The organism is Nannocystis punicea (assembly GCF_026965555.1).
GTDB classification, from domain to species: Bacteria; Myxococcota_A; Polyangia; order Nannocystales; family Nannocystaceae; genus Nannocystis; species Nannocystis punicea.
In genome coordinates, this window is the sequence record NZ_CP114040.1 from 4,483,657 (window position 1) to 4,541,327 (window position 57,671).

46 protein-coding genes (2 of these 46 only partly in view) are annotated in these 57,671 nt (G+C 72.1%); 16 read left to right on the forward strand and 30 right to left on the reverse strand.

Features of this window, described 5'->3' with window-relative positions; translation table 11 throughout:
* Positions 1–594: the 3' portion of a hypothetical protein gene (locus O0S08_RS17340; RefSeq protein WP_269040274.1), read on the forward strand. It extends 429 nt beyond the left edge of the window; 594 of the gene's 1,023 nt are visible here — the last part of the coding sequence; its start codon lies off the left edge, out of view; it ends in the stop codon at positions 592–594.
* Here the strand turns inward: O0S08_RS17340 and O0S08_RS17345 are convergent.
* From O0S08_RS17345 to O0S08_RS17365, 5 genes are all read right to left on the reverse strand, one after another.
* Complete coding sequence (locus O0S08_RS17345) at positions 563–1,258, reverse strand: DUF8692 domain-containing protein (RefSeq protein WP_269040275.1); 696 nt, start codon at positions 1,256–1,258, stop codon at positions 563–565. The genes O0S08_RS17340 and O0S08_RS17345 overlap by 32 nt on opposite strands.
* Before the next feature lie 160 nt (positions 1,259–1,418).
* Complete coding sequence (locus tag O0S08_RS17350) at positions 1,419–2,627, reverse strand: AAA family ATPase (RefSeq protein ID WP_269040276.1); 1,209 nt, start codon at positions 2,625–2,627, stop codon at positions 1,419–1,421.
* On the reverse strand, positions 2,627–3,505 hold the full coding sequence (locus tag O0S08_RS17355; protein ID WP_269040277.1) for a tetratricopeptide repeat protein: 879 nt from the start codon (positions 3,503–3,505) through the stop codon (positions 2,627–2,629). Before O0S08_RS17355 ends, O0S08_RS17350 begins: the two co-directional genes overlap by 1 nt.
* Positions 3,502–3,996, reverse strand: a complete 495-nt coding sequence (locus O0S08_RS17360) for a hypothetical protein (protein WP_269040278.1) — start codon at positions 3,994–3,996, stop codon at positions 3,502–3,504. Before O0S08_RS17360 ends, O0S08_RS17355 begins: the two co-directional genes overlap by 4 nt.
* A gap of 101 nt (positions 3,997–4,097) precedes the next feature.
* Positions 4,098–5,546: an NHL repeat-containing protein gene (locus tag O0S08_RS17365; protein ID WP_269040279.1), complete on the reverse strand. Its 1,449-nt coding sequence runs from the start codon at positions 5,544–5,546 to the stop codon at positions 4,098–4,100.
* Positions 5,547–6,085: 539 nt separating this feature from the next.
* Here O0S08_RS17365 and O0S08_RS17370 point away from each other — a divergent pair.
* From O0S08_RS17370 to O0S08_RS17380, 3 genes are all read left to right on the forward strand, one after another.
* Positions 6,086–7,717: a TldD/PmbA family protein gene (locus tag O0S08_RS17370; RefSeq protein WP_269040280.1), complete on the forward strand. Its 1,632-nt coding sequence runs from the start codon at positions 6,086–6,088 to the stop codon at positions 7,715–7,717.
* Positions 7,714–9,063: a TldD/PmbA family protein gene (locus O0S08_RS17375; RefSeq protein WP_269040281.1), complete on the forward strand. Its 1,350-nt coding sequence runs from the start codon at positions 7,714–7,716 to the stop codon at positions 9,061–9,063. Before O0S08_RS17370 ends, O0S08_RS17375 begins: the two co-directional genes overlap by 4 nt.
* A gap of 137 nt (positions 9,064–9,200) precedes the next feature.
* Positions 9,201–9,713, forward strand: coding sequence for a hypothetical protein (locus O0S08_RS17380; RefSeq protein WP_269040282.1), 513 nt, complete (start codon positions 9,201–9,203; stop codon positions 9,711–9,713).
* A gap of 47 nt (positions 9,714–9,760) precedes the next feature.
* On the opposite strand, the gene O0S08_RS17385 is transcribed toward O0S08_RS17380, so the two are convergent.
* The 10 genes from O0S08_RS17385 to gcvT form a co-directional block, all read right to left on the reverse strand.
* Positions 9,761–10,165 (reverse strand): DUF6841 family protein, encoded by a 405-nt coding sequence (locus tag O0S08_RS17385; protein ID WP_269040283.1) that lies wholly within the window; start codon positions 10,163–10,165, stop codon positions 9,761–9,763.
* Positions 10,166–10,596: 431 nt separating this feature from the next.
* A complete protein-coding gene (locus tag O0S08_RS17390) occupies positions 10,597–11,868 on the reverse strand; it encodes an outer membrane protein assembly factor BamB family protein (protein WP_269040284.1) in 1,272 nt (423 codons plus the stop codon).
* Between the two features lie 334 nt (positions 11,869–12,202).
* Positions 12,203–13,495, reverse strand: coding sequence for an RNA polymerase sigma factor (locus tag O0S08_RS17395; protein WP_269040285.1), 1,293 nt, complete (start codon positions 13,493–13,495; stop codon positions 12,203–12,205).
* A complete protein-coding gene (locus O0S08_RS17400) occupies positions 13,492–14,583 on the reverse strand; it encodes a hypothetical protein (RefSeq protein ID WP_269040286.1) in 1,092 nt (363 codons plus the stop codon). The genes O0S08_RS17395 and O0S08_RS17400 overlap by 4 nt, the downstream gene beginning before the upstream one ends.
* Positions 14,584–14,757: 174 nt before the next feature.
* Positions 14,758–17,391 carry a cytochrome-c peroxidase gene (locus O0S08_RS51075; protein WP_276082605.1) on the reverse strand — a complete coding sequence of 878 codons (2,634 nt, stop codon included), beginning with the start codon at positions 17,389–17,391 and terminating at the stop codon, positions 14,758–14,760.
* Between the two features lie 484 nt (positions 17,392–17,875).
* Positions 17,876–18,196, reverse strand: coding sequence for an MGMT family protein (locus O0S08_RS17410; RefSeq protein ID WP_269040287.1), 321 nt, complete (start codon positions 18,194–18,196; stop codon positions 17,876–17,878).
* A 5-nt stretch (positions 18,197–18,201) separates the two neighbouring features.
* Complete coding sequence (locus tag O0S08_RS17415; RefSeq protein WP_269040288.1) at positions 18,202–19,371, reverse strand: aminotransferase class V-fold PLP-dependent enzyme; 1,170 nt, start codon at positions 19,369–19,371, stop codon at positions 18,202–18,204.
* Positions 19,368–20,375 (reverse strand): hypothetical protein, encoded by a 1,008-nt coding sequence (locus O0S08_RS17420; RefSeq protein ID WP_269040289.1) that lies wholly within the window; start codon positions 20,373–20,375, stop codon positions 19,368–19,370. Before O0S08_RS17420 ends, O0S08_RS17415 begins: the two co-directional genes overlap by 4 nt.
* Before the next feature lie 5 nt (positions 20,376–20,380).
* Positions 20,381–20,767: a glycine cleavage system protein GcvH gene (gcvH, locus tag O0S08_RS17425; protein WP_269040290.1), complete on the reverse strand. Its 387-nt coding sequence runs from the start codon at positions 20,765–20,767 to the stop codon at positions 20,381–20,383.
* Between the two features lie 82 nt (positions 20,768–20,849).
* Positions 20,850–21,971, reverse strand: coding sequence for a glycine cleavage system aminomethyltransferase GcvT (gene gcvT / locus O0S08_RS17430; protein WP_269040291.1), 1,122 nt, complete (start codon positions 21,969–21,971; stop codon positions 20,850–20,852).
* Positions 21,972–22,103: 132 nt separating this feature from the next.
* On the opposite strand from gcvT, the gene O0S08_RS17435 reads away from it, so the two are divergent.
* On the forward strand, positions 22,104–23,189 hold the full coding sequence (locus O0S08_RS17435; protein ID WP_269040292.1) for a hypothetical protein: 1,086 nt from the start codon (positions 22,104–22,106) through the stop codon (positions 23,187–23,189).
* Between the two features lie 109 nt (positions 23,190–23,298).
* On the opposite strand, the gene O0S08_RS17440 is transcribed toward O0S08_RS17435, so the two are convergent.
* Entirely contained in the window at positions 23,299–26,934 is a 3,636-nt protein-coding gene (locus O0S08_RS17440; RefSeq protein ID WP_269040293.1) for an NACHT domain-containing protein, read from the reverse strand.
* A 176-nt stretch (positions 26,935–27,110) separates the two neighbouring features.
* Here O0S08_RS17440 and O0S08_RS17445 point away from each other — a divergent pair, with 176 nt between their 5' ends.
* Positions 27,111–27,449 carry an ArsR/SmtB family transcription factor gene (locus O0S08_RS17445; RefSeq protein ID WP_269040294.1) on the forward strand — a complete coding sequence of 113 codons (339 nt, stop codon included), beginning with the start codon at positions 27,111–27,113 and terminating at the stop codon, positions 27,447–27,449.
* The gene (locus O0S08_RS17450; protein ID WP_269040295.1) at positions 27,424–27,903 is read left to right on the forward strand and encodes an SRPBCC family protein; all 480 of its coding nucleotides are present in this window, start codon (positions 27,424–27,426) and stop codon (positions 27,901–27,903) included. Before O0S08_RS17445 ends, O0S08_RS17450 begins: the two co-directional genes overlap by 26 nt.
* Positions 27,904–28,065: 162 nt before the next feature.
* Here the strand turns inward: O0S08_RS17450 and O0S08_RS17455 are convergent, their stop codons facing one another.
* From O0S08_RS17455 to O0S08_RS17490, 8 genes are all read right to left on the reverse strand, one after another.
* The gene (locus O0S08_RS17455; protein WP_269040296.1) at positions 28,066–28,767 is read right to left on the reverse strand and encodes a protein-L-isoaspartate(D-aspartate) O-methyltransferase; all 702 of its coding nucleotides are present in this window, start codon (positions 28,765–28,767) and stop codon (positions 28,066–28,068) included.
* Positions 28,768–29,228: 461 nt separating this feature from the next.
* Positions 29,229–31,208, reverse strand: coding sequence for an NAD(+) synthase (gene nadE, locus O0S08_RS17460; RefSeq protein ID WP_269040297.1), 1,980 nt, complete (start codon positions 31,206–31,208; stop codon positions 29,229–29,231).
* Between the two features lie 22 nt (positions 31,209–31,230).
* The gene (locus O0S08_RS17465) at positions 31,231–32,178 is read right to left on the reverse strand and encodes a ribose-phosphate diphosphokinase (RefSeq protein ID WP_269040298.1); all 948 of its coding nucleotides are present in this window, start codon (positions 32,176–32,178) and stop codon (positions 31,231–31,233) included.
* On the reverse strand, positions 32,175–34,007 hold the full coding sequence (locus O0S08_RS17470) for an IucA/IucC family protein (protein WP_269040299.1): 1,833 nt from the start codon (positions 34,005–34,007) through the stop codon (positions 32,175–32,177). The genes O0S08_RS17465 and O0S08_RS17470 overlap by 4 nt, the downstream gene beginning before the upstream one ends.
* Positions 34,004–34,612, reverse strand: a complete 609-nt coding sequence (locus tag O0S08_RS17475) for a hypothetical protein (protein WP_269040300.1) — start codon at positions 34,610–34,612, stop codon at positions 34,004–34,006. The genes O0S08_RS17470 and O0S08_RS17475 overlap by 4 nt, the downstream gene beginning before the upstream one ends.
* Positions 34,609–35,151 (reverse strand): hypothetical protein, encoded by a 543-nt coding sequence (locus O0S08_RS17480; RefSeq protein ID WP_269040301.1) that lies wholly within the window; start codon positions 35,149–35,151, stop codon positions 34,609–34,611. Before O0S08_RS17480 ends, O0S08_RS17475 begins: the two co-directional genes overlap by 4 nt.
* A complete protein-coding gene (locus O0S08_RS17485; protein ID WP_269040302.1) occupies positions 35,144–36,328 on the reverse strand; it encodes a hypothetical protein in 1,185 nt (394 codons plus the stop codon). Before O0S08_RS17485 ends, O0S08_RS17480 begins: the two co-directional genes overlap by 8 nt.
* Before the next feature lie 48 nt (positions 36,329–36,376).
* The gene (locus tag O0S08_RS17490) at positions 36,377–37,168 is read right to left on the reverse strand and encodes a sulfite exporter TauE/SafE family protein (protein WP_308477873.1); all 792 of its coding nucleotides are present in this window, start codon (positions 37,166–37,168) and stop codon (positions 36,377–36,379) included.
* Positions 37,169–37,655: 487 nt separating this feature from the next.
* Between O0S08_RS17490 and O0S08_RS17495 the strand changes: the two genes are divergently transcribed.
* The 3 genes from O0S08_RS17495 (at position 37,656) to O0S08_RS17505 (ending at position 42,257) form a co-directional block, all read left to right on the forward strand.
* A complete protein-coding gene (locus O0S08_RS17495; protein ID WP_269040303.1) occupies positions 37,656–38,366 on the forward strand; it encodes a potassium channel family protein in 711 nt (236 codons plus the stop codon).
* Between the two features lie 203 nt (positions 38,367–38,569).
* Positions 38,570–40,852 (forward strand): TAXI family TRAP transporter solute-binding subunit, encoded by a 2,283-nt coding sequence (locus O0S08_RS17500; RefSeq protein WP_269040304.1) that lies wholly within the window; start codon positions 38,570–38,572, stop codon positions 40,850–40,852.
* Between the two features lie 259 nt (positions 40,853–41,111).
* The gene (locus tag O0S08_RS17505; protein WP_269040305.1) at positions 41,112–42,257 is read left to right on the forward strand and encodes a CAP domain-containing protein; all 1,146 of its coding nucleotides are present in this window, start codon (positions 41,112–41,114) and stop codon (positions 42,255–42,257) included.
* A 226-nt stretch (positions 42,258–42,483) separates the two neighbouring features.
* Here the strand turns inward: O0S08_RS17505 and O0S08_RS17510 are convergent, their stop codons facing one another.
* The gene (locus tag O0S08_RS17510; RefSeq protein ID WP_269040306.1) at positions 42,484–42,933 is read right to left on the reverse strand and encodes a DUF1579 family protein; all 450 of its coding nucleotides are present in this window, start codon (positions 42,931–42,933) and stop codon (positions 42,484–42,486) included.
* A gap of 72 nt (positions 42,934–43,005) precedes the next feature.
* On the opposite strand from O0S08_RS17510, the gene O0S08_RS17515 reads away from it, so the two are divergent.
* Complete coding sequence (locus O0S08_RS17515) at positions 43,006–44,133, forward strand: M28 family metallopeptidase (protein WP_269040307.1); 1,128 nt, start codon at positions 43,006–43,008, stop codon at positions 44,131–44,133.
* A 65-nt stretch (positions 44,134–44,198) separates the two neighbouring features.
* On the opposite strand, the gene O0S08_RS17520 is transcribed toward O0S08_RS17515, so the two are convergent.
* Together O0S08_RS17520 and O0S08_RS17525 are read right to left on the reverse strand one after the other, a co-directional pair.
* Complete coding sequence (locus tag O0S08_RS17520; RefSeq protein ID WP_269040308.1) at positions 44,199–45,164, reverse strand: gluzincin family metallopeptidase; 966 nt, start codon at positions 45,162–45,164, stop codon at positions 44,199–44,201.
* 245 nt (positions 45,165–45,409) lie between these two features.
* A complete protein-coding gene (locus O0S08_RS17525; RefSeq protein WP_269040309.1) occupies positions 45,410–46,687 on the reverse strand; it encodes a hypothetical protein in 1,278 nt (425 codons plus the stop codon).
* A gap of 523 nt (positions 46,688–47,210) precedes the next feature.
* Here O0S08_RS17525 and O0S08_RS17530 point away from each other — a divergent pair.
* The 5 genes from O0S08_RS17530 to O0S08_RS17550 all read left to right on the forward strand — a co-directional run bounded on the left by O0S08_RS17530 (position 47,211) and on the right by O0S08_RS17550 (position 54,945).
* Positions 47,211–48,734, forward strand: a complete 1,524-nt coding sequence (locus tag O0S08_RS17530) for a hypothetical protein (RefSeq protein ID WP_269040310.1) — start codon at positions 47,211–47,213, stop codon at positions 48,732–48,734.
* A 378-nt stretch (positions 48,735–49,112) separates the two neighbouring features.
* Positions 49,113–50,231 carry an efflux RND transporter periplasmic adaptor subunit gene (locus O0S08_RS17535; RefSeq protein WP_269040311.1) on the forward strand — a complete coding sequence of 373 codons (1,119 nt, stop codon included), beginning with the start codon at positions 49,113–49,115 and terminating at the stop codon, positions 50,229–50,231.
* 6 nt (positions 50,232–50,237) lie between these two features.
* Positions 50,238–53,285: an efflux RND transporter permease subunit gene (locus O0S08_RS17540; protein WP_269040312.1), complete on the forward strand. Its 3,048-nt coding sequence runs from the start codon at positions 50,238–50,240 to the stop codon at positions 53,283–53,285.
* Positions 53,282–54,550 (forward strand): TolC family protein, encoded by a 1,269-nt coding sequence (locus O0S08_RS17545; RefSeq protein WP_269040313.1) that lies wholly within the window; start codon positions 53,282–53,284, stop codon positions 54,548–54,550. The genes O0S08_RS17540 and O0S08_RS17545 overlap by 4 nt, the downstream gene beginning before the upstream one ends.
* 236 nt (positions 54,551–54,786) lie before the next feature.
* On the forward strand, positions 54,787–54,945 hold the full coding sequence (locus O0S08_RS17550; protein ID WP_269040314.1) for a hypothetical protein: 159 nt from the start codon (positions 54,787–54,789) through the stop codon (positions 54,943–54,945).
* A 226-nt stretch (positions 54,946–55,171) separates the two neighbouring features.
* Here the strand turns inward: O0S08_RS17550 and O0S08_RS17555 are convergent, their stop codons facing one another.
* The 3 genes from O0S08_RS17555 to O0S08_RS17565 all read right to left on the reverse strand — a co-directional run.
* Positions 55,172–55,390: a hypothetical protein gene (locus O0S08_RS17555; protein WP_269040315.1), complete on the reverse strand. Its 219-nt coding sequence runs from the start codon at positions 55,388–55,390 to the stop codon at positions 55,172–55,174.
* A gap of 11 nt (positions 55,391–55,401) precedes the next feature.
* Complete coding sequence (locus O0S08_RS17560; RefSeq protein ID WP_269040316.1) at positions 55,402–57,270, reverse strand: hypothetical protein; 1,869 nt, start codon at positions 57,268–57,270, stop codon at positions 55,402–55,404.
* 111 nt (positions 57,271–57,381) lie between these two features.
* Positions 57,382–57,671, reverse strand: the end of a protein-coding gene (locus O0S08_RS17565) for an acyl-CoA desaturase (RefSeq protein ID WP_269040317.1). The gene runs 583 nt beyond the window's last position; 290 of the gene's 873 nt are visible here — the last part of the coding sequence; its start codon lies beyond the right edge, outside the window; it ends in the stop codon at positions 57,382–57,384.

The following is a 57,671-nucleotide window of genomic DNA, read 5'->3' on the forward strand; positions in this document are numbered from 1 at the left end:
GGGCTCAACCTGCTGCTGTACGCCGGACCCATCCTGGCCGGGGCGACGCTGCTCGAGCACCTGTCGGCGTTCGCGGCGTTCGAGCGCGTCGGCGCGACGGCGGTGCGCGAGATCCCGATCTTCGCCGAGGCGCACCAGGCCGCGTGGGCGCCGGCGCTGCTGATCGGCGGGGCGCTGTACCTGCTGGTCTACGTGCTCGGCTACGTCCGGCTGGGTCGCCAGGGGTACCGCGTGTCGCCGCAGAAGGTGGCGCTGCTGGTGTTCACCGGGGCGTGCTCGATAACCACGTGGGGCTTCAACAGCTTCGGCGAGGCGTTCTTCATCATGAACTTCTTCCACGCGTGGCAGTACTTCGGCCTGGTGTGGTGGAGCGAGCGCGGCAACCTGCGCGAGCGCCTGGGCGTGGCCGGGGCGCGCTGGGGCGGGGCGGCGGCGCTGCTGGCGATGCTGCTGGTGGCGGGGTCCTACGGGGTGTGGGCCGAGCTGGTCGATTCACGCGAGCAACGCTTCGCGCTGTGCGTGACCCTGGTCGTGTCGCTGATGCACTTCTGGTACGACGGCTTCATCTGGTCGGTGCGCCGGCGGGAGGTGTGAGCCGCAGCTGGCGGCCCTCGAGGCGCGCGAGCAGGGCGGAGGCGAACAGGGTGAGGCCGACGAACTCGAGCGTCTCCTCGCACCAGTCGATGAGGGCGTAGCCGAGGTCGTCGTCGCCGTGACGCTCGGTCCACCAGCCGAGCGGGAGCTCGAGCAGGACCGCGCCGCCGACGTAGACGGCGCCGGCGAGGACGAAGCGGCGAGCTGTCCCGGGGGACAGGCGACGCAGGAACCCGAGGAAGGCCAGGCCGAGGACGAGGACGAGGAGGCCGGCGGGGATGACCCAGTCGAAGTAGAGGACGCCGCCGACGTCGAACTGGCCGGTGAGCCGCTCGTGCAGGGCGATGGTCTCGTCGATCGAGATGGCGAGGAAGCCGAGCGCGAGGACGATCCAGTAGAAGCGATCGGTGGCCTCGCCGGCGGCGATCCACGCCAGCAGGCCGGCGCACCCGAGCGGGAGGACGCTGGCGTACCAGGAGGGCAGGTTGCCCTCCCAGCTGAGCGAGAGGAGCGTGAGCGCGGGGTGATCGAGGCCGGCGAGGTGACGCACGAGCTCGGCGAGGAGGCCGGCGAGGCTGAAGAGGAGGGCGAGGACGACGAGGAGACGTCGCACCGCGGACACGGAGAGCTCGAGGGCGAGGTCGGGCGCGGAGGACGGGGGCATCGGCGGGGCCACCTTAGCAGCCCGGCTCCGGGCGAGAGCGTCGGCGAGGTCGACGCCGAAGTCGCGGGCTCGTCGCGAGCGCGACTTCGGGGCGAGCGCGTCGTACGTGGATGTGATCGCGGCGGAGGGCGATCGACGCGGCGCGAGCGCCCGCCGAGGGTCACAGCAGTCGGGCGGACTTGAGGTAGTCCTCGACGTCGCGGTAGCTGCCGTCGCCCGCGTACTTGACCAGGTTCCTCGCGGTCCGCAACCACTCCAGAGTCGAGGGCTGGAGGTCCTTCGCGGCCGCCAGCAGGTCGGACTCGGCGATCGGCCGCTCGGGCCCGCCGCCGAGGATCTCCGTCAACACCCGCTCCTTGGCGGCCTCGATGACGCCGTCGACGTCGGCCCCCGAGCAGTGAGGTGTGGCTCGCGCGACCCGCATGAAGTCGATGGTGCCGGTCGGCGCGTCGGCCAGCTTGACGCGGAACATCTCGGCGCGGGCGACGTCGTCGGGCGGCGGGACGAACACCTGGCGGTCGAACCGGCCCGGCCGCTTCATGGCAGGGTCGACGTCCCACGGCATGTTGGTGGCGGCGAGGATGAGGACGCCCTGATTGTCGTGGGCGACGCCGTCGAGCTGGTTGAGGAATTCGTTGACCAGCGTGCGCGTGTGATCGGTGTGGGCCTTGGAGCGCGAGAAGGCGAGCGCGTCGAGCTCGTCGAAGAACAGCACGGCGGGCCGCTGCTCGCGGGCCCGGTCGAACACCGCGGCGAGGTTGCGCTCGCTCCGGCCGAGCCACATGTCGAGGATCTCGCTGATCCCGACGGCGAGGAACGAGGCCCGACACTCGGAGGCGATCGCGCGGGCGATCAGGGTCTTGCCGCAGCCGGGCGGGCCGTAGAGGAGGACGCCGCCGCCGGCGCGCTTGCCGAACCGCGCGAACAGCCCGGGGCGCACGAACGGCGCGATGATCCGCACCTCGAGGATCTTCTTCAGGGCGGCGTGGCCGATCACGTCGTCGAAGCGCACGGCGGACGGACGCAGCTGCAAGACCTCGGCCGGGCGGACGTCGCCGCCGCCCGCGAGGACCTGCAAGGCCGGGGCGGGCCGGGCCGGCTTGGTCTCGGGCGAGAAATCCTGCTTGGCCTCTGCCTCGCGCAGGCAGGCCGCGGCCTGCTCGGGGGCCCCGAGCGCGTGATGGCAGCGCATGGCCCCGAGGAACCCCGCGGCGGAGTCGGGCTGTTGCCGGCAGATCAACTCCCACTGACGCAACGCGGCCGCCGCTTCGCCGTGGTCCTCGAGCGCGCGCGCGTACTCCTTGCGGGTGACGAGGTCGAACGGATCTTCGGCGAGGGCCCGCTCGAGCTCGGGGCGGCTCCTGGTCATCAGAATCCCCTCCAGCGCAGCCACCGACGCAGCAGCGGCGGGCCGACGTAAGAATAGAGCATCAGGGCGAGGTAGAGGACGGCGAAGCCGAGGAGCGCGAGCTCGGAGACGAAGGGCCGCAGGAGGATCAGGCCGAACACCGCGACGGCCCACAAGATCGCGCTGGCGACCCATCCTCCGCGGAGGAGCGGCCACAGCGGGATCATCGACCAGTGGCTGGCGAGTCGCTGCTCGATCACGGCGTCGACGAGCTCCCGATCGTCAGGGCTCCTGCGCAGCAATTGACGGCCGATCTCGAGGGCCTGTCGGTGATGGCCGCGCTCGCCGAGCACGAGCATCGCCGTCCAGGCGACGTGCGCGGCTTCAGGGTCGGCGGCGACCAGGCGCGCGAGGCGGTCCGCGGCGGCCAGGTCGTCGCCGCGGATGACGTGCAGGACGGCGTCGAGGACCTGCGCGGACGGGTGATCGGGGGCGCGACGCAGGGCCTCGGCGACCAGAGCGCGGGCCTTGTCGAGCTGAAACACCTGGACGAGCAGCTGGGCGTAGTCGGCGAGCGCGTCGGGGTCGGCCGGGTCGTCTCGCAGCCGCTCGAGCACGACCTCTTCGGCGTCGGCGTGGCGCTTGTCGGCGAGCAGGACGTCGAACAGGAGCGAGCGGGCGCCGTCGTGCCCGGGCGCCCGCGCGAGCGCCTCGTGGGCGCGCCGCTCGGCCTCGCCGCGCTGCTCCTGCGCGAGCTCGACGCGGCCCGCGAGGCAGAGGGTGTCCGGATCGGCGGGGTCGAGCGCGAGGGCTTTGCCGACCAGCGCTCGCGCGTCGCGTGGACGCCCGACCTCGAGCAGCCTGCCGATCTGGTGCTGGAGGCCGTGCAGCTCGCTCATAGGGCCTTGAAGATCACCGCGAGCGCCATGACGGTCGCGACCGAGGCCACGCCGCCGACGAGCACCCACATCAGGCCCTCGCGCCAGCCCGGGAGGTGCGCGTCCTGCAGCCGCGCGGCCCGGTACTCGTCGCGCATGCGGAAGTAGAGGCCGGCCCAGATCAGGAGGGCGACGAGACGGCTGGTGTAGCGGACGAACTGAGCCGGCTTGAGCTCCGGGGGTAGACCGGCGAGCACTTCGGGGTGGACGGCCACGTAGGCGCCGGCGACGTAGAAGGCGAGGGCGAGCACCAGAGCGGCGATGTGGACCCCGCGGTCGCGGTCGAGGCGGCCCAGCAGCTCGGCGTTGCGCCGGTGGATGAGGATCGCGGCGAACGGACCGCCGAAGAAGGCGGTGTAGAAGGCCGCGCGCAGGGAATAGATGGCGGTGACGCTCGACCGCCGGATGCTCGACTGCAATAATTGCGGATCCATCACCAGCCCGCCACGCATGGTGCCAGAGCGGCAAAGGGCGGACAAGCCGCGTGGGCGCTGCGCGCGGACCGTCGTGATCGCGCGCCGGGCTCGGTTCGGAGAGGTCCGCGAGCGGGCGATCAGCCCGGCGGGGGGGTGACGCTCTTGAGCTGGCCGCCCGTCATGTCGCTATAGACATAGTGGTCGCCGGCGACGGGGATGTTCTGCATCGCCGGGACGTTGAGCGGGTCGATCTTCCACGCCCAGCCCTGCTGGTCGACGAGCCAGACGAAGCCGTCGACGTCGACGCTGACGCCGATCGGGGTCGAGCACTGGGCGAGGGTGTGCTGGGCGACGAGGGTGCGCGTGGCGACGTCGATCTCGACGAGGCCGCAGGGGCCGTTCGAGGCGACCCAGGCGTGGTCGTTGTGGTCGATGGCCATGCCGCGGTGGCAGGCGTTGGTGCCGGCGACCGAGATCCACTGGTTGGTGGCGACGTCGTAGGTCGAGACGGGACCCGAGCAGCCGGCCATCCACGGGTTGCCGTTGCGGTCGACGGTCATGCCGTAGGTCTGGATGTTGGACGGCTGGGGGATCCGCGTGATCGTGATCGGGTTGGCGTTGGCGTCGACGCGCGCGAGCTCGCCGCGCAGGCCGGTGAACCAGGCGTTGCCCAGCGGGTCGAGGGCGCCGCCGTAAGGGGCGTAGCCGCTGCCGTTCCACGCCACGGCCTCGATCGACTGCTCCATCACGCCGGTGGCGCCGTCGAGCCGGACCATGTTGGCGGAGCCGGCCTGCAGGGCGCCGAAGCCGAGCCAGACCTTCTGGTTCTTGTACGTGCAGGTGGCCTTGTCGTAGTCGCCGATCGTCCAGGTGATCCCGCGCGGGCCCTCGATGTACTGGCCCGACCAGTTGGCGTGGACGATGGTCCAGACGACGCACTCGTCGGTGCCCCACGGCTTGATGTCGGCGACGCTGGTCGAGGTGGTGATCTGGCCGTCGCCGTTGAAGTCGATGCAATCGGCGATGTTGGCGGCGACTGCGGTCGAACGCCCGGTGCCGCGCGCGTTGACGACGACGAACCGACCGTCGCCCGAGACGGCGGTCCGCGAGACGCTCTCGGTGGCGCCGCTCGGACCGGTGAGGTAGCGCGCCTCCTCGACGAGGGTGCGCGTGTTGATCTTGGAGACGAGGCCGTCGCTGGTGGCGGGGATCCAGATGAAGCTCTCGTCGATGTCCATGTCGCCGGCGCAGCCCATGCCGCCGTCGGGGGTGACGCCGAGGTCGAACTTCGGGCCGCCGTTGGTGGTCATGGTCATGCCCGACATCGAACCATTGCTGGTGGTCGGCGGGTCGCTGCTGGCGCTCTCGGTCTGGCCGGCGGTGCCCTCGGTGCCCTCGCTGGCGCTCATCGAACCCTGGGTCGGGTCCGTCATGGTCGGGTCGGGCGTGGTGATGCTGGCGATGCTGGTCGGCGCCGTGGCCGTGACCGTGGCCGTGGCGCTCGCCGAGTCGGCGCGACCGCTGTCACCGCAGGCGACGAGGAGACATGCGGCGATGGACGCGACCGGGAAACGAGGGGAGACCATGGGGCGATGAACGCACGATCCCCCTCATGAGGGCAAGTACCCGACCGTTCGACTTCGCCAGGGTGGTTCGGATCCATCGTCGGGGGAGTACCGAGGGGCCTCGCATGCGGGGGTCCCAGCGACGCGTCTGTGTCGCGCAGATCGCATGCGCGAGACGGAGAGCGGGGTCGCCAGGCGACGGTGATCGCGAGGCGATGCGTGAATGCGTGCAATGCGAGGAAGGGGTCGGGCGAGGTTCGCGGCGGTGGTGCGAGGGCGGTCGGTTCGATCGTCGCGCGCGGACAGTCGTCGCATTGCGAGCCGGACAGTCGGCGTCGCAGGCGCCGTGAGGCGCGGGGATCTCCGCAGGGACTGACCGCCGGCCTGGGCCGCGCGCGCGGGGCGAATGCAGGGGCGCAGATCGGGGATGCGGCGGGCTCGGACGACCCGGGAGCCGCCGCGGGGCGAGGGATCCTCCGCGAGGCGCAGGGGGCGAGGGTCGCGGCGACGGCCTGCATTTCGGGCGCGGCGGCGCAGGCGGGATGGGTATCATCGCGCCGATGTCGAGCTCTCGCCGCTCCTTCCTCGCGCTCACGGGGCTCTGTGGCGCCGAGGCGCTGGTCCACGGCTCGCGCGCGGCGTGGGCAGGTCCGGCGCCGAGCCGGATCCCGGCGCCGAAATCGGCGCCCGCGAGCGCAGACGCGGGCATGGCCCTGCTGGCCGCGAGCCGGCTGCTCGCCGACGAGAAGCTGGTGCGCGCGGCGATCGAGGCGGCGACGAAGGCGGGGGCGAGCTACGCCGACGCGCGCCTGGTGCTGATGCGTCGCGAGCGGGTCAGCGTGCGCGACGACCACGTGAGCGGGATCGGTCGCAGCGAGGACTACGGGGTCGGTCTGCGGGTGATCGCGGACGGCGGCTGGGGCTTCGCGGCGACGGCGGAGCGCAGCGCGAAGGCGATGGAGGGGATCGCCAGGGCGGCGGTGGCGATGGCCCGCCAGAGCTCGCTGCTGATGCCGCAGCCGGTGACTCTGGCGCCGGCGCCGGTGCTGCAAGGCGGATGGGTGTCGCCGTTCCAGGTCGACCCGTTCTCGATCGCGCCGGCGGAGAAGGCGGAGCTGCTGCTGGCGGCGGCCCGCGCGGCGATGGCGGTGCCCGGGGTGGCGCACGTGGAGGCGAACGTGGCCTGCGTGCGCGAGGAGAAGCTGGTGCTGACGAGCGAGGGCTCGCGGGTGCACCAGATCTTCTTCCGCGTGATCCCGGGGCTCACCGCGACGGCGATCGATCGCCGGCGCGGTCGCTTCGCCGGGCGCGACCACGAGGTGGCGCCGATGCTGGCCGGCTGGGAGCACGTGACCGCGGCCGACCTGGTCGGCAGCGCGCCGAAGATCGCCGAGGAGGCGCTGCAGAAGCTGCACGCGGCGCCGGTGGTGCCGGGCAAGAAGCACGCGATCCTGGCGCCTTCGAACCTGTGGCTGACGATCCACGAGAGCATCGGCCACTCGACGGAGCTCGACCGGGCGCTCGGCTACGAGGCGAACTACGCCGGCACGAGCTTCCTGACCCCGGACAGGGCGGGCAAGTTCAAGATCGGCAGCGAGATCGTCAACCTCGCGGCCGACCGCACGCAGCCGGGCGGGCTGGCGACGACCGCGTGGGACGACGAGGTGGTGGCGAGCCAGCGCTGGGACCTGGTGAAGAAGGGGACGTTCGTCGGCTGGCAGACGACGCGCGACCTGGCGGCCGCGGCCGGCGAGGCGGCGAGCCGCGGCTGCAGCTACGCCGACAGCTACGCGAGCGTGCCGTTCCAGCGCATGCCGAACGTGAGCCTGCAGCCGGGCGCCGAGGGCTACACGACGGAGGACCTGATCTCGGCGACCGACGACGGGGTGCTGATCACGGGCCGCGGCAGCTGGTCGATCGACCAGCAGCGCTACAACTTCCAGTTCTCGGGCCAGTTCTTCTGGGAGATCAAGAACGGGAGGTTGACCCGGCCGCTGCGCGACGTCGCCTATCAGGCCAACACCGTCGAATTCTGGAGCTCGTGCGACATGCTCGGAGGGACAGACACGTACCGCCTCGGCGGCAGCATGAGCGACGGCAAGGGCGAGCCGTCGCAGAGCAACGCGGTCAGCCACGGGTGCCCGCCGGCGCGCTTCGTCGTCAACATCCTCAACACCGGGGGTGACAAGTGAGCGCGCCGTCTCCGTTGAGCCCGGCCGAGGCGCGGGCGCTGGTCAAGTCGGCGCTGGCGGCCGCGACCTTCGAGGACGTGAGCCTGCGGGTGACGGCCCGCCGCACCGCGCACCTGCGGTTCGCCGCGGGCGCGCCGACGACGTCCGGCGAGGCGGCCCGCTTCGAGGTGTCGGTGACCGCGGCGAAGGAGGGCCGGGTGGCGACGGTGTCGGGCACCGGCCGCGACGCGGCGTCGCTGCAGGCGCTGGTGCGCGAGGCCGAGGCGCTGGCCAAGCTGGCGCCGAAGGACCCGGAGCACGAGCCGCCGCTGGGGCCGCAGCAGTACGCGAAGGTGGCGGCCCGCGACGCGAAGACGGCCGAGGTCGGGCCCGAGGGGCGCACCGAGGTGGTGGCGCGCGTGCTGAAGGTGGCGCGCGAGGCCAAGCTGGTGGCGTCGGGGATCGTCGAACACGAGGACGCGGTGACCGTCCTGGCCAATCGGTCAGGTCTGTTCGCGCTCCACGCGGCGACCGAGGCGTCGCTGACGACGACGATGCGCACGCCCGACGGCAAGGGCAGCGGCTGGGCCGGGTCGGCCTCGCACCGGCTGTCGGACCTCGACGCGCCGACGCTGGCGCGGCGGGCCGCCGACAAGGCGACGATGTCGAGCCAGGGCGCCGATGCGCTGGCGCCAGGAGCGTACACGGTGGTGCTCGAGGCGCAGGCGGTGGCCGACCTGCTCGGCTTCCTGGTGTCGGCGCTGCAGGCCCGCGCGGCCGACGAGGGCCGCAGCTTCTTCAGCCGGCCCGGCGGCAACGCGATCGGCGAGGCGCTGTTCGACCCGCGCGTGACGCTGCGCTCCGATCCGGCCGACCCGCGCTGGCCGTCGATCCCGTTCGCCAACGACGGGCTGCCGCTGCCGGCGACGACGTGGATCGATCGCGGGGCGCTGAAGTCGCTGGCCTACAGCCGGTTCTGGGCCCACAAGCAGAGCAAGCCGCCGCTGCCGGGGCCGCGCTCGATCTTCCTGGCCGCCGCCGACCCGGCCGAGGGCAAGGACCTGCTCGAGCTGGTCCGCGGGGTCGAGCGCGGGGTGCTGGTGACGCGCTTCTTCTACAACCGCATGCTCGACCCGCGACAGATCCTGGCGACGGGGCTGACCCGCGACGGCACGTTCCTCATCGAGCAGGGGAAGATCGCGCGGCCGGTCAAGAACATGCGCTACAACGAGAGCCCGGCGGCGCTGCTCAAGAACCTGGTGGCGATCGGCAAGCCCGAGCGCACCGCCGGCGAGGGGATGGTCGCCGTGGTGCCGCCGCTGGTGGCGAAGGACTTCCACTTCGCCAGCGTCAGCGACGCGGTGTGAGCGGGCTCGCGGCGCGGCGGGGATGTCTCCGGCGACATGCTTGATAGGGCATGTCCGAGAGGATAGGTCCGAAGGGGCATGTCCCGGAGGACCGGTGAGGGCGCCGCGGCGCTCGCCGCGGGTGTATGCTGAGGGGCATGGTCGTCGCTGCGCTGGTCTCGGTCGCCCTGGTGCTGCAGCCGCCGCAGGGCGGTGAATGGCCGGAGTCGTGCCCGGAGGGGGCGACTGCGTGCCCGGGCGGCTGCGTGCCGGCGGGCGAGGCGTGCCCGTCGCCCGGGCCGTTGCGGCCCGAGTTCGCCGGGCCGGCGCCGGGACCGAGCGACGAGGAGACGGCGGCGAAGATCCGCGCGGCGTGGGGCTGCGAGGAGAGCGACGAGCGGTTCGCCAAACGCAAACTGAAGTGGATCGCGGGGTTCAGCGTGGCGGCCTCGGGCTTGCTGGTCGGCGGCGTGGTGGCGGCGGCGACGATGCGCGAGCCGGTGAGCCCGCGCGAGGGCGCCGACACTCGCCTCACCCGCCAGGGGCTCGGGGTGACGGTGGGGCTGCTGCTGGTGTCGAGCGCGCTGTTCCTCACCGCCGCGCTCGGGGCGATGCGGATGAAGCGGAAGCGGGTCGAGTGCGGCGCCGATGGCTGCGCGCTGCGGTTCTGAGGCGACAGCCGACGACCGATGTCACGTCGGCGATCGACGGGCGGCGGTCACTCGCGGTGGGCCAGGACCACGCGGATCCGCAGGGCGCCGGAGTCGTCGCGGCGGAGGGCGTAGGTCGAGCGCTCGAGGCCGACCTCGCGGCCGTCCTTGTCGACGTAGGGCCAGCACACCCGGACGAGGACCACGCGATCGCCGACCCATTCGCGCGACTCGACCTCCGGCCGCGTCATCGTCACGCCGCGATCGAGGTACTGCGCGCGCGCGCCGGCGAAGAAGCGCTCGATCTCCTCGCGGCGCGCGACGGCCTGCGCGCCGGCGTCGGCCAGCACGAAGGCCGGCGTCTCGTACAGCGTCGCCACCGTGAGGGCGTCGCCTTCCACCAGCGCGCGCCCGAGGAGGTGCAAGAACGCGTCGACCTCGCGGTCACGCTCCGGGTTCGTCGGTGCCGTCATGCTCGAGGCATGGGTGAGCGACCCGACGCGGCAAGCGGCTGGTCGCTCGCGCGGGCGAGGGACGGAGAAGGGCCGCTGCGAGGGCGATGGAAGGGCGTGAGCGCAAAAGGCGCCCTGCGCGGCGCCGGGGTCGCCGGGAGACAATGCCGGGGCTGCTGGCCGGCACCGGCGCGGGCCGGCGGTGGTGAGGTGTTCTTTGGGACATGAGCTTTCGGGCATGTCCTTGCGCGCGTTCGTGAACGACGGGCCGGCGCAGGGCCGGCGGGCGCCGCGGCGCGAGCTGGGCGACGAGGTTTTCTCGAGGACATGACCTGGAGGCCATGTCGATAGGGTCGTTCGTGGACGTGGGCCGCGCAGTGGCGGCCGCGCGAGGTTCTGGTCGCGGCACGATTTATTTTTGGGGACATGCCTGTCAGGCCATGTCCGTCGGTTCACTCGTCGACGGCGAACCGGCGGATCCACGCTCGCGTGAACGGGGCGTCCTCGTCGCCGCTGTGGACGACGCCGGCGACGGCCAGGAAGTCGGGGCCGAACGCGGTGGCGACGGCGTTGCCCCACTCGCCCGGCTGGTGCTCGAACTTCGACAGCCACAGGCGAGCGCCGGCGCCGTCGTAGAGGTGCACGTGCGCAGGGCGTTCGTCCGGGAGAAAGCGGCCGACCACGGCGATGCGCTCGCCCGGGCCGACGGCCATGCGCGCGGGGATGGTGGAGAGGTCGTCGACGGTGAGGGTGGTCCAGCGCTCCGCGAGCGCGGGGTCGAAGCGGCGGAGCGCGACGTCGGCGTCGAGGCCGGCGCCGGCGATCACCAGGTCGCCGTCGCCGATCGCGGCGGCGCCGATCCACGGGCGGACCACCGGGTCGTCGAGCTCGAGCGAGAGCAGGGCGCCGCTCTCGGCGTCGAACGCGGCCAGCAGCGGCCGGGTGACTCCCTCCGTGTCGTTCACTTGACCGACCACGTAGGCGCGATCGTCGACCACCGCGAGGTCCTCGGCGAGGAGCGTGAAGCCCTCGGGCGTGCGGGTCTCCCACGACACCGCGCCGGTGACGATGTCGTGGCGGCGGACGACCAGTCGCTGGTCGGAGCCCTCGAGGGAGCCGACGTAGACGCCGTCGCCGCGGACGTCGAGGCCGATCACGCCGGCGAGCTCGGCCTCCTCCGCCGGATCGGCGCTCCACAGCTGCTTGAGGTCGGGGCTGAAGGCGTGGACGAACTCGCCGGCGCCGATGAAGATCCGCCCGGCGGGGTCGACGGCGAGCTCGCCGACCCCGGGGACGGTCTTGCGCCACAGCTCCTCGCCGCCGGGCGACAGGGCGAGGAGGCGGGGCTCGACGTCGAAGCCACTGACGAGGAGCAGGCCGTTGGGGGCGAAGGCGATGTCGGCGATGCTGAACCTGCCCTCCGGTTCGAAGGTCCAGACGACGCGACCGGTGCGGGCACAGGCGGCGTCGCAGCCGTCGTTGGGCTCGTCGTTGCCGTCGTCGCAGACCTCGCCGAGATCGACGACGCCGTCGCCGCACACGCCGGGGAGCGGCTCTCCCGAAGTGGTGGTGGTCGGCGTGTCGCTGCCGGTCGCGCCGCCGGTGGTGAGGTCCGGGGCGGCGGTCGTGCTGCTGTCCTGAGGAGCGTCCCCGACGACGATCGACGGGATGCAGGCGAGGTGGACGAGGAGAGCGAGAGCGGCGGTGCGCGCGGCGTGGGACAAATCAGATACCTCCGGACAGGCTCGTCCCCGTGGGCGGCGGTTTCCGTCACGACGCTCTGCGGTCCCGCCGCTCGCCGGCGCCTGCGACTTGAGCGGTGAGCTGGCGGCGAGGTCGAGCCGGGTGGGCGGGGAGCCGCTTCACCTGCGCAGAGACCGGCGCCTGCGGTCTCGAGCGAGCCGCGAGTGCGGCGAGGTCGAGCCGCCGCGTTTCACTCGCGCTGAAACCGGCGGGGTGCAGTCGCTGTACAGGTACGATAGGACATGTCGAGGAGAGCATGTAGCGAGGAGCATGGCGTCATGGGCATGTCGCATGGGACATGTCCAGAGAGGCTTATCACTCGTCTGCGGCGGCGATCTCGGCGGGCTCGTCCGGGCAGACGAAGCGCTCGAAGCGGCGGGCGAGCACCGAGTCGGGCAGGCGCGCGGCCAGGCGCTGGGCGGCGGCTGCCGCCTCGGCGGGGCGGGCCTGGAGGCACAGGAGCTCGACCGCGGCGGCCTCGCGGGCGTCGACGAGGGCGCCGCGCGGGAACTCGCGGGCGTGGGCGTCGAGGAGCTGGGCGGCGGCGGCCGGGTCGTGGGCGTCGAGGCGCGCGCGGGCGCGATCGAGGAGGCCGACCTCGCGGGCGAGGTCGTCCCGACCGGACGACTTCGCCGAGGTCTCTGGCGCCAGCAGCTGGTCGTAGGCGGTGCGGGTGACTCGCCCCGGGGGCGCCGGGCTTGCCGTCCCCGAGGACAGGTCGAATGCCGGGGCGGCGGCTGTCTCCGGGGACAGGTCGGGATCGAGCGGGGCAGCGTCGCCGGCGCGGCCGGTGGCTGTCCCTCGGGGCAGGTCCTCGGCGTGCGCGGCGACGGGGTCGGCCTGGCGGGCGGGCTGGCGCACGGGCGCGGCGGCGACGACGGCGGTGGCGCCGGCGACGACGAGGGTGGTCATGACGCCGGCGCGCGCGGTGGCCCAGGCGGCCGCGACCGTGGCGAGCTTGCCCTGGCCGAACAGCGGGACCATCAGGGCCCAGGTGCGCGGGGCGGCCTCGGGCGGCGCCTCGCTGCGGCGGCGATCGGCGGCGACCTCCGCGGCCAGCAGCTCGGGGTTGGCGGCCAGCTCGAGCAGGCGCGCGCGGGCGAGGCGGAGCCGCGAGTAGACGGTGTTGAGCGGCAGCTCGAGCTCGGCGGCGATCTCGGGGCCGCTCATGCCGAGCAGCTCGGTCAGCTGCCACACCTCGCGGGTCCCGCGCGGCAGGTGGGCGAGCAGGCGCTCGAGCAGGCGGGCGGCGTCGTGGCGCTCGTGGGGGGCCTCGCCGACGTGGCCGGTGAGGTCGCCCAGGGCGGCGAGCCGGCGCTCACGGCGGGCGGCGCCGCGGTGCCAGTGCGAGGCGACGCGACGGGTGACGCCGTACAGCCAGGCGCGCTCGGACACCTGGTAGTGGACCTGATCGAAGCGGCGGTAGGCGGTGAGGAAGACGTCCTGGACCACGTCGTCGCGGGCGGCCGCGGGGATCCCAAAGTACTTCGCGGCGGACCACACGAAGTTGAACTCGCGGTCATAGATGGCGCGAAAACGCGCTTCCCGGTCGGAGGCGAGCAACATGGGGCCGTGGGTGCTGTCCCCGGCCGACAGGGATTCCGTCACCGCGGGTCTCCGAGGCGCAACTCGAGGCCCAGGAGCACGCGCAGGCTCACCGGGGCGCTGGCGAACAGGTTGACGCGGTCGGGCTCGTCCTGGAGGTCGAAGCGCGGCGCGGCCAGGCGGGCCCGGCCCTCGACGGCGAGGTTCAGGCCGAGCAGCCGGTGGAACCGCCAGGCGGCGCCGGCCGAGACGAGCGCGGCCGCCCACAGGCCAGTGGCCGCGCGCGCCCCGGGGCCGCGCCCTTCGCCGCGCAGGCCGCCGAGCTCGAGGCCGCCGCACAGCGGGAACTCGAAGCGGCCGCGGCTCAGGCGGGCGCAGCCGCGGGCGCCGCCGGCGAGCAGGTAGACGCGGACCTCGTTGGGCGGGCGGGACTCGGTCTGCGGGACGAGGTGGACGGCGTGGAACTCGAGGCGAGCGCGCCGCCACAGGACGCCGGCGGCGAGGTCGAGCGCGGCGGTGGGGGCCGGGAGAGCGCCGACCTCGAGGCCGCCGGACAGGCGGAGCAGCGCGCCGGGGCCCCGCTTGCGCGGTCGCGGCGGCGGGGCCGGGGCGAGCGGCTCCTCGACGACGACGACCGCAGGCTCGGGCGGGCTCGCGGGCGGCAGGTCGGGCGGAGGTGGGACCGGATCGACGACTGCGTCGACGACCGGCGGGGCGGGGTCGCTCGCGGTCGCTTCGGCGGGGAGCTCCGGCGGGGCTCCCGGGTCGGGCGGGACTGCTTCGACCTCGGGGGCGACGTCGCCGGCAGGCGGGCCGCGCTCGGCGACCGTGGGGTCGAGCGCGAGGGCGGCCAGGAGCGCGGCGGCGTCGACCAATGCGGCGCAGCGGCGCGTGGTGAGGCGGCGGGTCTGGGTGTGGCCGTCGACGGTGAGGCGCAGGTCGAGCTGGAATTGAGCGGCGCCGGACCGCTCGACCCGGCCGGCCAGGGCGAGCTCACCGGCGGCCGGCGGACGGCCGAGGCGGCCGGCGATCGCGTCCGCGAGGGCCCGCCGATCGGGGCAGCCGGCGGGCGCCTGCCAGTCGATTCCGCCCCCGTCCGGAGGCTCGGGCACCTGGATGGCAAGCAGCGCGGCGAGGAGCACGGACGGCATCGTCGAGTGAACGCATCCTAACGCATGCGTCGACCGGCGGCTCCGGGCGGACGCGAGGGCGCGGCCGCGCGACCGGCGCTCGGCGAGGTCGCGCGGCCGCGGGCGCGTACGAATAAGATGTCCTCGAAGACATGTTGAATAGGCAAGGTCCTCGAGGACATAGGAGCCGCGGGCTCACGGCTCGGGCAGGTCGTCCTTCTCGAGGTTGAGGAAGGTGCGGATCGGCTCCTTCGAGCCGTCGGCGCCGACGGCGGGGATCTCGAGGCCGACCTTGAGCAGGTCGTCGTCGGCGCGGCCGTCCTTGGGGTCGACGTCGACGACCTTCTTGAGGCCGTTGGGGACGAAGATCTGCGGGTGGTCGAACGGGGCCCGCTCGAAGACGACGTTCGGGTCGGTGAGCGACTGCAGGAACAGCACCAGGTCCTTGCGCTGCTCTTTGTCGAGCTCGAGGCGGGTGATGTCGGGGTCGAGCTCGCGGTTCTGGTGGAAGTCGCCGCCGCGGTTATAGAACTCGACGACCTGCTCGAGGGTGGACATGCCGCCGTTGTGCATGTACGGGGCGGTGAGCTGGACGTTGCGCAGGGTCGGGACCTTGAAGGCGCCGTTGACGGCGGTGCGCAGGCTCTTGATCGAGCGCTCGTTGGCCTTGTTGTCCTTGGGCACCCCGGTCTTCACCTTGAGCTTGTCGTCGCAGTCGGTCTTGTCGGCGAAGCCGCCGGGGAACAGCGGCCGGTCGACGACGACGTTCCACGGGATCTCGAAGCGGCACGGGTCGGTCTCGAACGGGTCGCGCGGGTCCTTGCCGAGCAGCTCCTGCACGAACTGCTCGGTGAACGACAGCGGGAAGCCGAACGGGTCCTCCCCGCCGACGCCGGGGTCCTCGGCGGTCGGCCGCACGCCGATGTTGTAGAAGCCGTTGTCGTAGAGGGCGGGCTCGCGGATGTCGAGCAGGCTGCTGGGGCCCTGGCCGACGAACACGAGGGTGCCCTCGTCGTCGTGGACGAGGACGAAGTCGAGGAAGGTGTCGCTGACCTTGACGTCGTCGAGCGCGGTGATCCGCAGGCTCGAGGGGCAGCCGCTGCCGCTCTTGCGCTTGGCGTCGATGCGGGCGTCCCGCGTGTTGGTGTCGTCGACGCCGAAGGTCAGCTTCTTGGGCTCGTAGGTGCAACCCTCGTCGTCATCGCCCTCCTTGCTGAGGAAGATCCGGCCCTCGGCCTCGCCGGGGACGATGTCGTCCTTCTTGGCGGTGGGCGTGGCCTCGACGTCGATCGAGAGCTTGCGCTGGCCCTTGCCGGGCTTCCACTGCGAGAACGGCAGGACCTTGAACGGCGGGTTGGTGCGCACGCCGTAGTGGAAGTGCTCCTCGGTCATCAGCATGCGCTCGACGAGACCGCCCTCCTCGAACTCGGGGATGAGGTGCAGGGTGGAGGCGCCGGTGAACATCGCCGTCTTGTGGCAATTGACGCACTTGCCCTGGTTCAGGAAGACGTCGAAGCCGGCGAGCTCGCGCTTGCCGAGCGCCTTGGGGTCGCGGCCGTCGCTGTACTTGTCGAACGGGCTGTCGTCCGAGACGAGGGTGCGCTCGTAGGCCTGGATGGCGAGGCCCCAGAACAGGCTGAAGTTGGCCTCCATGAGGCTGAAGCGCTGGTCGGCCGGGACCTTGTCGGCGTCGTCGAGCAGCTTCCTGTCGCGGTCGAACTCGAGGTCCGACTTCCACAATTTGGGCGCGAAGGCGGCCTCGATCAGCTCGGCGTAGGTGGCCTTCAGGCCCTTGTCCGGGGCCGCCAGCGGGCCCAGGACCGAATCGTCGGGGTGGACCTTCTGGAACGCGAGCGGCTTGGTCGGTGCGCGCACCAGCTTGCGGCCGACGTCGGGCAGGGTCCGGCCCTGGCACGAGGCCTCGAACGGGCTCAGCACCGGACCGACTGCCTGCGAGGCGAGCGAGCCGTTGACGATCTCGATCTTGCGCTTGACCGGCTTGCCGTTCTTGATCTCGAGGATGAAGGCGTCCTTGTTGCGGCGCCCGAACGGGTCGACGCCGTTGAACCAGCGGTTGGCGCGGCCGTCCCAGAAGTTGCGGAAGTTGAAGGCGGCGTTGATGATGGTCGGGGCGTTGCGCGGCTCGACCCGCCGCACGTTGATGCCGTCGACCTGGAACGGCGGGTCGGGCACGGTCTCGCAGGTGTCGTTCAGCTTGCCGGGCGTGACGAATTCGAAGTCGGCGCGCCGGACGCCCTGGGACGAGGTGCCGTCGTCGGTGTCGAAGAGCACCTTCGAGTCGCGGTCCTCGGGGTCCTTCAGGACGTGAAATGGATAGTCGGCGGCGACGAGCTGCAGGTTGGGGCCCTGGCCGCCGGTGCGGGTCGGGTCGAATTTGCCGTTACCACCGAGGAGACCCGGGGTCAGCTGATTGCGCGAGCGGTTGTCGGCGCCGGCCGCAAAGTGACAGCTGGCACAGGCCTGGCCGTCGCTGCCGCTCTGCATGTCCCAGAACAGGGCCTTGCCCAGCACGATCGCGGCGTCGTTGTCGACGATCAGGTCGGGCTCGATGGGCTTGCCGGTGATACGGTCGAACAGCGGGGGTAGCTTCTCTTTCGCCAGAGACCCCGGTATCCCGTCCTCCGGGTGCCCCGGCTCGTCCGGCTTGTCCGGCTTGTCCGGCTTGTCCGGCTTGTCCGGCGCTCCCTGGCCCGGACCTTCGTCGCCTGTCCATTGAAAGACGAAGTCGCATGCCGTCGACGCGAGGGCCCCCAGGCCCATGCTCGTACATGCGAGCGTGGAGAACCATCCACATAGTCGTTTCCGCATGCTCCGTTCATTGCTGGCGACCGCCGCGAAGGCTGTGATCGTGGCGATGTCGGCCCAGGCTGCGACGGCGCCGCCGCGTGAACGGCGTACTCGAGCATCTCAGTCGGCGGGCTGGCGAGAGGTCCGGCGGAATGCGGCCCCGGCGCCGCGAAAAACGCCTGAATTCCGGCTTGTACCGGCGATCCGCGGCGATCCGCGGCAAGAGACAGTAGTCGAAGGTGGTCTAGAGAGCCGGCCGGATGATGTCTCGGCGAGAGCCCGAGGTCGCTGGAACGTGGCTCCCTGCACAGACCGCACGAATTGCGAGGACCGTCGATCGCGGCGGGCCGATTCAGGCGGTCATGGGTCCATGCGTTGAGGACGGGTCCTCGTGGGCGGCAGGACCCGAAGGACATGTCCGAACGGGTAGGTTGCAATAGACATGTCCTAAAGGACATGTCCTGAGCGGCAGGCCGAACGCGGGCGACATGCCCCGAAGGACATGTCAGCGGCGGCGGGCCGGGCGCGGGCGCCACTGGTACGCGGACAGGTCGATGCGGCCGTCGTCGCCGAACTCGACGCCCTCGGCGACCAGGAGGGCGCGCTGGCGGGCCCCGGAGGCGCCGGGGAGGCTGATCTCGCCGCGCGCGTTGAGGACCCGCTGCCACGGCACGGGGCTGCCGCCGGGCAGGGCGTGGAGGGCGTAGCCGATCTGGCGGGCGCGGCCGGGCAGGCCGGCGAGCTCGGCGATCTGGCCGTAGGTGGCGACGCGGCCGCGGGGGATCCGCTGGATGGTGGCGTAGATCCGGGCGTAGTCGGGGTGCATGGCGCCTAGCTGCGGCCGGCCAGAGCGACGACGCGATCCATGAGCCGCTCGACCTCGGCCTCGGTGTTGTAGAAGTGCGGGCCGAGCCGCAGGCCGCAATTGGGGCGCCAGTCGAGCTTGTAGCGCTCTTCGATGAGCTGCTTGCTGGCCTCCTCGCTGCCCTCGAAGTCGACGGCGACGAAGCCGGTGCGGCGCTCGTGATCCAGCGGGGAGTGGATCACCAGATCGGCGGCCTGGGCCCGCTCGATGATCCGCTGGCACAGGGCGAGGTTGTGGGCCCGGATCCGCTCGACGCCGATCTCGTGCAGGTTGCGGTAGGCGGCGAGGGCGACGTAGTAGGCGGGGATCGACGGCGTGCCGGCGAGGAAGTGGCGGTGGTCGCTGGCGTAGCGGATCGGCGGCGGCTCGAAGGCGAACGGGTCCTGGTGGCCCATCCAGCCGGTGAGGCGCGGCTGCAGGCGCTCGCGCAGCTCGGGCTTCATCCACATGAAGGCGGTGCCGGGGCCGCCGCACAGCCACTTGTGGCTGCCGCCGACGACGATGTCGGCGCCCCACTCGGCGACGTCGATCGGGACGGCGCCAGCGGTCTGATAGACGTCGACCATGACCAGAGCGCCGACCTCGTGGGCCCGACGCGTGATCGCGGCGATGTCCTGCAGCGCGCCCGAGACGTAGATGCCGTGCGACAGCGGGACGATCGCGGTCCGCTCGTCGATGGCCTCGAGCATGCGCTCGGTCGGGATCGTCATGCCGTCGTCCGAGGGGACCTGCACGAGCTCGGCCCCGAGGTCGCCGAAGCGCTCCCACACGTAGAGGACGTTGGGGAACTGCAGCGACTCGACGACGACGCGGTTCTTGCCGCCCCGGTAGTCGATGCACGACGCGATCGCGGCCTGGAAGTAGGCGACGTTCTGGTTGAGGATCGTCTGCCCGGGCGGCGCCTTCAGGAAGCCCGCGGCGCCGTCGGCGGCCTCGCGCATGACGTCGAGCCAGTGCGGCCAGACCTCGACGCCCTCGCTGGCCCAGTCGTCGGCGTACTTCTGCAGCATCTCGGCGGCCTGCCGCGGCATGGCGCCCATGCTGTTGCTGTTCATGTAGATCGAGTGGGCGAGGATCGGGTAGTCGTCGCGGTAGCGGGCCAGCTGCGGCTGGAGTTCGGGGCGGATCGGGGTCACTTGGCGGTCCTCTTGGTCGCGTGGATGTCGTAGGGGCGGAACTCTTGCCGGCTGGTGCGGCGGGCGTTCATGTCGGCGAGCTCGCGCTTGCTGTAGCCGTCGGGGCCGGAGCGCGGCAGCTGGCGGCGCACGAAGCCCTCGATGATCCGGCGCGCCTCCTCGGCCACGTCGGCGCGGGTGCGATCGATCTCCGACATGGCCTCCTCGGGGACCTCGCCGGCGAACTCGACCCGATAGGTCTCGTCGCACTCGTCCCAGCGCTGGAAGATCAGCTCGCGCTTCTTGGCCGGCTCGCCGCCGGCGCTCCACAGCTCGAACAGCTCGCGCTCGAGGGTGCCGAGGCGGTAGGTCAGGGTCCGCAGGGTCCACTCGATCGCCATCTGCGTGCGGAGCTCGCGGGTGCGGTCGAGGAACTCGCGCTTGGCGGCCGCGTCCGTCTCGGGGCCGCCGAGCAGGTCCTGCAGCTTGACCAGCCACTCCGAGGGGCCCGAGACGCCGAGGCCGGCCATGTTGATCTGGCGCAGGGCGGCGCGCGAGCCCTTCACCTTGTTGCCGTTCTGGTCGCGGTTCCAGCGGTCGCCGAAGCGCACCGTGCCGTCGGCGTTGAAGACGGCGGTGAACCGCTTGCCGGCGTCGACGTACATCATGGTGCCGTCGCGCTGGCGGGTCAGGCCGAGCGTGCCGAGGGTGTCCTCCGAGACAGGTTTGAAAGAACCTGTCCCATAGGTCCGGAGCGAGCGCGGCGACGGGATCTTCGGCACCCCGCCGGGCGGCTCGGCGCGGGAGTTGCCCTCGGCCTCGACGGCCGGGTGCGGATGGGCGGAGGGGACGGCCGGGCTCGCGGGCGCCGGGCTCGGACCCTCGGGCCGGCCGGCGGGCTGCGTCATCGCCGGGCTGGTCGACGGCGCCGACGGGCTCGCGGGCGCCGGCCCCTCGGGGGCGGGCGTCGAGGCCGCGGCTGGCGCGAGGCCGATCGCCGCGGCGAGCGCGAGCCAGGCGGCCATCTCGACTACTCCTTGATGAGGGCCTCGTACTGCTCGGCGGTGAGCAGCCGGTCGAGCGCGCCCGCGTCGGTCGGGCGGATCCGGACCATCCAGCCGTCGCCGTAGCAGTCGGTGTTGACGTCCTCGGGCGAGGCGTCGAGCTCGGTGTTGACCTCGATCACCTCGCCGTCGATCGGGGCGAACAGCTCGCTCACGGCCTTGACCGAGTCGATCGTGCCGAACTCCTGGTCGGCGGTCAGCCGGGTGCCTACGGTCGGCAGGGTGACGAGGGTGATGTCGCCGAGGGTGTTGACCGCGTGGTCGGTGATGCCGACGACGACGGTGCCGTCGGCCTCGAGGCGGGCCCACTCGTGCTCTTTGGTGTAGCGGAGGTTGCTCGGGATGTTGCTCATGGTGAACTTCGGGGCAGGTTGTCGGGGACAGGTGCTTCAGGACAGGTACTGAAGAACAGGTGCTCGAGGACAGCAAGCGGGCTCAGGCGGCGGGCTCGGGGCGGCGGTAGAACGGGCCCTTGACGACCTCGGCGGCGAAGCTGCGGCCGCGCTGGGAGATCGTGAGGGCGGTGCCGGGGGCCGACAAGCCGACCGGGACGTAGGCGATGCCGACGGCGCCGCCTACGGTCGGCGCCGGGCCGCCGCTGGTGACCTTGCCGATCACGGCGCCGCCGGCGTCGACGATGTCGGCGCCGGGGCGGGCGATGTTCTTGGCCTCGGTGACGCGGAAGCCGACGAGCGAGCGGGTGTTGCCGCGGGCCTTGATCTGCGCCAGCGCCTCGCCGCCGACGAAGTCGTCGCCGCGGGCCCGCTTGTCGAGCTTGACGACCCACCCGAGCCCGGCCTCGAGCGGGTTGGTAGTGGCGTCGATGTCGTTGCCGTAGAGGCACAGCTTGGCCTCGAGCCGCAGGGTGTCGCGCGCGCCGAGGCCGATCGGGGCGGCGCCTCCGGCCAGCAGGGCGTCCCACACCGCGACGGCGTGGGCCGGCTCGACGAACAGCTCGAAGCCGTCCTCGCCGGTGTAGCCGGTGCGCGCGGCGACGATCGAGGCGCCGGCGAGGGTGGCCGGGGCGAAGCCGAAGGAGGGGACCTGCAGGAGCGCGTCGCTGCCGGCGAGGCGAGCGACCAGGCCGCGGGCCTGCGGGCCCTGGACGGCGATCAGCGCGACGTCGTCGGAGTGGTTGGCGATCGCGCAGAGGTCGCCCGCGTGCTCCTGAAAGTGGGCGAAGTCCTTGGCGATGTTGGCGGCGTTGACGACGATCCGGTACCACTCGGGGGCGTGCCGATAGACGATGCAGTCGTCGACGATGCCGCCGTCGGGGTAACAGACGGCGGTGTACATGGCCTTGCCGTCGGTCAGCTTGGCGGCGTCGTTGGTGATGAGCCGCTGCACGGCGGCCAGAGCGCCCGGCCCGGTGAAGTCGACCTCGCCCATGTGAGAGACGTCGAAGATCCCGACCGCGGTGCGCACGGCGCGGTGCTCGGCCAGGATGCCCTCGTACTGCAACGGCATGTGCCAGCCGCCGAAGTCGACCATCTTGGCCCCCCGGGCGACGTGGGCGTCGTGAAGCGGTGTGTGCTGGAGCGAAGACGTATCGGCCATGGTGCTGCCCCGTTCCCATAGCCCAACTTCGGCTTCCGCGGGAAGGGCCGCGGCGTGCTACACCCCGGTGCGATGCGCTCCGAGAGGGAACCCGGAAGCAAACCGCGTCGACGTGCGGCGCATTTCGCGCCGATGGCCGCGCTGGCGTCCTGCCTCGCCGCCTTCGCACCCGCCTGCGCGGCCCGAAAAAACGCGCCGCCGACCGGCATCAACTCGTTCGGCCAGGGCACGCGCTACATCCAAAAGGCGGTCCGCAGCAGCAGCGAGGGCGTGATCATCCTGCCGTCCAAGCGCGCCGAGAACCTGTTCGACCTGGCGCGGCTGAACGAGATCGCCCAGGCCCTGCGGCCGCCCGCCGCGGCGTGCTTCGTCAACCGCGCGATCGAGACGATGAAGCGGGGCAAACGCGACGGCGAAGAGGCGTACGTCGACGTGCCCGAGGGCCAGGTCAAGATCCGCACCCGCCTGTCGCCCGACGGCGAGGTGCTGCGCACGGAGGTGCTCGACACCGGCTTCAAGGACCCGGAGATCGAGCCGTGCATCATGGAGGCGATCCAGGGCCGCAAGTGGATCAAGAACCGCAGCGGCGTGGTGCAGTACCTCGACGTGATCTACTGGGTCAGCCTCGGCGACGGCTCGGAGGACAAGTCGCCGCAAGCCAAGGCCGAGCTGCGCAGGCAACAGGCGATCGCCGCCATCCGCGGCAAGGGCTGCCTCGAGCGCCGCGTCGGCGCCGGCACGTATCCGGTCGAAGGCCTCAACCTGGTCGACCGCGAGGGCAACACTCTGGTCAGCCGCGTCGAGCCCAACTCGCTGCCGCAGAAGGTCCAGGAGTGCCTGTCGATCGTGCTGCGCGACATCCAGATGCCCCGCGCGCCGAACTCGTTCGTCCGCCCGGTGTCGCCCAGAGTCGAGTACACGGTCGCCACCGACGGCGCCGTGTCGTTCGCCGACGAGCGCTGGATCACCCTGATCCTGAAGGAAGAACAGGCGGCCCGTGAAGACCGCCTGGCCGAGGTCGACCGCGGGCTCGGTATCGCCGAGCCCAAGCAGGTGGAAGATGTCGCGGTGGCGACGCCCGAGAGCGGCGATGCGGCGAGCGCGGGGGAGGAGCCGGCGCCGCCAGCGAGCGAGCCGGAGCCGCCGGCGCAGGACCCGGGGCAGGCGGGGATCAAGCTCAAGCTCGGCGGGCACCGCCGCTCCGAGACGCCGCGCTGAGCGCGGGGCGGGGGGCGCGTATGTGCCCCAACAATAGACAGCGATGTGGCGATACAGACATGTTCCATGGGACATGTCTGTATCGCCATGCTGATGGCGTCGCCGTCTGTCACCGGGTGAACGAGTCGAAGGCGACGCGGCGGAGCTCGTCGGCGATTCGCACACATCTTCGGATCGAAGAATCGGGCCGAATCCACGGCAATTCCCAGCGGGTGGCCACCTGCAGCCAGTGTTCGAGCACGTCGCGGGCGATCGAGGCGGGCAGTGCCGGCAAGAGGGTCATGGCTTGGTGGGGAAATCGCGGGCGTTCCGCGATGGCGGTGGACAGTCCGAACAAGGCGTCCTTCCACGGCATCGGCGCGAGCGCGATGAAGGCGCTCAGGAGCTCGCGGGGGATGGCCTCCATCTCGCTCGTCTCGCCCAGCCTGGCGGCCCAGAAAGCCGAAAGCGCTCGCGCTTTCGCGGGGGGCAGGGTCGGGGCGAGGTGAACGGCGCAGTGCAAACCGTACTCGGGAAGCGGCGAGGGCTGGTCGACGTCGGCGAGAGCGTCATAGAGCGCTTGCAGCTTGGTCCTTGCGCCGAACCGGCACAGCAAGTGGAGCGCTCTCGCCGGCATGCGGGGGAGCTGCGTAACTTCGGGATGCCCGAGGTTGTGGGAAACGTAGGCAACCACGCCCTTGGCGAAGGCGTCCACGAAGGGCTCGGGCGGCAGCAGATCGGTGCGCCACAGCGCCTCGATCAAGTCGTCCGACAGCGGCCACGGGAATTGGTTCCATTGTCCGCTGCAGCGGATCGCCTCGTCGACGCGGTGCCGAACGTAATGGGCGAGTCGGTCCCAGGTGGCTCGATCGGTCTGCCACGCACGGACGAACATCTGCAAGGCATGCTCTTGTGGTTGGCCGTACTTGGGGTCGAACAGGAGCGACAGGGCGGTCTCGCGGACGTGCCGGTGGCGAAAAGGTTCCGGTGATTGGAACTCGTCGACGGTGTTGAGCGCGCGGGTCTCGACGAGGGCGGTGATCCAGGCCGAGAAGACACGCGCAGCGTCCTCCGAGCGCGCGATCGCGGGTTCGAGCAATTGGCCGGGGAAGTAGCTCGCGGCGAGATCCGCGGGGCCTTGTACTCGCTCGATGTCCCACCATTCGATCAATTGCCGGACGAGCTCGTCGGAGATCGCCGGAACGCGACGGATCGACTCGCGGCACAGGCGACAGGACGTCAACCAGCGGTGAGCCGCCGAGCGCCTCATGAGGTCGGGATACAGCGATGGATCGATGTGCTCGAGGCTCTCGAGGAGCGCGTGGACGGCGGCCTCGTCGGCCAGCAGAGCGAGCCAACGTTCTCGCGGCAAGCGATGGACACGCGGAGCAATCACGATGGCAGCCCGGGCGCGCGCCGTGAACGAGGGGCCGGGAGGCGATGCCGGTGGCGCGCGGACGGCACGCGCCTGCTTGTTCCCTTCCACGCGCTCCCGCCATTCGGGGCAATGCTCGGCGATGGCTTCACGACCGCCAGGAAAAGCAAGCAGCGCCTCGAAAGGTTCGGTGGCGCTCACCTCGCGCCGCAGGCAGATCGTCAGGGCCTCGGCGAGCTGATCTACCGGTGCTTCATGAGGATGCAGAGCGAGGGCGACATGGAGGTACGGGCCTCCCAGGGTCGGGTCGGCCAGGAGTTCGAGCAGGCCGGCCCGAACCTGCGGGACGAGGCGATCGCGCGGCACGGCATGCAAGGCGAGGGCGGCCTCCATCGGCACGGAAGTCCGATGATCATCGTCCTCGAGGGTCAATTGCAGCAGCGCGCGCTGGACGTCTTCGTGCTCGAGGTGTGCACGCAATCGCTGCACGACCGCGAGGCGGACGGCGGGAGCCCGGTGATGGGCGAGTTGAAGCAACGCCCTCCGATCGGAGGGCAAGCTCGTCGTAGGGACGTCGTCAGCTCCGTGGGGCAGAGAGGACTCCAAGATCTCGGCGCAGCGCTCGAACAGCAGGTCTCCGGCGGGGCCGCCCGCCGTACACAGTCGCTGGGCCGTTCGCGCGACCACGTCTCCGACCCACATGGAGTGCTCTTCCGTGATCCGGCGCATGGCCCCGCGGACGAGCGGCTCGGCGAGTCGAGCCGCGAACTCGGGCGCGTCCGCTGCGACCTCGAGGGCGGCGAGTACCGAGCGCAGGTGCTCGTCGACCAACCCTGGAATGTCGCGCTGTTCCGGCTCCAAGAGTTCTGCGAGCAACTCTGCGGGAGCGTCCGAATCGTCGAAGTCGTTGACCATGAGCCCGAACGCGTGCCGAACGGGCTCGACACCCCACGGAGCCCGCGCGGCGGCCAGGATGTCGCGGGCCCCGCGCTCCTGCAGCTCGCGGCCCGCCAGATATTCTGCCAGGCTGCGAAACAAGAATTCGTAGCCGTTGCCGCGGCGAACGAGCACTCCGAGCTCCGTCTCGAGCTCGGCCAGAAACCTGGCGCTGCTCGTCGGTCGTTTCGAGCGAGTGTACTGCCGCAATTCGCCCTCGTCGATCGCAGTGCGGCGGCGGGTCAGCAGCAGGTATGCCCACCGCCGCAGCGCCGGCTCGCAGCCGTCCCACGAGGGAGGGTCGTGACGACGAACGGCCCAATCCTCAAAGAGGTGCTCGACGAAGGCGCGAATGAGGAGAGTCCGGTGCGCGAGCGAATCGGGCTCGGTCTGCGCGACGATCAGACAGATCGTCGCCGTCAACGGGATTCCCAGCCATTCGTCGATCAACGGGCGAGCATGAAGCTGCTCGCGGACGATTCGCACGCTCTCGGCGCCCGCCGGATCCTGCGCGGCCCAGGCGTCGAGATAGTCGTCTCTCTTGGCCTCGCTCCAGCGGGGGAGCGAAGCGTTGGCCCACCCGCTGCTGAAGTAGGGCTTGCGGATCGGTCGGGTCGCCAGGGCCTGCCCGATCGAGCGGCTCGTGAACGCGCTGAGTTCGCGTTGGAGCAGCTCGACGGCTGAATCGTCCGCTTCGTCGAATCGATCGACCAGGATCCACAACTGCGTAGTCGGGGTCGAGCAGATGAGGTCGATGACGCCGCTCATACCTGGCCAGCGAGAGGCGAGCGCCGCGAGGAAGCTGCGACGGCCCGCGAGATCGACGGCGTCGACGAGGAGGGGGATCGGGGCGTCCAAGTCGTCCTGAGCGACTCGAGCCAGCTCGCCGGCAGTGGCCAGAAGCAGCTCGCTCTTGCCGGTTCCCAACTCCCCTGTGATGAGCACCCGACCTCCCGGCACGGTGGGTTCGCGCAGCCAGGCGCTGAGACTCATCGGCTCCGGCGCGCTCGGGAACTGCATGAGGGGCTCGATCCACACCTTGCGGAGCGGCACCCTGGTCCGCCGGAGGGCGGTGCGCTCGTTTGCAGCGTCCTGGACGGCTCGTAGGTACGGTGCGAGCGGATCCGACGAGGCCGAAGACACCCTCAGACTCGGGAGATCGAGCCCGAATCTCTCGGCCAGTTCGAGCAAGTCCTGGCGTGCGCGAGGGCCCCGTCGCGTCGCGCCGAGCAGCGCGGCGAAGAACGCCTGGTCCAGTGCTCCGTCGCCCTCCAGTGTGCGCAGCAACTCGTGCGTGAACATCACGTCGCTCGCCAACTGCGAAGGCAGTCGCCCGAGTAGCTGGTCCCCGAAGGCGGCGCGGACGACGTGTTCGAGCGCTCGTCGGCTCAAGTGATGGCAGATCCATGCCTCGAGGACCTGGACACGGCCCTGTAACGGGGGCGTTGCGTTCACCTTGGGTCGAGCGTAGAGGCCTTGCCGAATCTTGGGAAGTGAGCAGGCGGTCGGCGCCGGGGCGGGCGAGCGAACTCGGCGCCAGAGGAGGTCGAGTTGCGCGTCGTGCGCGCCGGGGAGGCTGCTCTTGACAAGCAACTGAAAGGTTGCATGATAGGACCATCCCGACTGCACCCATGGACGAGGTGTTCAAGGCGCTGGCCGACGCGACGCGGCGGCAATTGCTCGACCGGCTGTTCTGCGCCAACGGGCAGACGTTGCACGCGCTGTGCGAGGAGCTCGACATGACGCGCCAGGCGGTCGCCAAGCACCTCGCGGTGCTCGAGGCGGCCAACCTGGTGGTCGTGGTCCGCAGCGGGCGGGAGAAGCTGCATTACCTCAACCCGGTGCCGATCCACGAGATCTACCAGCGGTGGATCGGCAAATACCAACAGCACCACCTGGCGGCCCTGTCCGCCCTCAAGACGAGCCTCGAGGAGAACCGCGATCATGACGACGACGACGACGACGGATAAGCCCAGCTTCGTGTATGTCACGTACATCACCACCACGCCCGAGAAGCTGTGGGAGGCGCTGACGCAGGGCGACTTCACCGAGAAGTACTGGGGCGGGCGCAGGGTCGAATCGACGTGGGAGGCGGGGGCGCCGATCGTGTACCGCTACGACGAGGGCCGCAAGACCGACATCACCGGCGAGGTGCTGCGCTGCGAGCCGCCGACGGTGCTCTCGTACACGTTCGGGGTCGACCACGGGGAGGCGACCGAGCCGGCGTCGCGCGTGACGTTCGAGCTCAAGCCGCTCGGGCAGATGGTCCGGCTGACGCTGACGCACGACCAGTTCGTGCCGAACAGCAAGGTGCTGCAGGGCGTGTCGCGCGGGTGGCCGGGCATCCTGTCGAACCTCAAGACGTTCCTCGAGACCGGCAAGCCGATGCCGTTCGGGAATTGGGACAAGGCGACTGCTACCTGACGGCGACGGATTCGTGGCACCAGTTGCCCGCCAGCTCGGTGAGCTCGACGGCGTCATCGTCTCCGTCACCAGGCTCGTATTCTTCGATCTGGCTGCGAAGTGGCCGCCTGCGCAGGCATGCTCGGGGGCGCGCGCCGGAGCCCGGCTCGATGCGGGCTGCCGTCAATAGCGCGGCTGCGACTCGACCTCGCCGACCATCGGCACGAAGCGCACCGGCAGGACTGTCTCGACCTTGAGGTCGCCGCGCGGGCGCTTCTCCAGGACTTGCAGGTCCTGCACGAATTGGCCGACGGGGATGACGAGGCGACCGCCGACGGCCAGCTGCTCGGTGAGCGGGCGCGGCAGCGTCGGCGCGGCGGCGGCGACGATGATGGCGGAGAACGGCGCGGCTTCGGGCCAGCCGCGGTAGCCGTCGCCGGCGCGCACGTGGACGTTGTCGTAGCCGAGCTCTTCGAGCAGCGTCGCGGCCCGCTCGGCCAGGTCGGTGACGACCTCGATGCTGTAGACCTCGGCGCCCATCTCGGCGAGGACGGCGGCCTGGTAGCCGGAGCCGGTGCCGACGTCGAGGACGCGGTCGCCCGGCTTTATCCGCGCCAGCTGGGTCATGAGCGCGACGATGTACGGCTGGCTGATGGTGGCGCCGTGGCCGATCGGCAGCGGGTGATCGCCGTAGGCGTAGCGCTGATCGTCCTGCGGGACGAACCGCTCGCGCGGGACCCGGCGCATGGCGGCGAGGACGGCTTCGTCGGTGATGTCGCGCGCGACGAGCTGCTGCTCGACCATCCGACTGCGGGCTTGTGACGGTTCGTCCATGGCGGCGGCGCACGCGACGACCGTGCACAACAAGAGGCTCGATCGACGCATGGCGAGAGCGTAGCGCCGGGACGCTCGCGCGCCGGAGCAGCGCAGCGCAGCGCCGGGCTCGGGCGCAGGGAACGGCGGCTCCGCAGCGGCCGGACGACTGACTTCGCGGACATGTCGAAAGCGCCAGGCGGGCTCGGCAGTATCGTGCGGCGGGCGCGCTCCCTGGTGGATGTCCTGGGGGACAGGTCGGCCGGGACGGGCGAGCTCAGGCGTCAGGCGGGCCGACGACAGACGAGAATGTCCTGGGGGACAGGTGCGGACGCCAGGCAGGCTCGGCCGTCTAAGACGCGGGGGCGTTCGTGCGGACGTCCCTGGCGACAGTGCGAGTGCGGCGGAGAGGACGGCGGGCGACAGAGTATGTCCTTGAGGACATGCCTCGAGCGCCAGATCTCGGGGCAGGTCGGACGGGCGACCGTGGCGCGGGGAAGGCTGTCCCTTGGGATATGTCCTGAAGGACATGTTCAGCCGTCGCGGCCGGCGACGGCGTCGAGCTCGGCGAGCTCGTGGGCGAAGCCGCCCGAGAGGATCGGGAAGCGGCACCACGTCTTCGGGTCGAGGTTCTCGTCGTCGAGGTGGAAGCTCGGGGCGTAGCGCTCGCGCTTCCACTGGTTCTGGCTCCACAGGCGGAAGAACCGCTTGATCCACAGCAGCAGCAGGGCGCGGCCGTGCTCGGGGAAGCGGCTGGCGAGGACCCGGTAGACCTCCTTCGGCGCCAGCTTGTCGCGGATGGCGGCGCGCTCGATGACGTCGAGGATCGGGTACGGCATCAGGTCGTCCTCGTCGGTCTGGTGGGCGCCGGCGGGCCGCAGCTCGGCGGTCGGGGCCTGGACGTTGACGGCGCGCAGCTCGGGGGTGGGGCCGACGCCGGCCGGGCCCTCGTGCTCGACCCACCGCAGCCACTGGCGCAGGAAGGCCTTGTCGATGCCGGCGATCGGCGACAGGCCGCCGCAGGTGTCGCCGTCCATGGTGGCGTAGCCGACGGCGGCCTCGCTGCGGTTGCTGGTGGCCAGCAGGAGGGCGCCGCGCAGGTTGGCGAGCAGCCACACGCCGGGGGCGCGGGCGCGGGCCTGGATGTTCTGCAGGGCGATGTCGTCGCCCTGCCAGCCGAGCTCGCGGCCGATCGCGCCCTCGACCGTGCGCACGTAGGCGCGGACGAGCGGGTCGACGTCGAACTCGAGGAACTCGGCGCCGACGGCCTCGGCGACCGCGCGGGCGGCGTTGCGGGTGGTGTCGGAGCTGTTGGCCGTCGACTGATAGACGCAGGTGAGCAGGGCCCGCACGATCGCGCGCGGGGTGGTGCACGCGGCCTCGGGCAGGCCGAGGCGGGCGCAGGTGGCCGCGACGCCGAGCTCCTGGGTGGCGAGCGTGACCATCAGGTGGACGAGGTAGGCGACCGCGGCCGAGTCGGCGCCGCCGCTCAGCGAGACGACGAAGCCGCGCGACCGGCTCTTGCGCAGGTAGTCGAACAGGCCGAGAGCGACGGCGCGGGAGAACTCCTCGCGCTTGTCGTCGGGCCAGGCGGGGGCCGGCAGCGGCTCTTGCGGCGGCAGGTCGGCGACGGGCAGCTGCGTGTCGAAGCGGGTGATCCGGCGCAGGTTGTCGTCGACGGCCGGGCCGGCGGTCCTGCGGGCGTGGATCATGCGCGCGAGGTCGACGTCGATCACGGCGCTGGTCAGGTACACGTCGTCGTAGCCGAGCCGCGGGCCCTCGGCGATCAGGTGGCCGGAGGCGGCGATCATGCACTCGCCGTCGTAAATGACGCGGCCGGCCTCGTTGCCGATGAAGCTGGAGTAGACGTAGGCGGCGCCGAAGCTGCGCGAGGCGCCGAGGACGATCTGCTTGCGCACCTCGTGCTTGCCGAACGCGAAGTGGCTGGCGCTCGGGTTGCAGATCACGTCGACGCCCTGGGCGGCGAGCTCGACGCCGGGGCGGTTGGGGACCCACGCGTCCTCGCAGATCTCGAAGCCGATCCGCAGGCCGCCGACCTCGAAGATCTGGTCGCCGAGCGGATAGCTGTGGCCGTCGTGCTCCCACTGCACGAACTTGCCGGCCGGCCAGCCCTTGAACCACCGCGGCTCGTAGTGGATGCCGTCGCCGGCGAGGAAGCGCTTGCCGACCAGGCCGACGATGTGGCCGTCGGCGACCAGGCAGACCGCGTTGTAGTTGGCGGCCCGGTGCATGATCGGCAGGCCGAGCGCGACGATCATGCCCTTCGTCTCGGGCAGCAGCTCCTGCAGGACGCGCCACGACTCGAGGATGGTGCCGCGGCTGAAGAACGCGTCCTCGCAGCCGTAGCCGGGGATGCACAGCTCGGGCAGGCACAGCACTGCGACGCCCTGCCGGCGGGCCAGGCGGATCGCCTCGAGGATCCTGGCCTGGTTGCCGTCCCAGTCGAGCGGCGTCTGGTTGAGGGCGGCGGCGGCGACGCGGACGAGGTGCATTCAATGTCTCCGGGGACAGGGTCTAAAGGACATGTCCTGCGAGGTGGGGCGCGAGCAGGGGGGCGACCGAGGCGACCCGCAGCGGCGGCCCGACCGTCGGTTCGGCGCTCGCCAGGGCGCGGGCGCGCGGGTGGCTGTCGGTGCAGGCGATGGCGGAGAACAGGCCGGTGGCCTGCAGCTTGTGCAGGGCGTCGCCGGGGAACACGCCGTGGGTGGCGACGGCGGCCAGGCGGACGGCGCCGGCGCGCTGGTAGGCCCGGGCGGCGCCGATCAGCGAGCCGCCGGTGCGGATCATGTCGTCGTAGAGGATGACCGCCTTGCCGGCGACCTGGGCGTCGATGGCGGTGATCTCGGTGCGCTCGCCGTCGTGGCGGCGCTTGAACACGAAGGCGGCGGTGACCCCGAGGTCGTTGGCCAGCGACTCGACCCACTTGGCGCGGCCGGCGTCGGTGCAGGCGAGCACGAACGGCTGGCCGTCGGCGATGTCGAGGATCATGTCGCGGATGACCGGCTTGGCGTAGACGTGGGTGGCGACCAGGCCGGCCTCGAAGTAGTGCGGGATGCCCTCGGAGTGGAGGTCGAGGAGGATGACGCGGTTGCCGTAGGAGGCCGGCGGGATGGCCGAGAACAGGGCGGCGCGGGTCTTGGCGGTGACGACCTCGCCGGGCTTGGCGGCCCGCTCCATGGTGGCGTAGCCGTAGTACGGGACGACGAGGGTGAGGCGGCGCGCGCCGTAGTGCACCGCGCCGCAGGCGAGGTCGAAGAGGGTGAGCGCGGCGGCGTCGTCGACGGTGCCGCCGATCAGGACGACGTCGCGGCCCTCGACCGGGGTGAGGAGGCGGAGGTAGCGCTCGCCGTCGGGGAAGGCGAAGGTGTCGATGTCGCCCGCCTCGAGCGCGGCCGTGCCGCACAGGGCGGCCTGCAAGTAGCCGTACTCCGGGGTGGCGAACACGAGCGGGCGGGTGGTCATGCGGCGGGGGAAGAGTACCCGGCGGCGAGCGCGTTGGCGACCTCGGTATAGGCGTAATCGCTGACGCGTTCGTCGATGCGCATGCGCAGGAGCGCCTTGCTGCGGCAGGTGTCGGCGAAGAAGAACGCGCGATCGTCGGCGCACGCGCGCGCGAGCGCCGGCTCGCTCGCCCAGCGGTCCCACTGGCGCTGGCAGATCCGCCGCACCGCGGGCCACAGCTGCGCCGGGTCGGGGCCGCCGGCGTCGTCGATCCAGCCGATCAGCGTGGCGAGGTGGGCGTGCACGAGGGTGTGGAGCAGCTTGCCCTGGGCCTCGGCGAGGTCGGCGGTGAGGGTGAAGGAGTCGGGCGCGAGCGCGGGGGCGTGGCCGGCCGCCGCCAGCCGCCCGCGGTGCAGCCGCACTCCGCCGAGGTCGCGCACGACGAAGCCGCACGGGCGCCCGGCGTGGACCAGGAGGGTGTTCTGCAGGTGCGCCTCGAGGGCGACGCCGTGGGCGGTGAGCAGGCGCAGGGCCGCGGGGACGAGCAGGTCGAGGTAGTCGGCGAAGAAGGCGGCGAGGCGCGCGCGCAGGTCGCCGGGGTAGCCGGCGGCGAGCTCGCGCAGGACGAGGTCGCCGCCGGGGCGGCGCTCGCCGAGGGCGGCGCAGACGAGGAGCTGTGGAGGGGATGAAGGGACATGTTCTCGGGGGAATGTCGTGAGGGACATGTCCTCTTGCGCATGTTTCGAGGGGAATGTCTCCAGGGACATGTTGTGGCGGACAGCGTGGAGGTCGCGGGCGAGGGCGGCGGGGTCGGGGCGGACGACGAGGCCGAGCTGGCCGGCGCGCTCGCCGTGGCGGGGGTGCAGGCCGGCGCCGGCGAGGTCGGGCTGGATCCGCAGGCCGCGGCGGGTGAGCGGGTCGGCGGCCTGGATCGCGCTCAGGAGCGCGGCGATCGCCGGGCCGTTGCGCACCGAGGCGGGCGAGACCTGGCGCCGCGCGCTGGTGGTGTGGACGTCGACGGCGAGCTTGAGGTGCAGGGCCGGGGCGGCGAGGGCGACGGTGCGCAGGCTGAGGAGGGCGCGCGCGCGCAGCGGCGGAGCATCGGCGAGGCGGACGACGCTGCCCCACAGGGGGCCGAGCAGGCGCGGCAGGCGGCGCAGCTGGAGGGCGTGCACGGGCAGGCGGACGAGGCCGGGCGGCGGGGCGGGGAACAGCTGGCGCGCGAGGTCGTCGTAGAGGTCCGGCGCGGCCAGCTGGGCGTGGTCGGCGGCGACGTCGACGGCGTGGACGGTCGCCTGGGCCAGCAGGTCGGGGCCGTGGCGCAGGTTCTCCCAGGCGCGCAGGCCGAGCCGGGTCTTGCTCATCGGGTGCCACGGGTGGCCGTCGACGACCAGGTTCTCGGGGTCGAGCGGGGCAGGCCAGGGCTGGCCTTCGGAACATGTCCGATGGCGCAGGTCGGCGACGAGCCGGGCGAGGGCGAGGTTCCAGCGGCTGTCGCCGAGCTCGCGGGCGAGGCGGGCCCGGGCGGCCGACGGGAGCGCGGGCAGGAGCCGCGGGAGGAGGTCCGGGAGGTCGGGGAGGTCGGCGGCGTCGAGGTCGGCGGCGTGGAGCTCGAAGGCCCTGAGCCGGCGCAGCGGGAGGCTCAAGGAACATGTGCGAAGGGACATGTCCTGGAGGTCGAAGGCGACGAGCCGCTCGCGCGCGCAGGCGAGGACGAGGCGGGCGCCGATCGCCCGGGTCGCGGCGTGCCAGTGGGCCGCGAGGTCGTCGGGGCCGGGCCGCGCGCCGAACGCGGCCGGCACGGCCCGCGCAGCGAAGGCGAGGAAGCGGTCGCGCTCGGCGAGAGTCACGTCGGCTGAAGCATGGCCTCGACGCGGGGCCACGGCGCGGGCTCGAACTCGGCGGTCGGGACGACCTGTGACACCGCCCACTCGACGACTTGAGCCGGACGCAGCGGGGGGAAGGGGACGCGGACCTTGGGCTTGGCGTCGAGGGTGGGCCCGATGTGACAGTGCAGGGCAGCGTGGCCGCAGGCGCCGAGGCCGTCGCGGTCCTGACCGTCGGGGGGGAGATGCACCGCGACGGCCCAGGGAGAGGCGTCGCGCCGGACGCCGCTCAACATGATGTTCATCTCCTGGAGGCGCTCGGCGCGGCGGTTGAAGCGCAGGAGGACGGCGAGCCGGGCGCTGCGGAGCGCCACGGCTTCCTGCAAAGGGAAAGGCAAGTCCTCGAGCTCGAGCGCCTCGCCCTCGCGTTCCCGGCCGAGGGTGTATTGCACCGTGTCGCTCCGCGGCACTCGTCCCTCCACCAATCGTGCTGGTGCGTCCCCCCGGAGCACCGCGTAGGGCTTTTCGGACAGCTTGCGCAGGACCCGGCGGACCTCGTTCGCAGCCTCGCGGTCGTTCATGGCGCGCAGCGCCCCGTGCTGCCGATAGAGGTCGAGCCACGGGTTCATGGCTGCTCCAGCGTCATGGCCCAGAAGGCGCGGGTGTAGTTCTCTTGCGAGCGTGGGAGCTGACCCGCGCGCCAGGGGACGAGCCAGTCCTCTGGAGGTGCGCCGGCTTCGTCCGTGAACGCGGCGCGCTCGGCGTCGACGTCGAGCTCGGCGAGCTCCTCGGGATCGACGTCGTTGCCGCTGGCCCAGCTCCAGGCGCTCGGGGCCTCGGTAGCGAGGGTGCGGTGACCGTCGCCATGGCGGAGCAAGAAGAGGACGATCGGCTGGGTACGCGGAGGATCGAGCGCCTGATCGCGGCAGGCGTCGAGGTCACGGACGACTTCCGCCTCGTCGCTCGGAATCAGCAAGGCCATGCGGTTCGGCTCTCGGAGCGCCTCTGCGACGGAGGTCGTGCGAAACGGAGCCGCGCCTGTGGGCACCAGGCTTTCGACCTCTTTCACGAGCCAGTCGCGCAGGTCGAGGTCGGGGCAGGTGACGATCGTCAGGCCCCCCTCGTCGCGCGCGAGCGCCCCGGCCAGGGCTACGCCGGGTTCACGCACCCGTTCCGTCTCCGAGGAGAGGCCGCACGAGCGGGTGGATGTCCATGAGGTATCCGGTGGCGAGCTGGCGCTCCAGCAGGACGCCACGAGCGAGCAGGCGGATCTTGCGATCGAGCTCCATCTCGCGGCCGTCAGTGCCGTCGTACCGTTGCAGCGCCGCGGAATCGCCGGGAAGAAGCATGCGGCGGAAGCTGTCCTTTTGGTCAGCTACGGCGTCGGCTAGATCTCGCTCGTCCGGCCATTCGTCGCCGCGGCGGATCTGAGCGTATTGCGCGGCGTCGGCCATGAGCTGCAAGAATGTACGCGGCAGCCCGCCGCTCCACTTCGCGGCCGCCAGCAATAGATTCCGCCGCTCGGTCACGGCATTGACCAGAGGAGCCCGCTCGGCGCCACCGAGCGTGCCGGTGATCGCTGCAGGGTCGAATGACTCGCTCGGGAGGCCGAGTCGTCCGGCGAGAATGTCGAACAAGAACTGCTGTCCGGCAGCGCCGGCGGGGCCGTCCACCGCCGGCGCGGGGAGCGGGATGAAGCGCGAGCCCGGCGGCAGGCTGTCCTCGGCGACTCCGAACGCGACGAACCACGGCACGACAGCGACGATATCGACTGCGTCGTCGAACTGCCCGAGACTCGCCAGCACTTCGTAGGACTGCGGAGATTGCGGCAGCTTCTCCAGGCCGTCGAGCAGGAGCGCGATCCGCCCCTGAGTCGATCGGCGCGAAATCTCGCCGATGGCTGCCCGGACAAGCGCGACGGGGCTCGCGGTGAACGAGATCGGCCCGCTCTCCACCCCGCTCGAGAACTTCTCGGACAATACTCCCGCTTTCATCAGCGGAGCCGCGAGGCTGGGGGAGACCTGGAGACCCAACGATCCGATCGCAAGCGCCACGAGCTTTCCGGCGACGCGAAGAAGCAGTTGGTCGGGTGTGAGTTGCCGGATGTTCTCACGGCGATCCAGCTGGACCAGGCATGCCACGCGAGAGCCCTGCAGCAGCGCAGCGAGCCGTGCGAGCTCGGTGCTCTTGCCGACGCCCACCGGGCCACCGACGAGGATGGTCGAAGCTCCCGTGGCGAGGAGTCGAGCGAGGCGTTCAGCGTAACCGGAGGGCGGGGAAATGTAGCCCGGCTCGCCCGGGTCGAGCGGTCGGTGAGGGGCCAGCGCCTTCCAGTTCAGGGCCATGGGCTTCGGTTGATTTCTTACCGCCTCGGGTACAAGCGGTCAACGCGCTCAGCCGCCGCGGTGCAGCTCCAGGCCGAGTTCGCCGAGCATGAGGGCGGAGGACAGGAGGAGGACCCAGGCGATCCAGCGGCGCAGGTGGTCGGGGTCGAGGCTGCCGGTGCGGCGGGCGCCGAGGTTGGCGCCGAGCAGGGTGAGCGGGGTGACGACGGCGAAGGCGGTGAGGTCGACCTGTCCTTCGAGGAAGGTGGCGACGCCGGCCGACAGCCCGGTGACGGCGCCGATCGCCATGTTGGTGCCGATGGCCACCGGCGGCGGGACCCGGGCGTAGCGGATCATGGCCGGCAGGCGCAGGCTGCCGAGGAGGAGGCCGACGAGGCCGGAGATCGCGCCCAGGACCGCTCCGACGACGATCTCGGCGAGGATGGCGAAGCTGCGCGAAGAAACATGTTCCGAAGGACCGGCCGGATCGGGCGGGCGGCGCAGCATGCCGGCGCCGGTGAGCAGGAGGACGCTGGCGATCGCGGCCTTGAGGACGCGGGCGTCGACGCTGCCGGCCCAGCGCGCGCTGGCGAAGGCGGCCAGCGCCGAGGGGACCCCGACCGTGGCGAGCAACCAGAGGCTGACGCGGCCGTCGCGGGCGTGCCGCAGGGTGCCGGTGAGGGTGCCGGCGGTCGAGATGGCGAGGCTGGTGGCCGCGCCGGCGACCGGGCTGCCGAGGAGGTAGACGAGGAGGGCCACCCGCAGCTGGCCGAGCACGAGCCCGACCGTGGCGCCGATGTAGCTCAGGCCGAAAGAGACCAGCGCGATGAGCGCCAGCGCGAGGATCTCGGTGGAGCGCAGGCGCCGACGCTAACACGCGCGCCGCAGGCCCGGCGAGGCGGGCGAGGCCGAGCCGGCGAGGTGCGGCAGAGTGCAGCGGCGCGGCACGATGGACGCGCGTGGCCGATCCGCGGCGGGCACGGGGGCGTCGATGCGAAGTGCTGCGCGAGTGGTCGGCGAGGTCGCCACGTGAGACCGGCGCTTGCGCGAGGGAGGATGCGGCGAGGCCGCGACGTGAGAGCGGCGCTTGTGCGAGGGTAAATGCGGCGAGGCCGCGACGTGAGACCGGCGCTCGTGCGAGGCGCGGGCTCTCGTGGGGGTCCGGTGAAGGTCGCGTGAGGTCGTGTTCATGCGGGGCGGCGATCGTGTCGCGGGCGAAAGGGGGCGGCCGCTTGACAGGCGGGCGCGCCGGGGCGGACGCTGCGTCCGCGTGACGGATCGCGGGGACACGGCGGCGGCGGAGGAGCTCGCAACAGGGCTCTCAGGGCCGCCGAGGCCGCGGTGGGTGGTGATCCACTGGACTCCGGAGGCGCTCGGGCTGGTGCGGGCGATCGCGGCCGCGGAGCCGTCGCCGGAGCTGACGCTGATCGGGCCGGCGCCGGCCGCCGAGGTCGCGGCGGCGCTGGCCGAGTTGCCCGAAGGACATGTCCGAAAGTACTGGCAGGGCTCGGCCAGCGGCGGGGTCGAGGCGCTGGCGCGCTTCTTCGCCGACACCGCCGGGCTGCCGGCGGCCGACGCGATCATCGTCCTGCCGCTGCGCGGCCACGGCGAGACCGACGCGTTCTCGCGCCTGGTGTGCACGGCGATCCAGCGGGCTTGCAAGGGCAAGCCGCCGCACGTGGTGGTGGCGGTCGAGGACCCGGAGGCGACCCACGAGTTCGAGGGCCTCGGGGTGGCGACGATCTTCTATCCGGGCTTTTTGCGCGCGGCGCTGTTGGCCCACGCGTGCGTCGACCTCGGGGCGTTCCGCTTCATGCTGGCGCTGCTCGGCGGGCGCCTGCGCGTCGAGACGTGGCCGGTGCCGCCGGAGCTGCGCGCGCGGACGTTCCGCGAGGCGTGCCTCGACGTCGAGGTCGACCGCCGCGGCCGCCCGGTGACGCTGATCGGGCTGTTCGCGCCCGGCGAGGGCGGGCAGGAGTCGATGCTGCTGAGCCCGCCGCTGGCCCGCTCGCTGCGCGACGCGAGCGCGCTGCTGGTGCTGACGGGAGAGGCGGAGTGAGGCGCGCGGGCGAAAGCGGGCCGGCGCGCGCGACGGCTCCCGTCGACGCGGCGTCGTGGTCGGGTGCGGCGTCGCCGGGGAGCGAGGTCGCGCCGGCACGCGCCTCGTCTCGCGGCGCGAGGGCCGAGGCGGGCCGCCGGACGAGGCCTGGCGTTCGGGGCATGTTCGAAAGGACATGGCTGTTCGCGCCTGTGCTCCTGGGCATGTTCCTGCAGACAGGCGCGGCGCGGGCCGGCGAGGCGATCGTGGTCCGCTTCGGCTCGGGCGCCAAGAAGGGTGGGTTCGACGTGACCGCGCACGCGCTGGCCGAGGCGGCGCGCGGCGAGGGGCGGGTGGCGATCGCGCCGGAGTCGACGCGGGGCTCGTGCGACAACGTGCACAAGCTGCTGTCGGGCGAGCTCGACGCGGCGCTGGTGCAGTACGACGTGGCGGCCGAGGCGTACAAGGCCGGCCTGGCCGACGCGGACGCGGGCGACAGCGCGATCCCGAAGGGCGGGTGGATGTGCAAGCTGTCGCCCGAGGAGGCCGACAAGGCCGAGCTGCGGGTGGTCGCGGCGGTCTCCGACGCGGCGGTGCACGTGCTGGTGCGCCGGCCGGTGCGCCTCGACGACTTCGCCGAGATCGGCCGCGAGCCGCTGTTCATGGGCAAGGACGGCTCGGGCAGCTACGAGACGGCGAAGGTGATCCTCGGCGCGGCCGGGCACACGGCCGAGCAGCTGCCGCTGTTCATGGGCACGGCCGAGGAGGCGCTGGTGGCGATGAGCCGGCGCGAGCTGCTGACGATGCTGCGGACCACCGAGCCCGGGCACGCGGAGATCGGCGACGTGCTGGCGTCGGGTCTGGCGACCCTGAACCCGCTGCCCGAGCCGGTCCTGAACCGCCTGATCGACGGCTATCCGTACTACCGGATCTGCCCGATCGAGACCGGGACCTACCCCGGCCTCGAGTACAGCATGCCGACGGTGTGCGTGAGCTCGGTGGTGCTGGTGGCGACGCCGCGCGAGCGGCTCGAAGACGAGGCGTTCCTCGCAGACCGCCGGCTGGCGGTCGAGGCGATGATCCACGGGCTCAAGAAGCTCGCCAGCGACAAGCAATACGCGGGCCTCGGGGTCCGCGTCGAGTGGCGCGGGTTCGCCGAGCGCGAGCCGATCCCGCTCCACCCGGTGGCCGAGGTCCACGAGAGCAGCGAGCGGCGGCGGGCGTGGCTGCAGGGCGGGGCGTTCGCAGGGGCCCTGGGCGTGGCTCTGTACCTGGTCCGGCGGGCGCTGCGGCGGCGGCGGGTCCCGGGGGCCGGGCTCGAGAGCCAGCTGTCGAACCCGCTGGTGCCGTTCGCGGCGTTCGCCTGCGTGGTGACGCTGTCGACGTTCATCGTCTGGTCTCTGGAACATGACTCGAACGCCAGGTTGCGAACGCTGAACGACTCGTTCTGGGAGATGAACACGTTCGCCACCGGCAACTTCACGACGGACACGCTGAAGACGCCGACGGCGCGGCTGGTCGGGGCGGCGGCGACGATCCTCGGGCTGGGCCTTCTGGCGTGGTTCACGGCGACGCTGACCAACATCTTCGCGCAGGAGCAGACGCGGCTGTGGCGGCGGCTCAACAAGCACCTGGTGGTGCTGAACTTCCGCGAGGACATGCTGCCGCTGATCCGGCTGTTGCGCAGCCCGGGGCCGACGCGCCACCGGCCGCTGCACGTGGTGGTGTCCGACGCGCTGCCGCGGCGGGTGCGGCTGCAGCTGGCGCGGGTCAAGGCGCTGACGATCCACCACTCGAACCCCGAGGTGCCGGAGGACCTGGCCGGGCTGCGGCTGCCGCGGGCGTCGCGGGTGATCGTGCTCGGCGACGGCGAGACGAACGGGTCGAGCTACGATCCGCTGCGGATCGCCCGCGCGGTCCACCAGGCGTGCGCGCGCGACCCGATCGGCGGCGGCCAGCGGGCGCGGACGCTCGGAGTCGCGGCGACGTCGGTCGAGATCGCCCGCACCGCGCCGGCGCTGCCGGTGACTCTGGTCGAGACGTCGGAGGCGGAGCGCGAGGAGGTGTTCTCGCCGTTCGCGGCGTGGCTGGTGCCGGTCGATTGCCAGGCGCTGGCGCACCGCTGGCTGGTGATGGCCTGCCGCGACCGCGCGTTCGCCGAGCTGTTCAACCGCGTGGTGGCGTTCGCCGACGACAACGCCGAGGTCTACACGGCGCCGGCACCCACCTGGCTGATCGGACAGCCGTGGCGCAAGGCCCGGCGCGCGCTGCTCGAGGTCCAGGGCCGCGGGGGCGCGGTGCCCCTGGGGCTGTACCGCACGGCCGATCCGGGCGGCAAGGCGCCCGCGGGCGGGACGTCGCACGCGGAGCTGCGCCGGCGGCTGATCGTCAACCCGCGGCCCGACGAGACGGTGGCGCCGGGTGACCTCATCGTCGCGCTGTGCGAGGACGAGGCCGACCTGGTGCGGATCGTCGCCGAGAGCCGCAAGGGCGCGCCGTCGAGCTAAAAGGGGACGGGGCGGACGTCGGCGCGGTCGCGGTGGTTGTCGCGACACCGGCGAGCGGAGGGCGACCGGGGAGCGGACGAGTGCGCGGCGCGAGGCGGAACGGGTCGCAGGGGGTCGTAGCGACGCGAGCGAGCGAAGAGCGACCCGGAGAGCGTGAGCGTCGAAGCGGGGCGCGAGGAGGCGCGAGCCGTGGGGGCTCGCGCGCGGGGTCGCGTTCGCGCGGTTGACGGCGGCATGGGGTCGGTCGTATTCGGGCGGGATGCTGGCTCGTCGCGTCGTCTTCGCGGGGGTGTCCGTGCTCGTCGTCGGTTGCTACCACGGCGGTTCGGAGGTGACCGAAAGTACAGGTGCGGTCGAGACCGCGAGCGAGGCCGCGACGGCCGCGAGCGCGGCCACGGCCGGGTCCGCGACCGGCGAGACGGGAGGGCCGACGAGCAGCGGCGAGGCCTCGACCGGTGCGGCGCCGACGAGTACGGGCTGGCCGGGGACGACGACGACCACGGGACCCGATGAGATGTCCTCGGGGACAGATCCGGTCGACTCCGGGACGGCGAGCGAGGCGACCTCCGAGGCGACCACCGGGGCGCCGGTCGACCCGGTGGCGGAGGTGTGCGGGCGCTGGACGGCGGACCGTGCGGACATGTCCGAAGGGACATGGGACGGGGACGTCGCCGGTTGCCTGGCCGGGGACACCGGGGCGCCGGGCCGCGACAACGCGCTCAAGCTGGTCAACCTGTACCGCTGGCTGGCCGGGCTGCCGCCGGTCGGCCACGACGCGGGGCTCGACGCGAAGGCGCAGCAGTGCGCGCTGATGATGCACGCCAACGGGCAGCTGTCGCACGAGCCGCCGATGAAGTGGAAGTGCTACACGGCCGACGGGGCGCAGGCGGCGATGAACAGCAACATCTCGTCGACGCCGGGGGTGGTCGCGGTCGACCTCTACATGGTCGATCCGGGCAACGCGACGACGTTCGGCCACCGACGATGGATCCTCTCGAACGGGCTGGGGCCGATCGGGCTCGGCTCGACGGCGGTCAACTCGTGCATGTGGGTGATCGGCGGGCAGGGCGGCGGGAGCGCGACGTGGACGGCGTGGCCGCCCGCCGGGGTGGTGCCGATCGACGCGATCCACGTGCCGGAGGTGCCGTGGTCCGACGTCGACCAGACGGGCTGGACGATCCAGAGCGACGCGCTCGACCTCGGCGCGGCGCAGGTGAGCATCACGGAGGGCGGGGTCGACAAGCCGGTCCAGCTGACGACGCTCATGGGCGGGTTCGGCTCGGCCAGCGCGATCGCGATGACGCCGCAGGGCTGGGTCAGCGAGGCCGGCAAGACCTATACGGTGCAGGTGAACGGGGTGCCGCAGCCGTTCAGCTACGAGGTGCAGGTGGTGGCCTGCCCGTGAGGACAGGCTCTCGAGGGCATGCCATTCAGCGACGAGGTGCAGGTGGTGGCCTGCCCGTGAGGACAGGTTCTCGAGGACATGCCGTTCAGCGACGAGGTGCAAGTGGTGGCCTGCCCGTGAGGACAGGTTCTCGGGGGCATGCCGTTCAGTGCAGGCAGTGGTATGACCGTGAGGACAGGTTCTCGTGGGCATGCCCGTGGGGGCATGCCCTCGAGGACATGCTCGATCAGGCAGACGTGGTCTGGCGGGTGAGGCGGACCTCGATCGCGTGATCTTCCTCGCCGGTCGGCTTGATGTTGGTGGCCTCGATCACGAGGAGGTCGCCGTCGCGGCGGAAGGCGGTGCGCCAGCCCCAGCGCTCGGGGCCGGCGCGGTAGCTGCCGAGGACCGAGACGGCGGGGCCCGCGGGCCCGGTCGACCACAGGGGGGAGGCGCCGGTGTGGAAGGTGTCGATCCAGTACATGGTGTGCTCGTGGTCGTCGACGCCGAGGGTCATCTCGCCCCGGTGCGGCTTGCCGCAGCACACGCCGTCGTAGCGGAGGCGCGCGTAGCGACCGTCGAGCAGCGACTCGATCTCGACGCGCCAGGTGCTCACCTCGGGTTCGCCCGAGGGGTCGAGCCAGGTGCGCGCGGGGCCGGTCCATGAGCCTGTGAGTTCGGTGAGGGGGTGGGCCATGAGGCCTGTCATAGGCCATCGGCGGCGGGCGATCCACGGGCGATCCGCCGGCCGGGTGCTATAGTGACGGCGATGCGAGCGGTCCGCGGGTTGGTCGGCTTGGGGTGGCTCGGGCTCGTGGCGTGTCCCTCTCCGCCCGCGGACGGGGGCGGCGGCGGGGCCGCGACGAGTGGTTCGGGGGAGACGAGCAGTACGAGCAGTACGAGCAGTACGAGCAGTACGAGCAGCTCGAGCGGGACTACGGTGGCGCCGACGACGACGGCGCCCGCGCCCGACGCCGGCGCCGGGTCGGCGTGCGGGGCCCGCAGCCCGGAGGCGCTGATGGACTGCATCGACTCGGAGCGGTGGGCCGAGGACGTGGCGTTCATCGCGAAGTCGCGGCCGCCGGGATCGATCCACTGGCAGAAGGTGCAGGACCGCTGCGCGGCGGGGCTCGAGAAGGCGGGCTTCACCGTGGAGCGCCAGGACTACGGCACGGGCGTCAACGTGATCGGGCGGCGAGAGGGCACGGAGGCGCCTTCCGAGGTGGTGCTGCTGGGGGCGCATTACGATCACATCAGCGGGTGCCCGGGCGCCGACGACAACGCGAGCGGGGTGGCCGGGGCGCTCGAGGTGGCGCGGGTGCTCGGTCAGGCCGCGTTGCCGCGGACGCTGATCGTGGCCTGCTGGGACGAGGAGGAGCTCGGCCTGTGGGGCTCGCGGGCGTTCGCGGAGTCGTTCACGGGGGCGAAGCTGGCGGTGGCGTTCAACTTCGACATGATCGGCTACGCGAGCTCGGCGGAGCAGTCGCAGATCTTCCCGGGGCCGCTGGCGGAGCGGTTCCCGGGGCTGGCCGAGGAGCTGGTGGCCCACAAGGGGCGCGCCGACTTCATCGCGGTGGTCGCAGACTCGTCGGCAGAGTCGTTCGCGCTCGAGCTCGAGGCGCACGCGGAGAGCCTCGGCCGGCTGACCGGGGTGATGACCCTGACCGAGGCGGAGAAGCTCGACGAGGACGCGTTCGGGGTGCTCGCCAGGTCGGACCAGGTGAGCTTCTGGGAGCAGGGGCTGCCGGCCCTGCACGTGTTCGACACGGGGGTGTTTCGCTATCCGGCGTATCACTGCTTTTCCGGGCTCGACACCGCGGACAAGCTCGACCAGGCGTTCGCGGCCGACGTGCTCAAGGCGACGACGGCGGCGGTGGCGACGGCTGCGGGGCTGTAGGCGGATTCGCGGTCACGCTGGCGGCGGCGCTCGCGGGGGGCCGATGCAGGGCGAGCGCCGGGCGTTCAACCCCACTCGAGGTCGAGGACGAAGCGCCGCCACTCGCGCTCGAAGCGGGGCATGTCGCGGTGGCCGAGGATTTTTTGCAGGGTGGCGTAGCCGCCGGGATCGAGGTCGGCGCCGGCGACGAAGGCATGATAATAGTCGCGCAGGCGATCGCGCTCCTGTAAATAATAGCAGAGATAGCGGGCCTGGGCGTAGTTGGCGCCGGAGCGCCGGCCGTAGAAATCGTCGGAGTCGCCGGCGCACAGCTCGGCGAACGAGCGCAGGCGCTCGCCGCGGATCTCGGCCTGGAGGCCCGGGAGGCGCCAATTGGGGTAGCCGACGATCTGGCCGTCGCGCTCGCCGCATTGCTCGTAGAGCGAGGCCAGGCCCTCGTTGAACCAGGCCGGGCAGGCGGGGAAATTGGCGGCCATGAACGGGTGGACGATCTCGTGGACGAGGGTGCCGCCGCCGGTGCCGATGTTCATGATCAGGGCGGCGTGCTTCGGCGAATAATAGCCGTAGGGGGTGTCGGGCTCCTCGCCGAACAATTCGCGGGTGTTGCGGCCGTAGCTGGCCCGGTCCGCGAACAGGTAGACGTCGATGATGCGCGCCGGGTCGCGGGCGAAGTAGTCATGCTTGAGGCGGAGCACCGACCAGTGAATGGTGCGATCGGCCCGGCGCTGGACGTCGGCCGGCGGCTCGTCGCCGAGGACCACGAAGGGCGGCTCGACGAGGACGGTGAAGCCGCGACCGGCGTGGCGCTCGCGCAATTCGGCGGCGCGGGCGTCGAGGGCGGCGCGGGTGATGAGGGGCGGGCCGAGGGCCGCGGCAGGGATCGGCGGCGGCGGCGGGCCGGGCGCAGGGAGCTCGGGCTCGGGCTCGGGTTCGAGCGTACGGGAGGGCGCGGGCGGGGCAGCGGCGGGGCGATCGCTGCAAGCGCAGATGCCGGCGGCGGCGAGTCCGAGGGCGAAGTCTCGGCGGTGCATGCCGCGGTGGAGACGCGCGGGGCCGGGGGATGGGTCTGCGCGCTTTCGAAGGAGCGAGCAGGGGCGCGTGGTGGAGGTGAGGTCGGCGGCACCTTGAGACATGTCTTCGAAGCGGCGGCGGTCGGGCCGCGAGATACGCGGCAGTCTGCGCGCGGCGGAGATTGGCGATCTGTGCTTTGGGACAGGTCGATGCTGCGGCGGCGGCCGGGCGCTCGGGCTCGGTCGCAGTCGGTGGGCGGCGAGGTTTACCAGTCTGTGCTTTGGGACAGGTCGTCGCGCGGGGCGGGGGAGGACGCCCGGAGCGCGGCGCCGAGGCGAATGGCTGCTTCGCACCGCTCTGCCTCGCCGTCCGAGATTCGGGCCAGCGCGACCTCGTCGCCCGTGCGGGTCACGGCGACGAGCTCCCAGCGCTGGATGGCGCCGACGGGCCACCAGGTGGCGCGCGGGCTGCAGGCGACGGCTCGCAGCTCTTCGCGCGGCACGAACACGTGGCGACGGAGGCGCGCAGTCGCCCGGATGCCGTCGGGGCCGAGAGTGACTCGCGTTCGCCGGCCGAATGCCGTGACTGCGAACAGCACGAGGCCGACGGTCGCAAGAGCGCCGGCCAGCGCGACGCCGGCGCGCGCGACGAGGGCCAGCACGACCAAGCCTGCGGCGATCCGCTCGACGTGGTCGGCGATGGACGGGGCGGTGTGGAGGTCGACGACGAGGGGAGGCAGGGTCGCGGGGGGTGCGTCGGGGACCGCGTCGAGCACCTGCAGCTCGCGCGCGGCGGTGACGAGCAGCGGGGCGCCGAGAGCGGATCGCAGCGCCCGCGCCTGCGCGAGCGACTGCGCGAGCGCGCGGCCGAAGACGACCATGGCGAAGACGGCGGCGACGAGCGGCCACACCAGGTCGAGCTCGCCGGGGATCACCAGCACGCCGCGACGCGCCATGTTCACCGTGAGCAGCGCGGTGAAGTACAGGACGATCCACCCGCCGGCGGTCCAGATCCAGCTGGCGTACGGCCAGGGGATGCGCAGGGCGAGACCGAAGCGGCGCTGTACGGCCGCCTGCACGCGCTCTCCGGCGCCGACTCCCGGAGCAAGGCGGGCGCCGCACAGCGAACAGGTCTCACGGCTGCGACGCGCGGGGGCGGAGCACTCGGGGCAGGCGTCGATGTCGATCGCGGCGGGGTTCGGCAGGGCGGGCGGGCACAGGCGAGCCGACTCGAGCGCGGCGAGGATGCCGGCGGTGGTCGTGGTCAAGAAGCCGAACCACGTCAGCTCGAGCGATGCGAGCAGGCGGGCGTCGACGTGCAGCCACATCAGCGCGAGCACGGCGAGCGTCGCCGTCCATACGGGTCTGGCGCGGCGGAGACTCGCGCGCTGCTCCGCGAACACGAACTGCCGGTAGTGGGCGAGCACCAGCGACCACAGGGCCTGCACGCGCGCCGCGTCGACGCCGGCGCTGCCCCGGTAGTGCCCGCGGCGGCGCGACTCCTGGCTCCCGGCCCACGAGAGCGGCAGCGGCGATCGCGGCATCGCCGGCGAGTCTAACAGGTCGGCCGCGACGAGCGTATCGGGAGACTGCTCGCTGTCGTGGATGGGCGAAGCGAGCGGGCGACGCGGCTGGCGCAAGCGCGAGGATGGGCGCGGGTGGCGAGGTGGCCGTGCGCGAGCGCGAGAAGTCAACGTTTGTGCCACAGCCTCCGACCCGTCCTCCTGGGTCGGGCAGGCACATGACGCGGCGTGAGGTCGTCCGTGCGAGCGAGGCATGGCCATCACGCGCCGGTTCTACCTGTCCTCACGGACAGGTCATTCGTGAGGGGGGAAAGGCCCTCGCGCGAGACTCGAGTCCAAGGTTGTGCCACAGCCTCCGACCCGGCCCCCCAAAGAGGTGCTCGATCGAGGCCGACGCGGCGTGCGGCCGCCTGGGCGAGCGAGGCGCATGGCCAGCACGCGTCGATTCTACCTGTCCTCACGGACATGTCGTTCGTGAGCGGCCGGGAAGGCCCTCCGGGTCTTCCCGGTCCGGACCGGATCGACGTTGCGTAGACTGGGACCGATGAAAAAGCTCGGTTTTTCGCACGGCGTCGTCCCGCTCGTCTGTTCGCTGGTCGCTTGCCCTGGCAGTCCTGGCTCCGAGGAGACAGAGGCCCCGCCGAGCAGCGCCACGGTGGATCCCGGTGACAGCACCGAGGGCGCGTCGTCGACGATCGCGGGCACGACCGACGCGAGCACCGAGGCGACCCCGACGAGCACCGCAAACACGAGCGATGCGATGCCGACGAGTACCGACGCCAACGTGAGCACGGGTGACACGTCGAGCGGCGCGAGCACGTCGACCCGCGGTGATTCCGACCCGGGTAGCAGCGGCGACACGAGCGTCGGCACCACCGGCGTCGTCGGCGTCTGCGGCGACGGCGAGCTCGACCCTGGAGAGGAGTGCGACGACGGCAACGTGCTCGCGGGCGACGAGTGCCTGCCCGACTGCACGCCGGGCACGGGAGCCGCGTTGTCGCCGATCGAGCTGTCGACGCTCGAGACCGGCGGCGTGTACATATGCCTGACGCTGCTCGACGCGGCGGTCCTCGGCGCGCCCGAGCACGCGCTGGTGATCGGCGCGAGCGTCCTGAACGCCGACTCCCAGGCGCCGTACTCGGCGAAGATCGATCGGCTGCCGTTGCCGACCGCGACCCCGGCGGCGTGGAGCGTCGCTCACGACGGCGTTATGTTCGATCGCTGGATGCGCCACCTCGCGACCGCCGAGGACGGTGATGTCCTGGCTGCCGGATCGGTCACCGTCGCGCCCGAGGCGCCCTCGAGCTCGATCTTGTGGCTCGCGCGGTTCACGGCCGCCGGCGACCTCGTGTGGGCGCAGGACTTCGAGTCCATCGCCGGCCGGCCGGAGGACCTCGAGATCAGCCCGTCCGGTGATCTCGTGGTCCCCGGGTTCGATCCCGTGGTCGGTTCCTGGCTGCACGTCTTCGACGCCGACGGCGAACCGCTGTGGCAGCACGCGGCGCCGTTCTCCTCCGAGTGGGAGGTGCGCTACGGCGGCGCCGTCGTCGACGCCGAGGGGACGATCTACGTCGCCGGCTCCGGCGGCCCCGAGGACGGTGACTTCTCGCGCTTGACGCTCGAGTCGTTCGCCGGCGACGGCACACCCGGGTGGCAGGTCGAGGCCCCCGGGACGTTCAACCACGTGACTCCGGCCGACGTGGTGGTCACCGCCAAGGGAACGCTCGTCGTCGCAGTGACGCAGGGCAAGTGGTCCGGGGATGGCACGCCCGGGCTCGTGGGATTGTCCGCCGAGGGCGCCTTGCTGTGGTGGAAGGATCTGCCGAAGGCGCGGTCCTGGTCGGTCTACGACGGCTGGATCGTCGCGGCCCCCGGCAGCGGCGTGATCGTCCCGTGGGGCGAGAGTCAGGAGGACACGAGCAAGACGCGGGTCGTCCGCTACGGGGAGGACGGGGCGACGTTGTGGTCCTTGCCGCCCGTCGGGCTCAGGCCGCGCGACGCCGCGATGGGGCCCGACGGCTTGCTGTACGTGCTGCAGGACGGCCTCGTGCACCGCTTCGTGCCCTGACGGGGCTTCGGGGGGTGCGCGCTCGATATGTCTCGGGGGACAGGCCGTCGCCGGCGCTGCGCTCTGGCTCGGGGCGCCGGCGCCCCGGTTCGTGCCGCGGCAGTCGGCGGCCGTCGTCACTTCTGGACAGGATGTCCTTCGGGACATGTGATGTGAGGCGCGCGACGACGACGAGCTCGACGCGCGCGCATGGGCAGTCGTTACTGTCGTGACAGGATGTCCCTCGAGACAGGTAAAGTGGAGCGCGGTGATTCCGTGGATCGCCCGATTGATTTCATCGCACGGGGCGATCGCCCCGATGTCGGGCGCGTGGGGCTTTCAAGGAAGTAACCCGCGAGTAACGGTGTTCGAAGGCGCGAGCTGCCATCGTCGCGCGGCATGCGGAGGACGCACTTCTTCGGGCTCGCGGTGGCCGTCGTGGCCGGCTGCGCGGCTCCTGCTCCGCGCGAGGCGCCGACGCTGGCGCCCGCGTACGTGCCCACCGGGGACGGGCGCATGCAGGTGCGCGAGGACCTGTGGCCGCGGCTCGTGCTGGCCCGGGCGGAGCGCAGCGACGTCGAGGCGGAGATCGAGGGCGTGGGTCGCCTCGAGTTCGCGCCGGACGCGGCCTATGCGGTGCGGGTGCCGTTCTCGGCCTACGTCGAGACGGTGCACGTGGCCGCGGGCGCGCAGGTGCGGGCCGACGACGCGCTGGCGACGCTCCGCAGCGGCGAGGTCGCGCGGCTGCGCAGCGAGGTGCGGCGGCTGACCGCGACCCTGGCGGCGCGCCGCGACGCGGTGGTGCGCTTCAAGCAGCTGGTCGCGCAGGGGGCCGCGTCGCCGCGCGAGCTGGTCGAGGCCGAGGCCGAGCTGGCGGCCGGCGAGGCCGAGCTGCGCGGGGTCCGGGAGAGCTTGCGCGCGGCCCAGGCCGATCACCACGGCGCCGATCGCTTCGTCCTGCGCGCCAGCGCCGACGGCCAGGTCCTGCGCCGCACGCTCGACCCCGGCGAGCGCGTCAGCCCCGACGACCTCGAGCCGGCGTTCCTGATCGGCGACGCGGTCCGCCTGGTCGCCACAGTCGCGTTCCCGGAGCGCGACGCGGCGGCCGTGCGCGAGGGGGCCGAGTGCTCGTTCTTCGCCCCGGCCCTCGGCGCGGAGCGGTTCCCCGGCAGCCTCGTGCAGGTGGTCCAGACCCTCGATCGCGCGACGCGGACGGCGGTCGCGGTGTGCCGGCCCGAGGCGACGTCGCCGCGGCTGCGCGCGGAGATGGCGGTGCGCGTGCGGGCGACCGCGCGGGGCGCCGACTCGCTGGTGGTGCCGCGCAGCGCGGTGCTGCTGCGGCGCGACGCGATGGTGGTGTTCGTCGCCGTCGGCGAGCGCTCGCTCGAGCGGCGGGTGGTGTCGCTCGGCGCCAGCCTGGGCGATCGGGTGCAGGTCACGGGCGGCCTCGAGGAGGGCGACGAGGTCGTGATCGACAACGCGGTCCTGCTCGACGGCGAGCTCGATCGCCTGCTGTGAGGGCGGATGTTCGTCGCGCTGACCCGCTTCGCAGTCCGCCGCTGGCCGCTGGTGCTGGTCGGCGCGATGCTGCTGGCGCTGTACGGGTGGATGGCGCTGCGCGAGCTGCCGATCGAGGCGTTCCCGGACGTCACCGACCCGATGGTCGAGGTCGTCGGGCTCTACCCCGGGCAGGCGGCGGAGGAGGTCGAGCGCCGGGTGACGCTCGAGCTCGAGCGGGCCTTCGCCGGCACGCCGAAGCTGATCGACCTGCGCTCGGTGTCGGTGTTCGGCCTGTCGCTGGTGACGCTGACGTTCGCCGAGGGCACGTCGGACTTCGAGCTGCGGACGCTGGTGGCCGACCGCCTGCGAGGGGCGGAGCTGCCCGAGGGCGCGGAGGCGGAGATGGGGCCGCAGGCGACGCCGGTCGGCCAGATCTTCCGCTACACGCTGCACGGCGACCGCAGCCTCCGCGAGCTGCGGGCGCTGCAGGACTTCGTGGTCGAGCGCCGGCTGCGGGCGGTGCAGGGCGTCGCCGACGTGGTCACGTTCGGCGGCTTCGAGCGCCAGTACCAGGTGCGCGTCGACCCGGTCCGGCTGGCCAGCGCGGGCGTGTCGGTGGCCGAGGTGCACGCGGCGCTGGGCCGCAGCAACGCCAACGCCGGCGGCGGTTACGTGGGTATCGGCGCGCAGGAGTTCGTGGTGCGCGGCCTCGGGGCGGTGACGTCGCCGGCCGACCTCGGCCTCGCGGTGGTGCGCGAGGAGAACGGGGTGCCGGTCCGCGTGCGCGACGTGGCGACCCTGGTCGAGGGGGCGACGCCGCGGCGCGGCAGCGTGGGCCGCGGGGCGATCGACGAGGTGGTCGAGGGCATCGTCCTGCTGCGCCGCGGCGAGAACCCGAGCGCGGTGCTGGCGGCGCTGCACGAGCGGGTCGAGCAGCTCAACGACGAGATCCTGCCGCGAGGGGTCCGCATCGAGACGTTCTACGACCGCACCTGGCTGGTCGACGCGACGCTCGGCACGGTCGGCAAGAACCTGGCCGAGGGCGCGCTGCTGGTGCTGGCCGTGGTGTACCTGTTCCTTCGGACAGCTCGAGGGGTGCTGATCATCGGCGCGGTGGTGCCGCTGTCGATGCTGACGGCCTTCATCGGCCTGCGCTGGATGGGCCTGCCGGCCAACCTGATCTCGCTCGGGGCGATCGACTTCGGGATCCTGGTCGACGGGGCGATCGTGGTGCTCGAGGCGACGCTGCACGCGATCCACCACCAGCCGCAGCGCGACCGCGGAGAGGTGATCGAGGCGGCCGCCGGCGGGGTGGCGCGCGCGGTCGCGTTGGCGCTGCTGATCATCATCGCGGCGCTCCTGCCGATCTTCATGCTCGAGCGGGTCGAGGGCCGGATCTTCGCGCCGATGGCCTACACCTACGCGTTCGCGCTGCTCGGCGCGCTGCTGTCGGCGGCGCTGCTGGTGCCGGCGCTCGAGCGGGCGCTGCTGCGCGGCCGGGTCGACGGGGCCCCGCCGCGCTGGCTCTGCGCGCTCGGCCGGGCCTACGCGGCGCTGCTGGGCCGCCTGGTGGCGCTGCGGCGGGTCGCGCTGGCGCTGCTGGCGGCGCTGACGATCGGCCTCGGGATCTACGCGCGCGACATCGGCAGCGAGTTCCTGCCCGAGCTCAACGAGGGCGGCTTCTACATCACCGCGGTGTTCCCCTCGACGATCGCGCTCGACGACACGCGCCGCCACGTCACCGCGATGCGCGCGGCGATCCTCGAGCTGCCGGAGGCGACCGACGTGCTCACGCACATCGGCCGCCCGGAGGACGCGACCCAGGCGGAGGGGCCCAACAACGCCGAGTTCTTCGTCAACCTCGCGCCGGAGTCGGGCTGGCGGCCGGGGGCGTCGCGCCGCAGCCTCGAGGCCGAGCTGCGCGCGCGCTTCGGCGACCTGCCGGGGGTCGAGCTCAACTTCTCGCAGCCGATCACCGACCGCGTGTTCGAGACCATCTCGGGGATCATCGGCCAGGTGGTGGTGAAGGTGCGCGGCCAGGATCTGGCGGCGATGACGGAGGTCGCGGAGGCGCTGCGCGAGCGATTGGCCGCGGTGCCGGGGGTCGCCGACCTGGCGCTGTACCAGGCCGGCAGCGTGCCGCAGCTGCGCATCGAGCTCGACCGCGAGGCGCTGGCCCGCCGCGGGCTGGCGGTCGAGGACGTGCAGACGACCATCCGCGTGGCGCTCGGCAGCGCGGTGGCGACGGAGGTGTGGGACGGCGAGCGGCGCTATGGCGTGGCCCTGCGCCTGCCCGACGCGGTGCGGGCCGACCCGGAGGCGCTGCGCCGGCTGGTGGTGTCGGCGCCGGTCGACGGGGTGACTCTCGGCGAGGTGGCGACGATCGCCCTCGCGCCCGGCCGCGCGGCGATCTGGCGCGAGGACTTCACGCGCTTCGTGGCGGTGAAGTTCAACGTCCGCGGCCGCGACCTCGGCAGCACCGTGAAGGCGGCCCAGGCGGCGGCCGCCGAGGTGCCGCGCGGCGAGGGCATGCAGGTGGTGTGGAGCGGCGAGTTCAAGAATCAGGACCGGGCGATGCGCCGGCTGGCGCTGTCGCTGCCGGTCGCGCTGGCGGCGATCCTCGGGATCCTGTTCCTCAACTTCGGCCGGCTGCGCGCGACTCTGGTGATCGCGGCGTTCCTGCCGCTGGCGTGCCTGGGCGCGATCGCGGGGCTGCGCGTCGCCGGCGAGCTGTTCTCGGTCAGCAGCGCGGTCGGCTGCATCGCGTTGCTCGGCCAGGTGGTGCTGTCGGGGGTGGTGCTGTGCGGGGCGATCGATCGCGCGGCCGGGAGCGACGCGAGCTCGGCGTCGATCGAGGGCGCCCGCGCGGCGCTGCGCCCGGTGCTCCTCACCACCGCGCTGGCGCTGCTCGGTCTGGTGCCGGCGGCCCTGAGCCACGCGATGGGCAGCGAGACGCAGCGGCCGTTCGCGATCGCCATCGTGTCCGGGCTGCTGGTGACGACGCCGGTGATGCTGGTGCTGCTGCCGCTGCTCCACCGCGGCGACGCGCGCGCGCGGCGAGGTGACGCGTGATCGCGTGGGCGCTGGCGCTGGCGCTGGCGAGCCCGGCCGCGCAGGAGGTGGCGCCGCGAGCCGAGGAGGCGGCGGCGGACTCGGGCTTCTCGCTGGCGCAGGCGGTGGCGGCGATGCGCGAGGGTCACCCGCTGCAGGACTACGCGGCGGCGCGGGCGGACTGGGCCGGGGCGACGCGGGTGGCGGCGCGCCTGTGGGAGAACCCGGCCGTCAACTTCGATTACTTCCTCGGCGTGCGCTCGACCTCGTACGATCGCGCCGGCGCGCTGGTGGTCGGCGTGGCCCAGTGGTTGCCGGTGACGGCGGTGCCGCGGGCCCGCGGCGAGGTCGCGCGGCACGAGGAGCGCGCGGTCGCGGGCGACAATCAGCGGCTGCTGCGAGGGCTCGAGCTCGAAGTGGAGCGGGCGATGATCGGCCTGGCCGGGGCGCTGCGCACCGTGGAGGTCCACGGCGACGCGCTCTCTGACCTGCAGGAGAGCGAGCGCATCGTCGACGCGCGGGTGGCCGGCGGCGTGGCGCCGAAGTACGACGCGACGCGGATCGGCCTCGCAGTCGCGGCCGCCGAGGCCGCGTTCCGCAGCGCCCAGGCCGACGTCAGCGCGGCGCGGGGCCGGCTCGACGTCGCCGTGGGTCCGCGCGCGGGGCAGTTGAAGGGGGCGCCGCGCATCGATTTGTTCGCCGCCGCCGAGGTCCCGCCGGTGGCGACGCTGCAGGCGCAGATGATCGCCGGGCGGCCCGACCTGGCGGCCGCGCGGGCTCGCCTCGAGGCCGCGCGCGCGAGCGTGGGCGTGGCTCGCCGGGAGGTGTTCCCCGGCATCGGCCTGCGCGTCGCGGCGGGCTTCGGCCAGGGGCCCGGACAGGTCGACGTCGGCGCCGGCGTGACGGTGCCGCTGCCGATCCTGTCGCGCGGCCAGGGCTTCATCGACCGCGCGCGCGCCGAGGCCCGCGCGGCCGACAGCGTGGCGCGCACGCTGGTCCTCGCCGCCGAGCAGCGCCTCCGCGCCGCCCACGAGGTCGCGCAGCAGCGCAACGAGGCGTCGCGGCGGCACGTGGCGATGAGCCGCGAGGGCGCCGAGGTGCTGCAGCAGCAGGCGCAGGCCGGCTACCAGAACGGCCGCCTCAGCGCGTTCGAGCTGGCCGACGCCAGCCTCAGCGTCCGCGACATGCGCCTCCGCGACCTCGAGCTGGCGACCGCGGCCCGCCTCGCCGAGGTCGAGCTGCGCTGGGTGCTCGAGGTCGGCGGCGGCGAGCGGCCCGACGATTGACGCGGCGGCGCGTCGCGCCCGTGATTGTGCTTCCGGGACGAGATGTCCCCGAGGACATGTTCGAAGTGACAGCGATCGCCGGCCCGCGCGCGCCTGGCCGCGCGATCGCTGAGCTCGTGGCCGCGCTCGCCAGGGAGCGAGGGGTCTCTCTCCGGTGACATACCGTTCACGGGCTGGTACAGCCGCCCGGAAGTTCTCCAAGGGCGAGCGGGTCAGGCTGTGGTACGGATCAAACCATGAGCGACCCGACGATCGACGAGACCGAGAAGAAGACCCCCGCGCCGAGCGACACGCAGGCGGAGACGACGGAGATCCCCCCGGCGGATACCGATGTGAAGGTGCAGCCGAGGGCCGGTGGACACCAGGTCGGCCTCTGCCTGGAACTGGAGCCGTAAGACGCCGCTCTCGCTGGGACGCGTCGGTGGCTCCCAACCCTTGGAGGATTTCGGAGCGGCGCTGCTAGCGACAGGGCTCGCAGGTTTGGGTGCGCGCCACCGCGCTGGCAGGCGGCTCGGGAGCGCGAGCCCGAGACGAGATGTCCCCGGGGACAGCCGCCGATGGGCTGTCTCCGGGGACATGTTTTTCAGCGCATCGACGGCTGTCCCGCAGGACAGGTCGCGCTCAGCCCGGCTGGATCGAGCAGTAGCCGGCGATGCAGGTGCCCTCGCCCTCGCAGCAGGCGGCGTCGACCTCGCAGGAGTCGCCGATGTGCGAGCAGGTGTCGGGCTTGTCGGAGCACACGGCCGGGTCGCCGTAGCAGAAGCCGTCGCAGCAGTCGAAGCCGGCGTTACAGCCCTGGCCGAGCTGCTTGCAGGGCGAGAGCGCCCACTCGCCGCGCATGTTGGAGTTGTTCAGCTCCTGGCCCGGGAGCCAGAAGGGCGGGTGGCTCGGGTCGGTGCCCGGGGTGATGTTGCCGTCGATCGCGGTGACCCACAGCTGCTTGCGCCGGGTGGCCGGGTTGGTGTCGGTGAGCGTGTTGCCGTACTTGCGCTCGGAGCCGATGATGAGCCACGAGTAACCGCCGACCGAGACGGGCAGGAAGGTCGGCTCGTAGGTGGTCTGGTCCTGGCCGGGCTCGATGATGCCGAAGCGTTGGCCTTGTCGAGGCGGACCACCGAGCTGCCGTCGAGGTTGGTCAGCCAGACCTCGGTGACGGCGGCGCGGGTGCGGGCCTGGTTGAGGCGGTTGAAGGCGATCCACTGCGAGTCGGGCGAGAAGGTCGGGAACGTGGTGGTGGTGAGCCCGGGGATCTTGTCGACGATCTGGTGCGCGTTGGCGAAGGAGTTGGTCATCAGGTCGACGTCGACCAGCCACAACTCGCTGTTGTTGAAGTCGAGCCAGTTGCCGTCGGTCTTGCGGGCGAACGCGATCTTGGAGCCGTCGCTCGACCACACCGGGTGCTCCGGCATGCCGCCGGGCACCGTCAGCTGCGCGAGCGGGGTGGCGCTGTCGAAGGTGGTGAGCTTGAGCGCGCCGCTCTCGTCGGACTGGCCCCACACCACGTGCGAGCCGTTGGGCGCGATCGCCTGGAAGCCGGAGGCGAGGTCGGGGTAGTAGAGGACGTTGCCGGAGGCGGCATCGATGGTGCTCCACGGGCTGTAGCCGCCGTGGAAGCTGGCGGCGATCCGCGAGCCGTCCTTCGACACGCTGTGACAGGCGACGCAGGCGACGCCCGGCGGCTTCTGGATGAACTGCTCGGGCGCGGTGGCGCCGATGTTGAGGCGCACGACGTTGCCGTTGTTGACCTCCCAGTAATAGACGGTGCCGGTCAGGTTGGCCGGGGCGATCGTCCAGGTCTGGGTCTTGGCGAGGTAGGCCTTCTGACCGTCGAAGCGGGCGATGTCCACCTTGACGTCGCCCTCGGTCGAGGCGGTCAGCTTGAGCCAGATGTCCGTCGGCAGCTTCGGGAAGTCGAAGCGCGACGGCGGCGGGACGTTGTGCCAGCCCTTGTACTCGAAGAACTCGCTGTAGGCGTGGATGTAATAGAGGTCGTTGGCGCCGCCGCCGTCCCACTGAATGGTGGGACCGATGAGGCCGCGCGGGAACACGGTCTTGTCGTACGGGTAGAGCAGGACCATCGCCGGATCGGGGTCGACGGCCATGCCGAACAGGTCCTTGGTCTCCGGCGGGACCGGGTTGGGCTCGGCGTTGAACAGCAGCTTGACCGTGGCGCTGGTGGTGGCAGCGGGCAGCTCGCCGGCGCCCTCGAAGGTGACCGTGCCGACGCCGCCCGCGAAGCCGGTGGCGCTGAGCATGCCCGACTGATCGCCGATGCCGGCGAGGTCGAGCTTGTCGAACGACCAGGTGCCGGTGACGGGGATCTTGATGCCCTTGTTGGTGACGCCGACGGCGCTGTACTGGGTCGCTGCCGGGACCACGCCGTCGACGACGGTGATGATCGCGTCGAGCGGATCGATCTCGATCGAGACGACCATGCCCGGATCGTCGCCGGTGGTCGCGGTGGTCGCCGGATCGACGGTGGTGCCGTTCGTCGTGCCGGTGGCCGAGCCCTCGGTCGGGTCGCCGACGCTGCCGCTGGCGCTCGGGTCGGCGGTCGTCGGCGCCGAGGTGTCGGTGGTGTCGCTGCCGCCGGCGGTGTTGCCGGTGCTCGGAGTGGTGGAGGCGGTGATGACGGAGCTGTCGCTCTCGGCGGGGCGATTGGGGTCGCCGCAGGCGAGCAGGCCGGCGGCCGAGAGGAGCGCCACAAGATTCCAACGCATGCGGCGATTACAGCGAAGTTCCCCGGCCGCGGCTACACGGAGATCCCCGGTACGACGCGAGCCCACGCGAGGCCCGCGGGCCGGCGCGGTCTGCAGGCGCGTACGTGGGGCTCAGGACTTCAGCGGCTCGCGCGGGGCGACGATGTCGCGCGCGAGGCCGACGAGCGCGAGGCCGCGGATCATGAGGTAAGTCGGGTCGAGCTCGAACCACCGTCGACCGTGGGCCGCGGCGCGCTGGTGGGCGTGGTGATTGTTGTGCCAGCCCTCGCCGAACGTCAGCAGGGCGACCCACCAATTGTTACGAGAGTCGTCGCGAGTCTCGTAATTGCGGTAACCCCAGCGGTGCGCGGCCGAGTTGACGAGCCACGTCGCGTGATACGTGAAAACGAGGCGCACCGGGA

Coding starts and splice junctions, on each gene's coding strand:
- O0S08_RS17345 (WP_269040275.1), bottom strand. CDS start 1,258: ATGCCCCCGTCCTCCGCGCCCGACCTCGCCCTCGAGCTCTCCGTGTCC.
- O0S08_RS17350 (WP_269040276.1), bottom strand. CDS start 2,627: ATGACCAGGAGCCGCCCCGAGCTCGAGCGGGCCCTCGCCGAAGATCCG.
- O0S08_RS17355 (WP_269040277.1), bottom strand. CDS start 3,505: ATGAGCGAGCTGCACGGCCTCCAGCACCAGATCGGCAGGCTGCTCGAG.
- O0S08_RS17360 (WP_269040278.1), bottom strand. CDS start 3,996: ATGCGTGGCGGGCTGGTGATGGATCCGCAATTATTGCAGTCGAGCATC.
- O0S08_RS17365 (WP_269040279.1), bottom strand. CDS start 5,546: ATGGTCTCCCCTCGTTTCCCGGTCGCGTCCATCGCCGCATGTCTCCTC.
- O0S08_RS17370 (WP_269040280.1), top strand. CDS start 6,086: ATGTCGAGCTCTCGCCGCTCCTTCCTCGCGCTCACGGGGCTCTGTGGC.
- O0S08_RS17380 (WP_269040282.1), top strand. CDS start 9,201: ATGGTCGTCGCTGCGCTGGTCTCGGTCGCCCTGGTGCTGCAGCCGCCG.
- O0S08_RS17385 (WP_269040283.1), bottom strand. CDS start 10,165: ATGACGGCACCGACGAACCCGGAGCGTGACCGCGAGGTCGACGCGTTC.
- O0S08_RS17400 (WP_269040286.1), bottom strand. CDS start 14,583: ATGCCGTCCGTGCTCCTCGCCGCGCTGCTTGCCATCCAGGTGCCCGAG.
- O0S08_RS51075 (WP_276082605.1), bottom strand. CDS start 17,391: ATGCGGAAACGACTATGTGGATGGTTCTCCACGCTCGCATGTACGAGC.
- O0S08_RS17410 (WP_269040287.1), bottom strand. CDS start 18,196: ATGCACCCCGACTACGCCCGGATCTACGCCACCATCCAGCGGATCCCC.
- O0S08_RS17420 (WP_269040289.1), bottom strand. CDS start 20,375: ATGGCCGCCTGGCTCGCGCTCGCCGCGGCGATCGGCCTCGCGCCAGCC.
- gcvH (WP_269040290.1), bottom strand. CDS start 20,767: ATGAGCAACATCCCGAGCAACCTCCGCTACACCAAAGAGCACGAGTGG.
- gcvT (WP_269040291.1), bottom strand. CDS start 21,971: ATGGCCGATACGTCTTCGCTCCAGCACACACCGCTTCACGACGCCCAC.
- O0S08_RS17435 (WP_269040292.1), top strand. CDS start 22,104: ATGGCCGCGCTGGCGTCCTGCCTCGCCGCCTTCGCACCCGCCTGCGCG.
- O0S08_RS17445 (WP_269040294.1), top strand. CDS start 27,111: ATGGACGAGGTGTTCAAGGCGCTGGCCGACGCGACGCGGCGGCAATTG.
- O0S08_RS17450 (WP_269040295.1), top strand. CDS start 27,424: ATGACGACGACGACGACGACGGATAAGCCCAGCTTCGTGTATGTCACG.
- O0S08_RS17455 (WP_269040296.1), bottom strand. CDS start 28,767: ATGCGTCGATCGAGCCTCTTGTTGTGCACGGTCGTCGCGTGCGCCGCC.
- nadE (WP_269040297.1), bottom strand. CDS start 31,208: ATGCACCTCGTCCGCGTCGCCGCCGCCGCCCTCAACCAGACGCCGCTC.
- O0S08_RS17465 (WP_269040298.1), bottom strand. CDS start 32,178: ATGACCACCCGCCCGCTCGTGTTCGCCACCCCGGAGTACGGCTACTTG.
- O0S08_RS17475 (WP_269040300.1), bottom strand. CDS start 34,612: ATGAACCCGTGGCTCGACCTCTATCGGCAGCACGGGGCGCTGCGCGCC.
- O0S08_RS17485 (WP_269040302.1), bottom strand. CDS start 36,328: ATGGCCCTGAACTGGAAGGCGCTGGCCCCTCACCGACCGCTCGACCCG.
- O0S08_RS17500 (WP_269040304.1), top strand. CDS start 38,570: ATGTTCCTGCAGACAGGCGCGGCGCGGGCCGGCGAGGCGATCGTGGTC.
- O0S08_RS17505 (WP_269040305.1), top strand. CDS start 41,112: ATGCTGGCTCGTCGCGTCGTCTTCGCGGGGGTGTCCGTGCTCGTCGTC.
- O0S08_RS17510 (WP_269040306.1), bottom strand. CDS start 42,933: ATGGCCCACCCCCTCACCGAACTCACAGGCTCATGGACCGGCCCCGCG.
- O0S08_RS17515 (WP_269040307.1), top strand. CDS start 43,006: ATGCGAGCGGTCCGCGGGTTGGTCGGCTTGGGGTGGCTCGGGCTCGTG.
- O0S08_RS17520 (WP_269040308.1), bottom strand. CDS start 45,164: ATGCACCGCCGAGACTTCGCCCTCGGACTCGCCGCCGCCGGCATCTGC.
- O0S08_RS17525 (WP_269040309.1), bottom strand. CDS start 46,687: ATGCCGCGATCGCCGCTGCCGCTCTCGTGGGCCGGGAGCCAGGAGTCG.
- O0S08_RS17530 (WP_269040310.1), top strand. CDS start 47,211: ATGAAAAAGCTCGGTTTTTCGCACGGCGTCGTCCCGCTCGTCTGTTCG.
- O0S08_RS17535 (WP_269040311.1), top strand. CDS start 49,113: ATGCGGAGGACGCACTTCTTCGGGCTCGCGGTGGCCGTCGTGGCCGGC.
- O0S08_RS17540 (WP_269040312.1), top strand. CDS start 50,238: ATGTTCGTCGCGCTGACCCGCTTCGCAGTCCGCCGCTGGCCGCTGGTG.
- O0S08_RS17550 (WP_269040314.1), top strand. CDS start 54,787: ATGAGCGACCCGACGATCGACGAGACCGAGAAGAAGACCCCCGCGCCG.
- O0S08_RS17555 (WP_269040315.1), bottom strand. CDS start 55,390: ATGCGCGGCGAGTGGGCGCTCTCGCCCTGCAAGCAGCTCGGCCAGGGC.
- O0S08_RS17560 (WP_269040316.1), bottom strand. CDS start 57,270: ATGCGTTGGAATCTTGTGGCGCTCCTCTCGGCCGCCGGCCTGCTCGCC.